Source organism: Mesorhizobium sp. B2-8-9 (genome assembly GCF_006439475.1).
Taxonomy (GTDB): Bacteria; Pseudomonadota; Alphaproteobacteria; order Rhizobiales; family Rhizobiaceae; genus Mesorhizobium.
This window is the reverse complement of record NZ_VFTQ01000002.1, coordinates 284,793-338,981: the sequence shown is the minus strand read 5'-3', so window position 1 is coordinate 338,981 and position 54,189 is coordinate 284,793. Positions and strand designations below refer to the sequence as shown.

63 protein-coding genes and 2 pseudogenes (2 of these 65 running past the window's edge) are annotated in these 54,189 nt (G+C 62.4%); 25 read left to right on the top strand and 40 right to left on the bottom strand.

The annotated features are described in order from the left end of the window. Positions 1 to 1,068, top strand: the 3' portion of a protein-coding gene (locus FJ423_RS03900) for a PAS domain S-box protein (RefSeq protein WP_140839348.1). Its footprint begins 450 nt before the window's first position; the window shows 1,068 of its 1,518 coding nt (coding positions 451-1,518); the start codon falls outside the window, past its left edge; the stop codon is at positions 1,066 to 1,068. A gap of 15 nt (positions 1,069 to 1,083) precedes the next feature. Here FJ423_RS03900 and FJ423_RS03895 read toward each other — a convergent pair whose 3' ends face one another. Continuing rightward, entirely contained in the window at positions 1,084 to 1,722 is a 639-nt protein-coding gene (locus tag FJ423_RS03895) for a hypothetical protein (protein WP_140839346.1), read from the bottom strand. 183 nt (positions 1,723 to 1,905) lie between these two features. Between FJ423_RS03895 and FJ423_RS03890 the strand changes: the two genes are divergently transcribed. From FJ423_RS03890 to FJ423_RS03870, 5 genes are all read left to right on the top strand, one after another. After that, positions 1,906 to 2,469, top strand: a complete 564-nt coding sequence (locus FJ423_RS03890; RefSeq protein ID WP_140839344.1) for a DUF1003 domain-containing protein — start codon at positions 1,906 to 1,908, stop codon at positions 2,467 to 2,469. Positions 2,470 to 2,539: 70 nt separating this feature from the next. After that, positions 2,540 to 2,905, top strand: coding sequence for a VOC family protein (locus tag FJ423_RS03885; protein WP_140839342.1), 366 nt, complete (start codon positions 2,540 to 2,542; stop codon positions 2,903 to 2,905). A gap of 29 nt (positions 2,906 to 2,934) precedes the next feature. Continuing rightward, complete coding sequence (gene xth, locus FJ423_RS03880) at positions 2,935 to 3,705, top strand: exodeoxyribonuclease III (protein WP_140839340.1); 771 nt, start codon at positions 2,935 to 2,937, stop codon at positions 3,703 to 3,705. A 198-nt stretch (positions 3,706 to 3,903) separates the two neighbouring features. Further along, a complete protein-coding gene (locus FJ423_RS34040) occupies positions 3,904 to 4,254 on the top strand; it encodes a hypothetical protein (RefSeq protein ID WP_246680080.1) in 351 nt (116 codons plus the stop codon). Between the two features lie 546 nt (positions 4,255 to 4,800). Continuing rightward, positions 4,801 to 5,088 carry a hypothetical protein gene (locus FJ423_RS03870; RefSeq protein WP_095768510.1) on the top strand — a complete coding sequence of 96 codons (288 nt, stop codon included), beginning with the start codon at positions 4,801 to 4,803 and terminating at the stop codon, positions 5,086 to 5,088. 269 nt (positions 5,089 to 5,357) lie between these two features. On the opposite strand, the gene FJ423_RS34740 is transcribed toward FJ423_RS03870, so the two are convergent. Genes FJ423_RS34740 through FJ423_RS03855 form a run of 3 tightly spaced genes read right to left on the bottom strand, consistent with a single transcriptional unit; the run spans position 5,358 to position 6,168 of the window. After that, a complete protein-coding gene (locus tag FJ423_RS34740; RefSeq protein ID WP_181174709.1) occupies positions 5,358 to 5,645 on the bottom strand; it encodes a hypothetical protein in 288 nt (95 codons plus the stop codon). Positions 5,646 to 5,687: 42 nt separating this feature from the next. Continuing rightward, positions 5,688 to 5,909: a hypothetical protein gene (locus FJ423_RS03860; protein ID WP_095768511.1), complete on the bottom strand. Its 222-nt coding sequence runs from the start codon at positions 5,907 to 5,909 to the stop codon at positions 5,688 to 5,690. Next, positions 5,899 to 6,168, bottom strand: coding sequence for a hypothetical protein (locus tag FJ423_RS03855; protein ID WP_140839338.1), 270 nt, complete (start codon positions 6,166 to 6,168; stop codon positions 5,899 to 5,901). The genes FJ423_RS03860 and FJ423_RS03855 overlap by 11 nt, the downstream gene beginning before the upstream one ends. A 424-nt stretch (positions 6,169 to 6,592) precedes the next feature. Between FJ423_RS03855 and FJ423_RS03850 the strand changes: the two genes are divergently transcribed. Both FJ423_RS03850 and FJ423_RS03845 read left to right on the top strand, forming a co-directional pair. Continuing rightward, positions 6,593 to 9,295, top strand: coding sequence for a PAS domain S-box protein (locus FJ423_RS03850; RefSeq protein WP_140839336.1), 2,703 nt, complete (start codon positions 6,593 to 6,595; stop codon positions 9,293 to 9,295). Beyond that, positions 9,270 to 9,767: a response regulator gene (locus FJ423_RS03845; protein WP_246680079.1), complete on the top strand. Its 498-nt coding sequence runs from the start codon at positions 9,270 to 9,272 to the stop codon at positions 9,765 to 9,767. The genes FJ423_RS03850 and FJ423_RS03845 overlap by 26 nt, the downstream gene beginning before the upstream one ends. 397 nt (positions 9,768 to 10,164) lie before the next feature. Here FJ423_RS03845 and FJ423_RS03840 read toward each other — a convergent pair whose 3' ends face one another. From FJ423_RS03840 to FJ423_RS03810, 7 genes are all read right to left on the bottom strand, one after another. Continuing rightward, positions 10,165 to 11,127: a manganese catalase family protein gene (locus FJ423_RS03840; protein WP_140839334.1), complete on the bottom strand. Its 963-nt coding sequence runs from the start codon at positions 11,125 to 11,127 to the stop codon at positions 10,165 to 10,167. Between the two features lie 199 nt (positions 11,128 to 11,326). Next, complete coding sequence (locus FJ423_RS03835; RefSeq protein WP_140839332.1) at positions 11,327 to 12,295, bottom strand: ABC transporter permease; 969 nt, start codon at positions 12,293 to 12,295, stop codon at positions 11,327 to 11,329. Positions 12,296 to 12,299: 4 nt separating this feature from the next. Continuing rightward, entirely contained in the window at positions 12,300 to 13,304 is a 1,005-nt protein-coding gene (locus FJ423_RS03830; protein ID WP_140839330.1) for an ABC transporter permease, read from the bottom strand. Continuing rightward, complete coding sequence (locus FJ423_RS03825; RefSeq protein ID WP_140839329.1) at positions 13,301 to 14,854, bottom strand: sugar ABC transporter ATP-binding protein; 1,554 nt, start codon at positions 14,852 to 14,854, stop codon at positions 13,301 to 13,303. Before FJ423_RS03825 ends, FJ423_RS03830 begins: the two co-directional genes overlap by 4 nt. Before the next feature lie 59 nt (positions 14,855 to 14,913). Continuing rightward, on the bottom strand, positions 14,914 to 15,894 hold the full coding sequence (locus FJ423_RS03820) for an ABC transporter substrate-binding protein (protein ID WP_095768517.1): 981 nt from the start codon (positions 15,892 to 15,894) through the stop codon (positions 14,914 to 14,916). 58 nt (positions 15,895 to 15,952) lie between these two features. After that, positions 15,953 to 17,614, bottom strand: a complete 1,662-nt coding sequence (locus FJ423_RS03815; protein WP_140839328.1) for a GMC family oxidoreductase — start codon at positions 17,612 to 17,614, stop codon at positions 15,953 to 15,955. Between the two features lie 24 nt (positions 17,615 to 17,638). After that, on the bottom strand, positions 17,639 to 18,385 hold the full coding sequence (locus FJ423_RS03810; RefSeq protein WP_246680078.1) for an FCD domain-containing protein: 747 nt from the start codon (positions 18,383 to 18,385) through the stop codon (positions 17,639 to 17,641). 158 nt (positions 18,386 to 18,543) lie between these two features. On the opposite strand from FJ423_RS03810, the gene FJ423_RS03805 reads away from it, so the two are divergent. Further along, complete coding sequence (locus FJ423_RS03805) at positions 18,544 to 19,644, top strand: mandelate racemase/muconate lactonizing enzyme family protein (protein WP_140839327.1); 1,101 nt, start codon at positions 18,544 to 18,546, stop codon at positions 19,642 to 19,644. Between the two features lie 315 nt (positions 19,645 to 19,959). On the opposite strand, the gene FJ423_RS03800 is transcribed toward FJ423_RS03805, so the two are convergent. The 8 genes from FJ423_RS03800 to FJ423_RS03765 form a co-directional block, all read right to left on the bottom strand. Continuing rightward, positions 19,960 to 20,181, bottom strand: a complete 222-nt coding sequence (locus FJ423_RS03800; protein WP_140839325.1) for a hypothetical protein — start codon at positions 20,179 to 20,181, stop codon at positions 19,960 to 19,962. A gap of 140 nt (positions 20,182 to 20,321) precedes the next feature. Continuing rightward, the gene (pqqE, locus tag FJ423_RS03795; protein ID WP_140839323.1) at positions 20,322 to 21,458 is read right to left on the bottom strand and encodes a pyrroloquinoline quinone biosynthesis protein PqqE; all 1,137 of its coding nucleotides are present in this window, start codon (positions 21,456 to 21,458) and stop codon (positions 20,322 to 20,324) included. Continuing rightward, on the bottom strand, positions 21,455 to 21,751 hold the full coding sequence (pqqD, locus tag FJ423_RS03790) for a pyrroloquinoline quinone biosynthesis peptide chaperone PqqD (protein WP_140839321.1): 297 nt from the start codon (positions 21,749 to 21,751) through the stop codon (positions 21,455 to 21,457). Before pqqD ends, pqqE begins: the two co-directional genes overlap by 4 nt. Beyond that, entirely contained in the window at positions 21,748 to 22,506 is a 759-nt protein-coding gene (gene pqqC / locus FJ423_RS03785) for a pyrroloquinoline-quinone synthase PqqC (protein WP_140839319.1), read from the bottom strand. The genes pqqD and pqqC overlap by 4 nt, the downstream gene beginning before the upstream one ends. Then, positions 22,503 to 23,441 carry a pyrroloquinoline quinone biosynthesis protein PqqB gene (gene pqqB, locus FJ423_RS03780; RefSeq protein WP_140839533.1) on the bottom strand — a complete coding sequence of 313 codons (939 nt, stop codon included), beginning with the start codon at positions 23,439 to 23,441 and terminating at the stop codon, positions 22,503 to 22,505. Before pqqB ends, pqqC begins: the two co-directional genes overlap by 4 nt. Positions 23,442 to 23,567: 126 nt before the next feature. Continuing rightward, entirely contained in the window at positions 23,568 to 23,663 is a 96-nt protein-coding gene (locus tag FJ423_RS03775) for a pyrroloquinoline quinone precursor peptide PqqA (RefSeq protein ID WP_108702850.1), read from the bottom strand. A gap of 62 nt (positions 23,664 to 23,725) precedes the next feature. Continuing rightward, complete coding sequence (locus FJ423_RS03770) at positions 23,726 to 24,244, bottom strand: ferritin-like domain-containing protein (RefSeq protein WP_095768525.1); 519 nt, start codon at positions 24,242 to 24,244, stop codon at positions 23,726 to 23,728. A gap of 144 nt (positions 24,245 to 24,388) precedes the next feature. Then, positions 24,389 to 24,718 (bottom strand): low affinity iron permease family protein, encoded by a 330-nt coding sequence (locus FJ423_RS03765; RefSeq protein ID WP_095768526.1) that lies wholly within the window; start codon positions 24,716 to 24,718, stop codon positions 24,389 to 24,391. Between the two features lie 236 nt (positions 24,719 to 24,954). Between FJ423_RS03765 and FJ423_RS03760 the strand changes: the two genes are divergently transcribed. Then, positions 24,955 to 25,281 (top strand): DUF768 domain-containing protein, encoded by a 327-nt coding sequence (locus FJ423_RS03760; protein ID WP_095768527.1) that lies wholly within the window; start codon positions 24,955 to 24,957, stop codon positions 25,279 to 25,281. Between the two features lies 1 nt (position 25,282). On the opposite strand, the gene FJ423_RS03755 is transcribed toward FJ423_RS03760, so the two are convergent. Then, positions 25,283 to 25,477 carry a hypothetical protein gene (locus FJ423_RS03755; protein ID WP_140839317.1) on the bottom strand — a complete coding sequence of 65 codons (195 nt, stop codon included), beginning with the start codon at positions 25,475 to 25,477 and terminating at the stop codon, positions 25,283 to 25,285. A 237-nt stretch (positions 25,478 to 25,714) separates the two neighbouring features. On the opposite strand from FJ423_RS03755, the gene FJ423_RS03750 reads away from it, so the two are divergent. Next, positions 25,715 to 25,960 carry a hypothetical protein gene (locus FJ423_RS03750; protein ID WP_140839315.1) on the top strand — a complete coding sequence of 82 codons (246 nt, stop codon included), beginning with the start codon at positions 25,715 to 25,717 and terminating at the stop codon, positions 25,958 to 25,960. 57 nt (positions 25,961 to 26,017) lie between these two features. After that, complete coding sequence (locus tag FJ423_RS03745; RefSeq protein WP_140839313.1) at positions 26,018 to 26,998, top strand: alpha/beta hydrolase; 981 nt, start codon at positions 26,018 to 26,020, stop codon at positions 26,996 to 26,998. Here FJ423_RS03745 and FJ423_RS03740 read toward each other — a convergent pair whose 3' ends face one another. Further along, on the bottom strand, positions 26,999 to 27,250 hold the full coding sequence (locus tag FJ423_RS03740) for a hypothetical protein (RefSeq protein WP_140839311.1): 252 nt from the start codon (positions 27,248 to 27,250) through the stop codon (positions 26,999 to 27,001). Here FJ423_RS03740 and FJ423_RS03735 point away from each other — a divergent pair. The 10 genes from FJ423_RS03735 (at position 27,240) to FJ423_RS03685 (ending at position 34,613) form a co-directional block, all read left to right on the top strand. Continuing rightward, the gene (locus FJ423_RS03735) at positions 27,240 to 27,671 is read left to right on the top strand and encodes a hypothetical protein (RefSeq protein ID WP_140839309.1); all 432 of its coding nucleotides are present in this window, start codon (positions 27,240 to 27,242) and stop codon (positions 27,669 to 27,671) included. The genes FJ423_RS03740 and FJ423_RS03735 overlap by 11 nt on opposite strands. Further along, entirely contained in the window at positions 27,671 to 28,102 is a 432-nt protein-coding gene (locus FJ423_RS03725) for a hypothetical protein (RefSeq protein WP_246680077.1), read from the top strand. Before FJ423_RS03735 ends, FJ423_RS03725 begins: the two co-directional genes overlap by 1 nt. A 184-nt stretch (positions 28,103 to 28,286) precedes the next feature. Beyond that, positions 28,287 to 28,898: a hypothetical protein gene (locus tag FJ423_RS03720; RefSeq protein ID WP_181174708.1), complete on the top strand. Its 612-nt coding sequence runs from the start codon at positions 28,287 to 28,289 to the stop codon at positions 28,896 to 28,898. After that, positions 28,895 to 29,287 carry a phage holin family protein gene (locus FJ423_RS03715; protein WP_095768531.1) on the top strand — a complete coding sequence of 131 codons (393 nt, stop codon included), beginning with the start codon at positions 28,895 to 28,897 and terminating at the stop codon, positions 29,285 to 29,287. The genes FJ423_RS03720 and FJ423_RS03715 overlap by 4 nt, the downstream gene beginning before the upstream one ends. Then, a complete protein-coding gene (locus tag FJ423_RS03710; protein ID WP_140839307.1) occupies positions 29,284 to 30,150 on the top strand; it encodes a DUF3618 domain-containing protein in 867 nt (288 codons plus the stop codon). The genes FJ423_RS03715 and FJ423_RS03710 overlap by 4 nt, the downstream gene beginning before the upstream one ends. A 75-nt stretch (positions 30,151 to 30,225) precedes the next feature. Further along, positions 30,226 to 30,735, top strand: coding sequence for a DUF892 family protein (locus tag FJ423_RS03705; RefSeq protein WP_095768533.1), 510 nt, complete (start codon positions 30,226 to 30,228; stop codon positions 30,733 to 30,735). 209 nt (positions 30,736 to 30,944) lie between these two features. Then, a complete protein-coding gene (locus tag FJ423_RS03700; RefSeq protein ID WP_246680076.1) occupies positions 30,945 to 32,138 on the top strand; it encodes an ABC transporter substrate-binding protein in 1,194 nt (397 codons plus the stop codon). Further along, a complete protein-coding gene (locus FJ423_RS03695) occupies positions 32,126 to 33,088 on the top strand; it encodes a PQQ-dependent catabolism-associated beta-propeller protein (protein ID WP_140839303.1) in 963 nt (320 codons plus the stop codon). Before FJ423_RS03700 ends, FJ423_RS03695 begins: the two co-directional genes overlap by 13 nt. Next, complete coding sequence (locus FJ423_RS03690) at positions 33,085 to 33,810, top strand: ATP-binding cassette domain-containing protein (RefSeq protein WP_140839301.1); 726 nt, start codon at positions 33,085 to 33,087, stop codon at positions 33,808 to 33,810. Before FJ423_RS03695 ends, FJ423_RS03690 begins: the two co-directional genes overlap by 4 nt. Beyond that, positions 33,807 to 34,613, top strand: coding sequence for an ABC transporter permease (locus FJ423_RS03685; RefSeq protein WP_140839299.1), 807 nt, complete (start codon positions 33,807 to 33,809; stop codon positions 34,611 to 34,613). The genes FJ423_RS03690 and FJ423_RS03685 overlap by 4 nt, the downstream gene beginning before the upstream one ends. Here the strand turns inward: FJ423_RS03685 and FJ423_RS03680 are convergent, their stop codons facing one another. From FJ423_RS03680 to FJ423_RS03590, 19 genes and pseudogenes are all read right to left on the bottom strand, one after another. Then, positions 34,614 to 35,030 (bottom strand): c-type cytochrome, encoded by a 417-nt coding sequence (locus tag FJ423_RS03680; RefSeq protein WP_140839297.1) that lies wholly within the window; start codon positions 35,028 to 35,030, stop codon positions 34,614 to 34,616. Then, on the bottom strand, positions 35,011 to 35,889 hold the full coding sequence (locus FJ423_RS03675) for a cytochrome c oxidase assembly protein (protein WP_140839295.1): 879 nt from the start codon (positions 35,887 to 35,889) through the stop codon (positions 35,011 to 35,013). Before FJ423_RS03675 ends, FJ423_RS03680 begins: the two co-directional genes overlap by 20 nt. Beyond that, positions 35,886 to 36,227, bottom strand: a complete 342-nt coding sequence (locus tag FJ423_RS03670; protein WP_095768540.1) for a hypothetical protein — start codon at positions 36,225 to 36,227, stop codon at positions 35,886 to 35,888. The genes FJ423_RS03675 and FJ423_RS03670 overlap by 4 nt, the downstream gene beginning before the upstream one ends. A gap of 1 nt (position 36,228) precedes the next feature. Beyond that, positions 36,229 to 36,834 carry a cytochrome c oxidase subunit 3 gene (locus tag FJ423_RS03665; protein WP_140839293.1) on the bottom strand — a complete coding sequence of 202 codons (606 nt, stop codon included), beginning with the start codon at positions 36,832 to 36,834 and terminating at the stop codon, positions 36,229 to 36,231. Next, on the bottom strand, positions 36,831 to 38,807 hold the full coding sequence (ctaD, locus tag FJ423_RS03660; protein ID WP_140839291.1) for a cytochrome c oxidase subunit I: 1,977 nt from the start codon (positions 38,805 to 38,807) through the stop codon (positions 36,831 to 36,833). The genes FJ423_RS03665 and ctaD overlap by 4 nt, the downstream gene beginning before the upstream one ends. Continuing rightward, positions 38,804 to 39,817: a cytochrome c oxidase subunit II gene (gene coxB / locus FJ423_RS03655; protein ID WP_245340552.1), complete on the bottom strand. Its 1,014-nt coding sequence runs from the start codon at positions 39,815 to 39,817 to the stop codon at positions 38,804 to 38,806. The genes ctaD and coxB overlap by 4 nt, the downstream gene beginning before the upstream one ends. Beyond that, on the bottom strand, positions 39,814 to 40,347 hold the full coding sequence (locus FJ423_RS03650) for a c-type cytochrome (RefSeq protein ID WP_140839289.1): 534 nt from the start codon (positions 40,345 to 40,347) through the stop codon (positions 39,814 to 39,816). Before FJ423_RS03650 ends, coxB begins: the two co-directional genes overlap by 4 nt. Continuing rightward, complete coding sequence (locus tag FJ423_RS03645; protein WP_140839287.1) at positions 40,344 to 41,213, bottom strand: substrate-binding domain-containing protein; 870 nt, start codon at positions 41,211 to 41,213, stop codon at positions 40,344 to 40,346. Before FJ423_RS03645 ends, FJ423_RS03650 begins: the two co-directional genes overlap by 4 nt. Further along, positions 41,194 to 43,026, bottom strand: a complete 1,833-nt coding sequence (locus tag FJ423_RS03640) for a methanol/ethanol family PQQ-dependent dehydrogenase (RefSeq protein WP_210239540.1) — start codon at positions 43,024 to 43,026, stop codon at positions 41,194 to 41,196. Before FJ423_RS03640 ends, FJ423_RS03645 begins: the two co-directional genes overlap by 20 nt. A gap of 41 nt (positions 43,027 to 43,067) precedes the next feature. Further along, entirely contained in the window at positions 43,068 to 43,805 is a 738-nt protein-coding gene (locus FJ423_RS03635) for a heme-binding protein (protein WP_140839283.1), read from the bottom strand. A 320-nt stretch (positions 43,806 to 44,125) separates the two neighbouring features. After that, a complete protein-coding gene (locus FJ423_RS03630; protein ID WP_224625796.1) occupies positions 44,126 to 44,428 on the bottom strand; it encodes a helix-turn-helix transcriptional regulator in 303 nt (100 codons plus the stop codon). A 476-nt stretch (positions 44,429 to 44,904) separates the two neighbouring features. Next, a pseudogene (locus FJ423_RS34030) lies at positions 44,905 to 45,051 on the bottom strand (Arm DNA-binding domain-containing protein); the annotation flags it as partial. Between the two features lie 570 nt (positions 45,052 to 45,621). Further along, positions 45,622 to 45,768, bottom strand: a pseudogene (locus FJ423_RS03620) (MucR family transcriptional regulator); the annotation flags it as partial. Between the two features lie 20 nt (positions 45,769 to 45,788). Beyond that, positions 45,789 to 46,562 carry an SDR family oxidoreductase gene (locus FJ423_RS03615; RefSeq protein WP_140839281.1) on the bottom strand — a complete coding sequence of 258 codons (774 nt, stop codon included), beginning with the start codon at positions 46,560 to 46,562 and terminating at the stop codon, positions 45,789 to 45,791. 5 nt (positions 46,563 to 46,567) lie between these two features. After that, entirely contained in the window at positions 46,568 to 47,902 is a 1,335-nt protein-coding gene (locus FJ423_RS03610) for a dihydroorotase family protein (RefSeq protein WP_140839279.1), read from the bottom strand. A gap of 3 nt (positions 47,903 to 47,905) precedes the next feature. Continuing rightward, positions 47,906 to 48,835: a polysaccharide deacetylase family protein gene (locus tag FJ423_RS03605; protein WP_140839277.1), complete on the bottom strand. Its 930-nt coding sequence runs from the start codon at positions 48,833 to 48,835 to the stop codon at positions 47,906 to 47,908. 11 nt (positions 48,836 to 48,846) lie between these two features. Beyond that, positions 48,847 to 49,869: an NAD(P)-dependent oxidoreductase gene (locus tag FJ423_RS03600; protein ID WP_140839275.1), complete on the bottom strand. Its 1,023-nt coding sequence runs from the start codon at positions 49,867 to 49,869 to the stop codon at positions 48,847 to 48,849. A 24-nt stretch (positions 49,870 to 49,893) separates the two neighbouring features. Beyond that, on the bottom strand, positions 49,894 to 50,655 hold the full coding sequence (locus FJ423_RS03595; RefSeq protein ID WP_140839273.1) for an SDR family oxidoreductase: 762 nt from the start codon (positions 50,653 to 50,655) through the stop codon (positions 49,894 to 49,896). Beyond that, positions 50,655 to 51,842 (bottom strand): MFS transporter, encoded by a 1,188-nt coding sequence (locus FJ423_RS03590; protein ID WP_246680075.1) that lies wholly within the window; start codon positions 51,840 to 51,842, stop codon positions 50,655 to 50,657. Before FJ423_RS03590 ends, FJ423_RS03595 begins: the two co-directional genes overlap by 1 nt. Positions 51,843 to 52,135: 293 nt before the next feature. Here FJ423_RS03590 and FJ423_RS03585 point away from each other — a divergent pair, with 293 nt between their 5' ends. The 3 genes in view from FJ423_RS03585 to FJ423_RS03575 are tightly spaced (at most 22 nt apart) and all read left to right on the top strand, a layout consistent with a single transcriptional unit that may run on beyond the window. After that, positions 52,136 to 52,486 (top strand): RidA family protein, encoded by a 351-nt coding sequence (locus FJ423_RS03585; protein ID WP_095768554.1) that lies wholly within the window; start codon positions 52,136 to 52,138, stop codon positions 52,484 to 52,486. A gap of 22 nt (positions 52,487 to 52,508) precedes the next feature. Beyond that, a complete protein-coding gene (gene hydA / locus FJ423_RS03580; RefSeq protein WP_140839269.1) occupies positions 52,509 to 53,939 on the top strand; it encodes a dihydropyrimidinase in 1,431 nt (476 codons plus the stop codon). After that, positions 53,924 to 54,189 carry the 5' end (the start) of a nitrilase-related carbon-nitrogen hydrolase gene (locus FJ423_RS03575; protein ID WP_140839268.1) on the top strand. The gene runs 649 nt beyond the window's last position, so the window shows 266 of its 915 coding nt (coding positions 1-266); the start codon lies at positions 53,924 to 53,926; its stop codon lies beyond the right edge, outside the window. The genes hydA and FJ423_RS03575 overlap by 16 nt, the downstream gene beginning before the upstream one ends.

Genomic DNA, 54,189 nt, shown 5'->3' with positions numbered 1-54,189 from the left:
TATCCGGCACGCCATCGCTTCGGGGATCGTGAACGCGAACTTGCGTTGACTATTGCGCGTCAGCTCGGGTTTGCGATCGAACGGGAGCGGGCGGAAACCAGCGCGACGCGACTGAGCGCGCTCGTCGAATCCTCGGATGATGCAATCATCGCGACCGATTTGGATGGCATCGTCACGGACTGGAACAGCGGCGCTGAGCGTCTCTACGGCTACGGCCGCAAGGAAATGGTCGGACGACCGCTCATGTTGCTGATACCGCCCGATCGGCAGATCGAGGAGCGGGAGATCCTGGGGCGCATCCGCAATGGAGAGCATGTCGAGCATTTCGAGACCGTTCGCCTGCGCAAGGATGGCAGCAGCATTCCCATCTCTTTGACCGCTTCCCCCATCGCGGACGCGTCTGGCGCAATTGTCGGTGTCTCCAAGATCGGCCGTGACATTTCCGAGCGGCTGCGGGCGCAGGAGCAGCGGGAGTTGCTGCTTCGCGAGATGGACCACCGCGTGAAGAACCTCTTTGCCATCGCAAAGACCATCGTCAATTTGAGCGCGCCAGCTGCTGAAACTCCGGCCGCGCTCGCCTCCACCGTTTCTGACCGCCTCGGCGCCCTCGCGCGGGCGCATGCGTTGACGATGCTCCCCTCGACTGGCCCGTCTGTTCATGGCGCGACGAGCCTACATGCATTGATCGCCGCAATCCTCGCGCCATACCGGCATGGAACTGACGAGCAGCCCCGCTTCGCGATCAGTGGCATCGATCTGCCGGTGCCTCCAGCGATGATCACGCCGCTTTCTCTCCTGCTACACGAATTCGCCACAAACGCTGCCAAACACGGGAGCCTCTCGGCGCCCGCCGGCTCGATCGAGATCGCTTGCTCCAATAGAGACGGTAAGGTGAGTGTCCAGTGGAGAGAGGTAGGAGGACCACCTCCGGTCGCAACCGAAGACGAAGGTTTCGGGAGCCGCCTGATCCGCGCCGCCGCGAATGAGCTCGGCGGAGTCGTGCGAGATTGGGACCCCGCCGGAATTGTCCTTGAGATCACGATCGATAGGGAAAGATTCTCGGTCTGATGCCCGAGCCGCTTGTCAGCGCAGCAGCCCATCGCTCTCAAAATCTTCCCATCCGCGCAGTTTGGCCTCCGAGTTTTCGTCTCGGCCATTCCTGGCTGAATGGGCAGCCTCGCGGCCCTTTTTTTGCGCACGCTTGACTGCCGCCTTTGCGACAGCCCGTCGCCGGTTCTCGGCGGCGGCTGCCGCGTCTTCCTCGCGCCAGATCGTGACCAGATCGCGGTCGAGCACATCTTCGATGTGGCGCGGGTCGAACACATGGAAGGTGATCTTCCTGGCGCGGCCGCGAAGCTTGACGGTTCTTGTCCCCGCGCTCTGCAGCCGGCCGTCCTTCAGCCAGCGGTGCCGCTCGCCGGACGAGATCGTCAGGATGTCCTCGGCTTCACGGGGGATGACCGGAAGGTCTTCGATGTCGATCATGGCCTTAGACACGATAGCCGCTGCCGCTTGCACATCGGCATCGGCGCCCTCCGGCAGGCGCAAGGTGAGCACGCGGGATTCGATGTGAAGCAGCTTTCTCAAGTGCGCAGGAAGGCGCGCGCGGATCTCGAGGAAAATGCCCCTGGCCCGCATGGACGATCCCAGAGTCGCCGCCGGTGAAAGCGGCCATTCAGCCATTAATTTGGCGGTCGGTTCGGTTTTTCGGCGCCCGGGCATATCGCATAAATAGGCCGGGCTGGGCCAAGCACAACGCCGGTGCAAGAGGCAACCCGGTGTGACGCGGCGCCACCGATCTTAGACAGAGGATTCTTCCAATATCCGCCATCTGAGAACCCCCAACGGAGCGAATTGTCGATCGGCGAGTTAGGCTGGCTAGACGGAAGAGACTGGATTGGACGGATGGCAGCATCGAAAAGCAACGGTCAGTTCACGCCAACCAAGCCGGCGCCGGAAGGCCTTGCCCCCGCTCTGGCGCGAAACATTGAGGCGCTGATCGAGAGGCGGAAACGAGAAGCCACGGCCGCATCGCTGGAGGAGCGCGCGGCCGCAGCGATAAGCGGCTTCGCCGGAAGCATGGTCTTCGTCTACTTGCACATTGTCTTCTTCGGGATATGGATCGCCCTCAATCTCGGCATCCTGAGCTTTGTCAGACCCTGGGACCCATCACTGGTCATCTTGGCTATGTTCGCCTCGGTCGAGGCCATCTTTCTCTCGACCTTCGTGCTGATCAATCAGAACCGAATGAGTGCGGAGGACAATTCCAGGGCAGACCTCGATCTGCAGGTCAGTCTGCTTAACGAGCACGAAACCACCAAGCTTATCAAGCTGGTAGAGGAGATTGCCAAGCGTCTGAACATAGATACCGATGCGGATCACGAGCTCAAGGAACTCAAGCGCGATGTGGCGCCGGAGGCGGTTCTGGACAAGATTGAAGAGGTGGATGACCGTCGGACGCCCAAGTGACAGCTCGCCAATAGAAGCGGCAATTTGAAACTGAGCCGCTACCAGGTTGGGTCAATCAGAGGATAGGAGCATGTTCGACCACATCGGCTTCAACGTCGGGAATTTAGAAAAATCGCTCGCTTTTTACAAAGCAGTGCTCGCTCCTCTCGATCTTGGCGTGCTCGAATCCGGAGAGGGCTGGGCAATGTTGGGTGGCCATGCCGGTCGTCTCTGGATAGGGGCATTCGGACCCCCTCCTGCACCTATCCACATAGCGTTCCGAGCCGGCTCCCGCGCAATGGTGCACTCGTTCTACAAGGCAGGCCTCGCCGCCGGAGGTCGCGACAATGGCGCGCCTGGCATTCGCGCCCAATACGCACCGGATTATTATGCAGCTTTTGTGCTCGACCCGGACGGCCGCAATGTCGAAGCCGTAGCCTTCGCCGCAGATGTCTGAAGCAGCGCACTCCAGGTAAGGAAAACACTGTGACGCGGATCGCGACCTTCAACGTCAACGGTGTCAACGGCCGGCTGCCGGTGCTCCTGAAGTGGCTGGCCGAGACTGACTATGACGTGGTCTGTCTTCAGGAACTGAAAACGTCCGACGAGAAATTTCCCATCGAAGCAATTCGGGACGCCGGTCTCGGCGCGATCTGGCACGGCCAGAAATCCTACAACGGAGTGGCGGTGCTGGCGCGAGGGAGGGATCCGGTCGAACGTCGCCGGGGCTTGCCTGGCGATCCCGACGACACGCACAGCCGATATCTGGAGGCTGAAATCGACGGCCTGATCGTCGGTTGCATCTACCTCCCGAACGGCAATCCGGCGCCGGGCCCGAAATTCGATTACAAGCTGCGCTGGTTCGAGCGTCTCGTCGACTACAGCCAGTCACTGCTCGGCGAGCGCACCGTGCTTTGTGGCGACTTCAACGTCGTCCCGACTGAGATCGACGCCGTAGTCCCTCGGCGGTGGTTGGGTGACGCCGTCTTCTTTCCGGAAAGCAGGGAGGCCTATGCCAGCATGCTGAGCCTGGGGTGGGTCGATGCCATGCGACTAATCCACCCGGGCAAGGGCATCTACACCTACTGGAACTTTTCCTATCGCGGCGGCTACGACCGAAGCTCCGGCTTGCGGATGGATCATCTGCTCGTAAGCCCGTCGCTCGCGGAGAGCATTCTGGCCGCGGGTGTCGACGTCGAGACCCGTGGCTGGGAAAAGCCCAGCGATCACGCACCCGCCTGGATCGACCTCGGTTAAGACAGTTTGCTTGACCGCTCAAAAGACAAGGTGCTTGCGCTTTCGTCCGGTCTTTCTCGGATAGGCCTTCATGTCAACCGCGTTCCAGACGCCCCTCGCGGGTGGCGGGCTCAGCGCACCTTCACAAGCGGAACCTAATGTTCGCCTGCCGCTTATGCCGGAATGAGCACCAGAGGCATCAACTTCCTCGATAAATGGATGGCAGAGCACCTGCCGAACGCCATGACAGATGATCCCATGGCCGTCAGTGATCTCGCCGATGAGATGATGAAAGGGGCAGAGCGAGAAGGCATTCCGGCCAGCGAAATCCACGAGGAAGTTGATAGTGTGTTCGGGGTGATCTTCGAGGCGATGCATCATCGGGAAGGCAGCTTGCCCGAGGCTGAGAAAGCCGTGTTGGATCAGTTAGCGGCACGGCTGGCCAGGGAGGCCGGCATCTCAGATGACCAAGCTGGCGAACTGCTTAAGCGCATCGGCACGGACTGGGACTCGCTCCTTAACGAAGCGCATTTTCTGAAGGAGCTTGAAGGCAGGCTAGAGCAGGAATAAATACCTCTTCGGTGCGGTGACCCCTGCGCGAAGCACCAAATCGTCTGGACGGACGATCGGGGAACAGGTGCGAAAATCCTCTACCTTTTCCAACAGCGTCTGTTGACCTCGACCTGCTTCGGACGAACTTGAAAAGGCAGGCTAGCCCCGGCTTGGTTCAGGCAGGCGGGTTCGCCGGTTCGTGAGGCCCCCAGGTCAGACGGCCCAACGGAAGTCCAAACGGGGCTCCATTTTTCCGAGTGGTAAGCGCCTCATATCGAACTTCTTGACCGCGTCGCTTTCGCTAGAAGCGGACAATCAAAGCGTAGAATCGGCAGCTGGATGGGCCAGCACAAGCGGTCTATGAAAAAGACCAGCACGCCGTAGATAGACGACAAGCTAACTTTCACCAGCCGCGCCTGTGCCCTGTTGCTAGAAGTTCAAATTTGACCTTTCATGATCATGATTTGTCTAGAGTCTTTCCCATAGATTTTATAGCGTCTGCGCTATGAGTTTCGGCACTTGTGAATCGCCGCCGGCTTACTATGCCGACGATAGGAGAACGCAATGACCCGCACTCACGTTGAACGTCTTGGAGAGTTCAGGGAAATCCTGGTCGCGACTCGACGCGAAGGCGTCCGTAATGTGCACCATACGCGCGACGCAATGCGGGCAAGTGGCTTTCAGATCGGGGATAGCGAAGGCTCCAGCTATGGTGCTCAGCTGAAAGCGCTCCAAGAAGAAATTGAGGCAGTTGATCGCGCCATCGAAGACGAGAAGCGGCTGGCCTTGGCTCTCGAAGGACGAACTCAATCCCGCCGCCCGACCAAGCCAAGGATCGTGAAGGCAACATAGAGTTAGCGCAATCGTTGGAGCTGGTTCGCGGCCCAACTCGGCTACTCTAAAAATTATGCTGATATTTGCCCCTCGACCAGGCTTTACACCGTCAGCGAGTATTCCGCATCGTTGCTGAGATCTCGCCATAGGGCGTGAGCCCGCACCGGCCCACCGACATAGCCTTGGCGCACGCCTTGCTACCCCAGCCGAACGCCTGCGCATCCTCCTCGGCGACGCCGCCGTAGACCATTAGCTACTTGAGCCCAGCTGGCGTCCAGCGGTAGTAGTCATGCTGGCGCGCATGCACGTAGAACGGGAAGGGTGTGGCCACCAGCGTCCAGCCGCGGCTTGCTCATGACGTGGATGTTCGCTTCGGCCGCTTGCGGGCCCTGCACATGTTCCAGCGCGCTGACGGTCGGTTCGGCAAAAGGGCCGAGAGCCATGACCGTGAGCCTTGCGGACAAGTCGCGGCTTATCGAAAATCCGCGGCATGCGCCCGTTCTGATCAATCTGGCAAAGGCGTGGACGATGGCGAAGCCCGCGCCGACAGCAACCCCGTAATGGAGGCTTACCATGGCGCGGGCTCTCCGCTTCTGAACCCGGGATACCTGAAACTGTCAGTTCAGCGTCGGTTCGCCCATCGTCTCGGCAAGAAAGGACGCGGCGATCAAATCGTCCGCGTCGATGCGTAAGGAGCCTTCGCCGCGCCCCATGATGGCCGCGACCTTCTGGAAGGTCTTGATCTCATGCTCGGTGATCCTGGCGTCCCGCATCCTGGTTCTCAGATCGGCGACACGCATCCCGAGCGACCGGGATGTTCCGATTTCTCTATTCGACATTGGTCAGTCCTCCTCCCCCCGCTCGTGTCTGTTTCGCCGCCGCCCGAATTCGCAGCCTGCCCACAGTGAGGAGCATCAGCATGCAAGCTCGTGAGAATCTTCTGATATTATGAATTAATGATGAATTCGCGCGACTGTAGTTCAGCCCTGGATCGACCATCGTGATCACCGCGCCGCGCTCGGAGTATTCGAACGTGTCCAGAATCTTGTGAATGACGAAATCAGCTACATTGGGCGCCGAGCCGGCGTGATCTTCCACGGCCTTCCTCCATCCCGAAATCAGCGCGTCATCCCTTGGCAGCAGTCGTGTGCCTATTAAGTCTCCGACAACTGCACGACCGTTAAATATGTAGCGACTTGTATTAGCGTCCAGAATTATTAACGCTCCGCAGCATCGGTTGCGTCCTTGGAGCGGGCAGCCTCTCGGCAGAAGCCAGGCCGGGAACCGGATCTTTGACTGGCTGCTTTCCAAATGGGGTCTGGTCAGGTCGCGGTGTCGTGCAAGCGAGCGGCAAACGACTAGAAAATAGCGGCGTCATCGAGTTGCCGGATTTGTGGGCCCAGCACCGGCGAACGCCTTCCAGCATCAACCCTTGCGGCTACTGGCCAGGTGAATTGCCCAGCGCGTTGGAACCTCTTGCGAAATCGGGTGTTAAGCTGCGTTTAGGGGACTTTAGCCTTTCATGGAACAACGAGCCTTGCCCTCCAGCATTTCTGGCCCGCGAACCCTGTCTGGTGGCGAGGCCCGCGAAGTAACCATCGCGACCCTCCACTCCGGCAGCGAGCTCGAAGATTTCTTCGAGAATGCAGCCGTGGCTCTCCACCTGGTGGCCAATGACGGCACCATTTTGCGCGCCAATCGAGCCGAACTGGACTTGCTCGGCTATGCCGCGGACGAATACGTCGGCCGCAATATCCGCGAATTTCACGCGGATGCCGCCGCAATCGACGACATTTTGAACCGCCTTTCTCGGCATGAGCAGCTTCAACACTATCGCGCGAGGTTGCGCGCCAAAGACGGCTCTATGCGTTGGGTGGAGATAACATCCAACGTGCGTTCAGTTGAGGGTCGGTTTCTCAACACCCGCTGCATCACCATCGACGTGACTGAAAAGGTCGAAGCGGAAGAGTTGTTGCGCGAACAGGAGCAGAGGCTTGCCCTGACCTATCACAGCGCTGGTGTGGGAATCGTGGAAGCTGACGCCGAAGGCCGGCTGCTGCGGGTGAACGGACATTTGTGCCGTCTTTTGGGCTATACGCAGGAGGAGCTTGTCGGCCGATCGATTTTCGATCAGACCTTTCCTTCCGACGTCGAGGCGGATCGAACGAAATATCGCCGACAGGTCGCCGGGGAGATCAAAAGCTACACGATTGAGAAGCGGTTCGTCCGCAAGGACGGGTCGCTTTTCTGGGCTGTCGTAACCTCTTCCAGCGTCCACGACGACAGCGGACGCTTTCGTTACGCGGTACGGGTGCAGCACGATATCACCGAGCGCAAAGAGATCGAGGCGACACTCGCCCAAAGGGCCGAGGAGCAGGCTGCGCTGCATCAATTGACGGAAATGCTGCAGCACGCCTATAGCCGCGAAGACGTCTACGAGGCTGCGCTCGATGCGATCCAGCGCGGGCTAAGATGTCAGCGCGCTTCTATTCTGCTTTTGGAAGGCGGGATCATGAAGTTTGCCGCCTGGAGGGGCTTGTCGGACGCGTATCGAAGTGCCGTGGAAGGCCATTCGCCCTGGTCCGCGGCAGATCACGATCCGCAGCCAATTTGCTTGCGCGATGTGGAACAGGCCGAGCTCCCCAGCAACTTAAGAGACGCAATCCGAACAGAAGGCATCGGCGCGGTCTGTTTCATTCCGATAATCGAAGGCGGGCGTCTGCTGGGCAAGTTCATGGCCTATTTCGACGAGCCGCACGAATGCTCGGCAGAAGAGATCGAAGTCGCCCGGACAATCGCGCGTCAGCTCGGGTTCGGCATTGAGCGTGTCAAGGCGCAGAATGCGGCCCAGCGACTGGCGGCAATCGTGGAGTCGTCCCATGACGCCATCGTGAGCAAAGATCTCAGAGGCATCGTCTCGACCTGGAATCGCGGCGCCGAGCGCTTATTCGGCTATACGGCCGCGGAGATGGTAGGCAAGCCCATCACCACCATCATTCCCGAGGATCGGCTGGGTGAGGAACCGCTGATATTAGGTCGCATCCGCAACGGCGAACTCGTGGATCATTTCGAGACGGTTCGCCGCCGCAAAGACGGAACGCTGGTGGATATCTCTCTCACAATATCGCCGGTGCGGGATGCGTCAGGCCGTATCGTCGGAGCTTCCAAAATAGCCCGAGACATAACGGACAAAAAGGTAGCGGAAGCGAAGATACAAGACAGCGAGCGCCACCTTCAAGACCTGCTCGCTGCCATTCCTGCCGCGATCTATACCACCGATCGCGACGGCAAGATCACCTATTTCAATGAAGCTGCGGTGCAACTCGCCGGCCGAACGCCCGTGATTGGCACCGACGAATGGTGCGTGACATGGAAGCTCTACTGGCCGGACGGAACGCCGCTTCCCCACGATCAATGTCCCATGGCCATCTCGCTGCGCGAAGGGCGGCCCGTCCGAGGATATGAAGCGGTGGCCGAGCGGCCGGATGGAACTCGGGTTCCATTCATTCCCTATCCGACCCCGATGCGCGATGCCGCTGGAAACATCACCGGCGCCATAAATATGCTGGTCGATGTGAGCGAGCGTAAGCAGGCCGAAACCCAGCAACGGATCTTGCTCGACGAGCTCAATCATCGCGTGAAGAACAACATGATGATGCTGAAGTCCCTGCTTTCGGTTGCGGCGAGGACCAGCAAGAGTTCGGAGGCCCGGACGGTTCTGGATGAGGCCAGCAAGCGGGTGGCCGCCATGGCCGCCGCTCAGCGAGTCCTCTATGACACGCCCGACGCCATCAACTTCGGTGCCGGACCTTTCTTGGGAGCTGTTTGCGAGACCGCAAGACAGATGTTCCCCCCGGCTGTTCAGTTGTTCTGCGAGGCAGATCCGATCCAACTGCCAAACGACATTGCGATGCCGCTGGCGCTCACTATCAACGAGCTTTTGATCAATGCAGTGAAGTACGGCTTGCCCGGAAATGGCCCTGGAACCATCCGTGTTTCCATCAGACAGAACGGCCGAGCCATTAGCCTTGTGGTCGAGGATGAGGGCCCGGGCTTCGAACTGAGTTCGGTGCGCTCGTCGTCGTCAGGCCTGCGACTTGTCGAAGGCCTAGTGCGACAGATCGGCGGGACTTTTGAAGTTAGCCGGCACCCGTCCAGATGCACCGTGACCTTTTGTCTGATGCCCCAGGAGATTGGCCTTGCGACCGAAAGCAGCGATACCTGAGTTGAGCCGTGCGGGGGATGTTAATCGATCGTTCGGGCCGCAGGTCGTCTTCTCCCGAGATGATGTGAGCGGACGACACGCTGAAACCACTCTGAACCAGTCGATCTTGGTCGTCGAAGACGACTACCTGATCGCGCTGGATATAGAGGCCGGACTGCTGGCCGAAGGCTTCTCGCTAGCGGGCGTCGCGACCAGCGCCGATGAGGCGATAAGTATGGCGCTCTCGACCAAGCCGGTGCTTGCCCTGATGGATATCCGCTTGCTTGGCAAGCGGGACGGCATCGACGCGGCCGTGGAATTGTACCGCGAGCTTGGCATACGATGTATCTTTACGACGGCGCACGGTGATCGCGACTTGAGGCTTCGAGCCGAGGCGGCCAGACCGCTGGGCTGGGTGCAGAAACCCTATTCTATAGCGACGCTAGTCGCAGCCATTCGAGATGCCTTTCAGGAGCTCAAGAAGGAGAGCTGAACGCGCGGGGAGGGCAGTTGGATCCGCCGAGCGCGCCACATCAGTGCTTGATTTTGGGTGCCAAGGTGCTCTGCTCTCTTCGCCTTGAGGCAGGTTCGTCTCGATCGCGGCCTTGCTTGTACATGATCACGGCTTTTAACGTTTGGGGGCTGTCGCGCCCCATCTTCGGAAGATCTGCAAGGCCGTCCGGATATATCGTGACCCTGCCTTCCTCGACATGCGTGACAGCGCCCTAGCGTCTCGCACCCAAGGTGCTCGAAACATCAAGCGAAAAGTACAGACAGGTGCGGGAGACGATTCCGCCTCTCCGCTCTTGCAGGCTCGTCTACCCGTCAGGACGGTGACGGGTAGACGAAACCGAGCCTCGTCAGGTCGGCAGGTTCAATCAGCCCGAATCTTATTTTTTCTTGCGAGCGGCGGCTTCGGCGCGCACAGGCGCCTCGTTGATATTGGCCGCGCCGCCCATGTCGCCATTCTTGGTTCGTCCGGCCCCCGGCCCGGCGCCAATATCGGCGCCTGTGGTCGGATCGGAGGAGGGATCCGAAAGCGTCCGCTCTCCCATTTTTGCTACCACTTTCATGTCTTTGGCCGCCAGCTTGACTGTTGCTGTCCCATCGCCATCGTCCGCCGGCATGACTTCCTCAAGATCGTCCACGCGGTCCCATTCGTCTCCCGAATTCCATGGCCCATTCGTGTCCCCTTCACCCTGCGACGTGTTGACGTACATACTCGCATATTTCTCAATGCCGGGGAGCTTGCCCGTCGGAAAGTTGTTCTCGATCGCGTAGAGTGCTTTCTCGAAAGATTTTTGATGCGCGATTTCGCGCGTCATGAGGAATCCGAGGGCGTCTTTGACGCCGGGATCTTCGGTGATGTTGATCAGTCGCTCATAGACGATCTTGGCACGCGCCTCGGCGGCAATGTTAGATCGCAGATCGACGGTAGGCTCGCCGCGGGAATCGACATAGGCGGCAGTCCACGGGACTCCGGCCGAGTCGCACAACGCAGGTGCGCCGCCAAATAAGATGGACTCTTTGGCTGTCGTGCCGCTTGCGCCGACCATCAAGTACAGTTCGGCTTCTTTCATCTGCCCTTCGGCCAGCTGCGCCTTCAGGCCTTTGTTGAGCATGGTGACGATCGAGCCGACGACCTCGAGATGGCTGAGCTCCTCGGTCGCTATGTCGAGCAACATGTCCTTGCGGCCGACATCGTCTTCGCCTAGCCCTTGGGTGAAATAGCGCATTGCGGCGGCAAGCTCCCCATCGGCGCCGCCGAACTGCTCCATGATCATGCACGCCAGCCTCGGATTCGGCTCGGAAACACGAACGGTGTATTGCAGTCGTTTATTGTGCATGAACATGAGGCTTCCTCCAAGGGTTGGCGTTCCGTAACCTCCCAACACCTGGAATGTTCCTGCGTTTAAGACAGAATGACTTAAAACGTGCGTTTTCTGAATCCGCGGAGCCGCGTTGACGTCGCGTGCTCACCCGGATCCGACTTTGCACGAGAATTCCTGCAAGCTAACCTTTTGCAATACTTGAGTGGGAGGACCGAGACGATCAGAGCGCGTTGAGGCGCCGCCGTGTCAGTCGGGCCTGAAGGAGAACTACCACCAGGAGGAACAGTCCTCGGATCACTGATTGCCAGTAGGCTGAAAGCGAGATCCATCCCATCCCGTTCTCGAAATTCAGAACATTGAAAAGGATGCCGAGCAGGAGCACGCCGGCGAGCGTGGTCACAACCGAACCCGAGCCGCCGGTGAGCAGCGTCCCGCCGACCACAACGGCTGCGATGGCGAACAATTCCCACCCCACTCCTTCAATGGGCTGTCCCGCCCCAAACTGCGATGCCAGGATAACGCCGGCGAGCCCTGCCAATCCCCCGCTCGCGACATAGACCAAAAACTTCACAGGATCGGTCCGCAGGCCCATGAGACGCGAAGCATCCTCGCCGCCGCCGATTGCCAGCACCGCCCGTCCGGTGCCGGTGTAATTCAAGACAAGGGAACCAATGAGATATGCCACGACGGCGATCGCCGCCGGGATCGGAAACGTCCAGAAATTGCCTTGGCCGATGGCAGTGAAGCCCGATTCATAGGAGACCGAAACGGTCTGGTTGCCCGCAAGCAGGAGGGCCGAGCCACTGGCGGCCTGCATCGTGGCGAGAGTGGCTATGAACGGCATCAAATTGGCGCGTGTGACAAGGGTCGCATTGATGAACCCGGCGGCCAGCCCAGCGCCTATACCCGCCGCGAGACCAGGAACGATTCCATAAGGGCTTGCCAATGCCGAAGCCACGCTACCCAAGGCAGCGACGGAGCCCACGGAAAGATCGATTCCCCCTGTCATGATGACGAAGCACATACCAAGCGCCACCAGAGCGAACATGGAATTGTAACGCAGGAGAGTCATGACGTTGTAGAAGCTGAGGAACCGATCATAGCGCAGGAAACCGAATAGAATGAGCGCAGCGAGGGCGATCAATACGCCGTAGGTGCCAATAATGCGGACGAGGCGGGCACGATTCATAAGACTACCCGCGATGCTGCTGCTGCAGCCACACGGCGAGTGCGATGATTCCTGCCTTGACCACCAGGGCAGCGGCGTCAGGCACCCCGTTCGCCAGAAGGGTGTAGCGCACCAGTTGAATGGTAAGCGCGCCCAGCAGGCTACCGATGATGGTGGCCTTGCCGCCGCTGAGCAGAGTGCCGCCCACGGCAACCGCCGCGATGGCATCGAGTTCCATACCAAGGCCAACCAGGTTGGCGTCGCTGGAGGAGTTGATTGCAATCACAATTAGCCCGGCCAGCCCGGCGCAAAGGCCGCTTATGCCATAGACAGCAAGCTTGATCTTGGAGACTGCAATACCAGCGAGTTCGGAAGCCTTTTCATTGCCGCCGACCGCCAATATGCATCGCCCGAACAGCGTTTTTTTCAACGCCCATGCAGCTGCCGCGACAATGACAGCCATGATGATGACTTGGGCCGGGATGTCCAAGGGTCGGGCAAGGCCGATCCATTGAAATTCCGGTACGCGGAAGGTCTGCAGGTTCCCGTTCGTCATCACCTGAGCGATGCCGCGGCCCGCGATGAACAGAACCAGTGTCGCAACAATGGGCTGGATGCGGAAGCGGGCGACCAACCAGCCATTGAAGAGCCCCAACAGCCCGGCCACGAGTACTGAGACGATCATCGCGGCCGCCACGCCCAGGTAGATGCTTCCGATCGGAAGGATCTTGCCCATGAAGATCATCGGCGCCAGCGCACCCGAAATAGCCATCAGCGATCCGACGGAGAGATCGATGCCGCCCGTGGCAATGACGAGCGTCATTCCGACGGCTACGATGACGATCGTGCAGACCTGGGTGAGGTTGACGTTCAGCGTCTGCATTGTCGCGAAATTGCGTGTGAAGGCGAGGTTGAACGCAACCAGCAAGACAAGTGCGATCAAGGTCCCGTAGCGTGACAGAAAGCCGAAGAGGTCGAAGCTCCGCGCGACTGCATCCCGCTCCGCATATGACCTCGGCAGCTCGGTCATGTCGTGGCCCCCGAGGAAGCGCTTGTCCCGTGCGCCATCGCGGTCAGCACTTTTTCTTCGTTAGCGGCTTCAGCTTCCAACTCGGTCACGCTGACACCATCGCGCAAAACGAATATGCGATCCGCACCTTCGATCACTTCCTCAAGCTCTGACGAGATCATGAGCACGCCGAGGCCCTGATCTGCAAGTCTCCGGATCAGACGCTGGATCTCGCCCTTGGCACCCACATCGATTCCCCTTGTCGGCTCGTCGAGTATGAGCAGCTTCGGATTCATCGCCAGCCAGCGGGCAAGCAGCACTTTCTGCTGGTTCCCACCCGAAAGCTCCCGCACCTTCTGATTGGGTCCGGAGCATTTAATGCCGAGCTCGCGGATGAACCGCTCGACGATTTCGCGCTGACGCGAGTCGTCCAGCACGCCGTTGCGGCTGATTTTCGGAAGCAAGGCAAGAGTGAGGTTTTCTGCCACCGTCATCTCCGGCACGATACCTTCGCCCTTGCGATCCTCGGTGCAGAAACCCATGCCGGCGGCGATCGCGTCGGCGGGACGGTCGGGGTGGTACGCGGCACCCTCCATCGTCATCTGGCCGGCGCTTGGGCGATCGGCACCGAACACGAGCCTTGCAGTTTCGGTGCGACCCGCGCCGAGGAGGCCCGCAAACCCCGCGATCTCGCCGCGCCGGAGATCGAAGTTCACATTGCGGACAGCCTGCCCGGCCCCAAGCCCTCGGGCCGAAAACATCACATCCCCGATTCTAGAGCGGTCGCGCTCGCCGAAGGCTGTGGCGTGACCCTCGACAGCCGCGACATCGCGGCCAAGCATAGCTGCGACAAGTTCCAGTTTGCCGATTTCTTCCATTGCGGCGCTGCGCACGGTGCGGCCGTCGCGCATGATCGTGACCTGGTCGCAGACCTCATACAACTCGTCGAGCTTGTGGCTTACAAAAATGACGGACACCCCTTCAGCCTTCAACTGATGAATGACGCTGAACAGCACTCCCACTTCGCGTTCGTCGAGCGACGAGGTCGGTTCGTCCATAATGACAAGGCGCGCGGAGAACCCTATAGCCCGGGCGATCGCCACCATCTGCTGTGTTGCAGTGTTGAACTCGCCAAGCGGACGGCGAACATCGATGCCAATTGCGAAGCGGCTCAGCAGGCGCTCGGCGTCCGCGTGCATGGCATTCCAGTCGAGCAGGCCGTAACGGCGCTGTTCGCGACCCAGGCAAATGTTCTCCGTCACTGACCGTAGCGGGACCAGATTGATCTCCTGATAGATCGTGCTGATGCCGTTGACTTGTGCCTGGTGGGGCGAGTGGGCCTCAAAGGGCTCGCCTTCGAACAGCACTTGCCCGGCATCCTTGCGGTGGTATCCGGTCAAGACCTTGATCAGCGTTGATTTGCCCGCGCCGTTCTGGCCTATCAGGGCATGGACCTCGCCTGAGCGCACGCAAAGCGACGCGTCCGCCAGCGCCGGTATGCCGGCGAAACGCTTTTGGATGCCGCGCATGTCGAGAAGCAGCGGGGAAGGTCCGTCTGGCGGCCGCGTCATCGGCAAAGCTCCGAAAAAGCCTCCCCGCCGAGGCGGGGAGGCGCCTTTAACCAGATAATTCAGAACGCCGTACTGATCTTATCCTTTGCGTTCGTGCCGTCGTAGAAGTCATCGTCGTTCTTGATGAAAGGCGGGATTTGCTTCCCCGCGGCATAGTCGGCCATCGTGGCGAAAGCCTTCGGTCCGAAAAGCGGGCTGCAGCCGCAGATGGCGCCGATCTTGCCGTCGACGATTGCTTGCACGCCGTCCTTTTCGCCGTCGATCGAGACGATCAGCACATCTTTTCCGGGCGTCTTGCCGGCGGCCTCGAGAGCTGCGATCGCGCCGAGCGCCATCTCGTCATTATGGGCATAGATGATATCGGCTTCGGGATGCGCCTGCAGCAACGTCTCGGCCACCTGGCGGCCCTTGTCGCGAGCGAAGTCGCCCGACTGTGAAGCGACGATCTTGAATTCCGAATGCTTGGCGATGATGTCGTCAAATCCCTTCTTGCGGTCGTTGGCTGGCGAGGAACCGGTGGTGCCTTCCAGCTCGATGATCTTCGATTTTCCATTGGCGTTCTTCACCACCCATTCGGCGATGCGATTACCCTCATTGATGAAGTCGGAACCAATGAAGGTGACGTAATCCTGTCCAGGCTTGGCCATGGTGTGATCCACGTCGCGGTCAATGAGAAAGACCGGGATGCCGGCATCACGCGCGGCCAGGATGACCGGCACCAACGGCTTGTCCTCGCGGGGAGGCAGGAAAATCGCGTCGACGCCCTGCGCGATCATGGAGTTTACGTCGGAGGCCTGCTTGGCCGAGGATCCGGCGGCATCAGTATAAACGAGCTGATGGCCGAGCTTTGCAGCCTCATCCTGCATGCTTTTGGTTTCCGCTAGCCGCCATGGATTGTTGCTCTCGGTCTGGGCGAAGCCAACTTTATACTTGTCTTTCTTGGCAAGTGGCGGGAGCGCGGCGAAGGCGCGTGGAGCGAGGGTAAGAGCGGCCACGCCGACGGCGGAGCCTACCAACAATTTCCGACGGGTAATGATCATGCTTTCCTCCTTGGTTGTCGCGTTTTGACGCCGTTGAATATTCCTCGCCTATGGCGGGCTAGGTCAGCTCGCTTGCAGACTTCGCCCTCGATTGAGTCACTGCACCCGCTTCCAAAATGAAATCGGCGCAGCGGTCGCCCAGCATCATGGCGGGTGCAGCCGTGTTGCCGGCGTTGATGTTAGGGCACACCGACATGTCGGCAACGCGCAGGTTCTCTATCCCGCGCACCCGCATGGCCGCGTCCAGAACGGCCATTCGATCGCTGTCCGGGCCCATGCGGCAGGTGCCGGCCGGATGGTAATTCGTTTTGACGAAGCGCTTGCAGTGCCTTTCGAGCGCCGCGTCGCTGAGGTCGTCTTCCCGGGGGACGGCTACAGCCTTGATGCGATCCGCCAGCGGCTTCGCGTGGAATGCCTTCAGGAAATAGCGCTGGCCGGCAATCATCTGCTTCATGTCGTCTTGATGTTTGAGCAGGTGCGGAGAGACGACCGGCATGTCGTTCGGATCTGCCGAACGCAGCTTCACGAAGCCACGGGACTTCGGCTTGACAACCACGGTCGTCACAGTGAGGCCGTAGGTATTCTCGACCAGGGTCAGGATATCGCGGTCCAGGTACACATGGGGCACGCAAAACGCCTGGATCGTCGGTTCGCCATCCGGATCGGCCGGATTGACAAAAGCCCCAGCCTCGACCCCCGCGGACAGGATCGTACCGGCGCCGAACAGCTTGAAATGCAAGCCGTTCTTGATCATCCGCCAACCCTGGCCCTGCTTGAAGTAGCCATACGGGCCGTTTGCTGTGGCAATGATCGGCACTTCCGGATGGTCGATCAGGTTCTGGCCGACGCCTGGAAGGTCGACGACGCAGGCAATGTCATGTCTGGAAAGTTCCTCGGCCGGGCCAATACCCGACAGCATAAGGAGTTGCGGCGATACCAGCGCGCCCGACGAGACGATCACGTCGCCGTCCGCATAGGCCTCGTGCTCGGTTCCCGATTGGTCAGTGTAGATTACACCCTTTGCGCGCTCGTTCTGGATCAGCAACTGCCTCGCGGCAGAATTCAGCCTCAGCGTCAGCCTGGGATCCTTAGCCAATGGCTCGATAAACGCATAGGCAGCGCTGCTACGCTTCCCGCGCCGGTTCATGAACTGATAGAAGCCCACTCCGCGTTGCGACGGCCCGTTGAAGTCATGATTGTAGGGCAGTCCGAGCCGTTGGACCGCCTGTACAAACCAACGCGAAACGTCGTCAATGTGACCGGGATCGGAGACAAGCAACGGTCCTTCGCTGCCATGCAACTCGCCGCCGAGGCGGTTGTTGCCTTCCATGCCCGTGAAGTGGGGCAGCACCGCCTGCCAGTTCCAGCGGATGCCGGCATTGTTGCCGCGCAGCAACTCATCCCATTCGTCATAGTCCGAGGCACGGCCGCGCATATAGACCTGGGCGTTGACCGAGGTGCCGCCGCCCAGCACGTTGCCTTGCGAGATTTCGTGTTGACGTCCATCCAGATGCTGCTGCGGCTCGGTGCGGTAATAGCGCATGAACTTCGAGCCATTGATCATCTTGAAGATCCCCGGCGGCATATCGAGCAGCGGGTGGTGATGCGAATGCCCAGCTTCGAGAAGCAGGACCCGCCGTCCTGCCCTCACCAGCCGCGCCGCGACCACGCAACCCGCTGCTCCGCCGCCCACCACGATATGATCGTAAGTCTGCGTCATTCTCGCCGGTCCTCCCTCCGGCCCTCACGGCATTTCAAATGTGCCACGGACATACTCCCAGGCCGCGGAAAGATGATTGAGCAGCGCCCGCTCGGCGCCATCCGGATCTCGCTCGATGATCGCCATGCAGATTTCGCGGTGGCTCAGGAAATTGATGCGGTTGCGCTCGGGCGATCGGGGCATGCGCATCCAATGCGGCGACAGCCACGCGGTGAAGGCCTTGTGCACTGCGGGCATCACCGGGTTGCGCGTAATCTGGTAGAGCACGGCGTGAAATCCTACGTCGGTGGCATAGAATTTTTCCGAATCCGGTATCGCCGCCTCGTTCATCTCGAGCGCTGATCTGAGCGTGGCCACGTCGTCCTTGCGCGCATGGATGGCGGCGTTGCGCGCAAGAGCGGCTTCAAGAAAGACCCGGGTATCGTAGAGGTTTTTCACTCCCGCCTGAGCGCTTAGCAGGTGGCCGACAACACCTTCCAAAGCGCCGAGCGCCGCGTCCAGCCCCGGCCGGCGGACCACTGGGCGAAAGCGTGGACGCGCTTCGATAAGACCGCGGCTTGCCAGGCGAGCGACCGCTTCACGCACCACGCCGCGGCCAACCCCGTACTCGGCCATCAATTCGCGCTCAGCCGGCAGGAAACTGCCGTCGCCGAGCTTGCCGGAGGCGATATCCGCTTCGATTCCAATCACCATGGCGTCTGCCGCGCGAGCAGCTCCGCTCGTGGGCCGCGTTCCAAGATGCTGTGGTGTACTTAACAAGCCGTCCTCCACTTCACGCAGTCATTAATGCGCAGATCGGACCAAAGCACAAGGTCCAGCGAGTTATCATCGGACCAAAAGCGCGGTGGGATCACCGATCTGGTTGCGATCAGCCCGATAGAGTGCAATTATGGTATGACGAAAATAGGTCAGGCGGCGAGAGCCTCGCAATGGGCGATACAATAATCACGGACGTAGAGGTTCGGCTTTTCCGGGTGCCGCTGCGTGAAGTAATGACCGACGCCAAGCATGGTGCTCACACGCATTTTGAGCTGGTGACAGCGACCCTGAGGCTGGCGGACGGCAGCGAAGGGACTGGTTACACCTACACTGGAGGTAAAGGTGGGCATGCGATCGGAGCCATGATCGTCCACGATCTGGCGCCGTTCCTGAAAGGACGGGACGCGACCGACATCGAGGCGCTCCATGATGGGATGCTATGGCACATCCATTATGTTGGACGCGGCGGCATCGCGTCCTTTGCGATTTCTGCGCTCGACATAGCGCTCTGGGATTTGCAGGGCCGGCGCATCGGCCGACCACTCTGGGAAATGGCGGGCAGGGCCGGCAAGACAGCCAAGGCATATCGCGGCGGCATCGACCTGAACTTCTCCCTCGATCAGTTGCTGGCGAGCATCGATTCCTATCTCGCCGCCGGGTTCAATGCTGTGAAGATCAAGGTCGGCAAAGACGACCTCGCGGAGGATGTCGCCCGAGTTAAGGCGATCCGCGAGCGCATCGGGCCGCACACTCCGTTCATGGTGGACGCCAATTACGCGCTCGACATTCATCGGGCGATCGAAGCGGCGAAAGCATTCGCGCCTTACGAGCTGCTCTGGTTCGAGGAGCCTATCATACCGGATGATTACCGGGGCTACGCAGCCATTGCCGAGGCAACGGGCATGCCGCTGGCCATGGGCGAGAACCTGCATGTGATCGAGGAGTTCGAGCATGCCTTCGCGTGGTCGAAGCTATCCTACATCCAACCAGACGCGTCGAACTGTGGCGGCATCACAGGCTGGTTGCGGGTCGCCAAGCTTGCGCGCAAGGCTGGAATTCCGGTGTGCAGCCACGGCATGCAGGAACTACATGTCAGTTTGGTCGCAGGCCAATCAAACGCTGGTTGGGTGGAGGCGCACAGTTTCGACATCGACCTGTACACCACTCGTCCGCTCAGGCTGCAGGATGGGCTGGCAGTCGCCCCAGACGAGCCAGGCATTGGTGTCAGCTTTGACTGGCGTAAGCTGGATGGCTTTGAGGAGAGGGTCTAAGCCAGATCGGTAACGGACCGACCTGGCCCGAAAGAGCCAGCTTGCCGAGCGGACCAGCCACGGTCGCTTCGAAGCGTCGAGAGGCTATCGCGCTGGAAAAGGAGCGCGCCGCGAATAAGCAGCACCCGCCGAACGGCGAGTGGCTGGTCCACGGCGGCCGATCAAGTGACCTCCCGGCAGAAGCGAATGACATATCGCTGATTGGGCTGTCGCAGGCGGAAGCGGAGCACCTGGCCAATGAGGCAAATGTCCGACTGCTACTATCGCGCAAGGTATCAACTTTTTTGCGAGACCTCGTCCCTCAGCCCATTGCGATCACTCAAATTTAAATGCGCTGGCATCCGAAGTGCTCACAATGGCTGAATGCCACGGTACGTTTTCGAAGTTACGAGAAACGGGCAGCGATTTGCCGATGCGTGGGTTGAACTGGACAGCCTGCGCGACATGCGACGAGAAGCGCTTAAGACGCTGCACGACATCGCCGTCGACGAAATGGCTGAGAGCGACGTCGATGAGACCCTGGCGATCTCGGTCCATGATGAAACCGGCAGGGCGATATATTCAGCAACTCTCACGGTCTCACAATCGTTGCCGCTCTTGCACCTGGTTGGCCGGTGAGAGGCGTCGCAGGAGGTTGCGTCGAAGTGGTCCGCCGCCGAACATTCTTGGGTGGGCCGTCATCGGGGGGCCATGATCAGTGCGGCGTCACGTGGGGTTGTGGCGCCGATCCGCCGGAAAACGAAGCTTTCATTTCCCTCCGGCGCTGCCTGCGCGGCGTCGGTCAGCATCGCCATTCGCTTGTGGATCGGCGACTTGATGCAGGCCGGATCCGTTGCCGCTGCATCGCCGGCGATCGCCATCGCCTGACACCTGCAGCCGCCCCAATCGATCTCACGCCGCTCGCAGCTTCGGCACGGCTCCTGCATCCAGTCGGTGCCGCGGAAGGCGCTGAATGCCGGTGAGTCGGCCCAGATTTCGGCGAGCCTGCGGTCTCCGAAGCGCTCGAAGCGCAGCGAGGGAATGGTCTGGGCGGCATGGCACGGCAACACGGTGCCGTCGGGCGCCACCATGAAGGCGTCGCGCGCCCAGCCCCCCATGCATGGCTTGGGATACACGGCAAAATAATCCGGCGTGACGAAATCGATGTTCATGATGCCGGCGAGCCTTTCGCGCGCCGCCGTGACGATGTCCGCCTGCCGGTCGACCGCTGCCAGGTCGGGCATCAGCCTGTCGCGGTTGGCGAGCGCCCAACCGGCATATTGGACATTGGCGATCTCCAGCCGCTCCGCATCTAAGGAGAGGGCGAGATCGATGAATTCCGGCACTTCCTCGATGTTGTGACGATGGACCGGCGCATTGATGGTGAGGGGTAGCCCGGCCGCGCGGGCGCGGCGTGCCGTCTCCAGCTTCTTCTCGTGGCTGCCCCGGTGGTTGCCGATACGGTCGGTGGTCGCCGGACGGGCGCCCTGGAAGCTTAGTTGCAGGTGGTCGAGACCGGCTTCGGCAAAGGCCTCGATGCGGCCCTCGGCAATGCCGACGCCGGCGGTGATGAGGTTGGTGTAGACGCCGCGCGCCGAAAGCCCGGCGATCAATTGCTCGAGGTCGCGACGCAGCGTCGGCTCGCCGCCGGAAAGATGCACCTGCAGGACACCGAGATCGGCGGCCTGCGAGAACAGATCGAGCCAGGTCTGCGTGTCGAACTCGTGGTTGGCCTTCAGCAGTTCGAGCGGATTGGAGCAATAAGGACACTGCAGCGGGCAGCGATGCGTCAGTTCCGCCAGCATGCCGATCGGAGGCAGGATGGGCGCACTCATAGCTTCACCAAAAGCTTGTCCGACCATTCCTGCAGGAAGGCGATGACGTCGGCCGCCACGTCCTCCGGATCCGCGTCATAGTCGGCCGCAAGATCGGCAATGATGCGCTCGACGATGGACCGGCCGTCGCAGCGGCGCAGTATGTCGAGACTGATCTCGTTCGGCCAGAATACCTTCTCCGGCGAAAGCACCGCGAAGACCTGCCGCACGGGATCGTACTGGATGCGCACATGCCTGGGCAGCGATGGCGCCGACCGCAACGACACGATGGCCCTTTCCCGTAGTGCCGTCATAAGGCGGCCTCCGGGCGGAAGGCGCCGGGCGGTATGTTTCCCGGCGCGCCATATGCATGCTGGAGCGCATCGAGCATGGCCCAGAGTATGTCGCATTTAAACACCAGCGCATCGATCGCCTGCTGCTGGCGTTCAGCCGTGTCGGCATGGGCGAGCACGTAGGCGAGGGCGAAGTCGGCGTCGCGCGCTGCCTGTTCGGGCCGCCGGGTGAAATAGGCGAGCGTATCCTCGGTGATGTAGTCGTATCTGGCCAGCATCGCCGGCACCCGCTCGCCAATGATCGTCGGCGAGAACATCTCGGTCAGCGATGACGCGACCGCCTCGAGCAGCGTATGGTTCGTGCAGAAGGAAAGATAGGCGCCGACGGCGAAACGGGTCGCCGGCAGGGCCAGCTTTTCGCCCTTGACGGCTTCGGCATCGAGCCCAAGAGAGCTCGCCAGGTGCAGCCAGCGCGCGATGCCGCCGCTCCATCCGTCCTCGCCGTCATGGTCCTCGATGCGTTTGCGCCAGGCGGCGCGGAACGCCGGATCCTCGGCGCGCGCCAGGATCATGGCGTCCTTGCGCGGAATGACGGCCTGGTAGCAATAACGGTTCAGCGCCCAGGCCTGCATTTCGGCCTTCGACAGGGCGCCGCCGGTCATTCTGTGATGGAAAGGATGGCGGTTGTGATAGCGCTCGTCGCCGACCCGCCGCAGCACGGCCTCGAGCTCGCTCTTGGACAGTCCGCCTCGGGCCGCGTCGTGGAAATCGCTCACAATTCAAGCTCCATGCCATCGCTGGCGACTTCCCAGCCAGCCGCCTTGACCGCCGCGTGTTCGGCGGAATTCTCGTCCAGCACAGGATTGGTGTTGTTGATATGGATGAAGATACGGCGACCGATCTTCACATCGGCCAGGTCGGCAATCGAACCTGCTTCTCCGGACATTGCGATGTGCCCCATGCGCGCGCCGGTTTTCTGGCCGACGCCGGCCGTGATCATCTCCTCGTCCATGTAGACGGTGCCGTCGAACAGAAGGCAGGCAGCACCGGCCAGGCGCGCGCGCAGCGCGGCATCGATGCGCGCGCAGCCCGGAACGTAGAAAACCGGGGCACGACCGCCGTTCTCGCTGATGCGGACGCCGATCGTGTCGCCGGTGTCCGAGCTGAAATCGGCGGCGGGATCGCCTCTTTGCTCGAGGTAGAGCGCTATCTTGCCCGGCACCGGAAAGCTGCCGACGATCACGCCGGTCGGGTGGCCGTCCGCGCCGCAGACTGCCATTTCCTGTGTCGGCGCCAAGAGACGCCGTGGCACGATCGCCGGATCAAGGACATTGAAGATCGAATTGGCCGCCAGTGTCGCGAGCACCTGCGCGGTCGCATAGATCGCGAAAGGCTGCCGCTCACGCAGGCTGAGCAGGCCGGCGACATGGTCCACGTCGGCATTGGTCAGCACCACCGCGCGGATAGGCGTCGAGCGCAGCGGTGCGTCGGCCGCGGGCTGAAGCTCGGGCGCTTGCGCAATCTGCTGGCGGATATCGGGCGACGCGTTGAAGAGGACCCAACCTGTCCCGTCCGCCGATACGGCGATGGAGGATTGGGTTCGCGAACGCACGCCGGCCATGCCCATGCGAGCCGCGCGGCTCAGGCGGTAATTGCAATTCCACTGCGGAAAGCCGCCTCCCGCCGCCGATCCGATGATCTTCACGCGCATGGCAATGCATGCCCAGCGGGCCAACTGACCGGCGCCACTTTTGCGGCTGCGGTCGATTTGCGTCCGCGTCTTCTGATATCGCAAAGAATTGCATGCCCCGTTGAGCAGGGCATGCAAATTCACGGGCTACTTTTTCGGCCGGATTTCAGCAGGCAGATATCGCGATATCTCGAAGCCCGCCGCCACCTGACACATGGTTGGTTTCTTCCAGGTCTTCTTCATCGAGTTCTCCTTCTGCAACCATAAGATCGACGGCCGCCGTTAGGGCCAAATGGTCCACTTTGCTAGGCCGCCTGCAAAGCACGTTGATTGGCGTCGCTCTCGCCAAGAGCGTTGAGCGCCTCGTCGGTTGCCGATTCTTCCTTCAACGTTTGTCGGAGCAGCGGAAGAGCATCCTTGAGACCGAGTTGTTCGGCCCATGCGATCAGCGTGCCGTAGCGCGCGATTTCATAATGCTCGACCGCTTGCGCGGCGCCAACCAGCCCTGCGTCAAGCGCCGGCTCGTCCTTGTACTCTTCGAGGATTTCCGAGCCCTCCTCGATGATGCCGTCGATAGCAGGGCAGGTCTTGCCCCTGGCCGGCTTGCCGAGCATGTCGAAGACTTGTTCCAGGCGGTCCACCTGGTCTTCAGTTTCCTTGAGGTGCTTTTCGAAAGCGGCGCTTATCTTTTCGGACTGTGCTGCTTTCGCCAGCTTTGGCAAAGCCTTCAGGATCTTTTTTTCAGCGTAATAAATGTCTTTTAGTCCGTCCAGGAACAGGCTTTCCAAGCCGTTCGAGGTCGCGGACGAAGCTTTTTTCGGCATCTTAGGTCCTCCTTGGGTGTAGGGATGCGCCTGCGGCACTCTTCCTAATCCGCCCGGGGACCCGAAGTTCCGACAAGAGTGTCATCATCGCTGGCGCCGTACCCACAACGACTTAGCTCCGAAGGCAGTCCGGTTGAGGAGACGTCAACTTCCGACTCGTCCGACATCGCGCATCCGCTCGATTTCCTCCGGCTCTTTGTCGTCCATTCCGGCGATCTCGTTGCGAGCCTTGTCGTTCGCCTTGATCAGCTCATCGAGTTTCGCCTGCAATGCTTGGGTGTCGCGATGCTCGGCCCTTTGAATAAACAGCGTCATTGCCCAGGTGATCAGCGTCGCGGCGCCGTGCCAGTCAAGTGTCTCCCGCTCGAAGACGTACCAGGCAAGAGTGTAGCCGCCCAAAATCAAAAAGGCCGCCGGTCGGGACGTCAGTGTGCCGACTTTGGTCAGCGCTTCTCGAAGCTGCAATGTTGCCATGCCTGCGAACGGCTGAGCGCAAGCCGGGTTCCCGCTGGATACGTTGGGCTGGAACCTAGCTCGAGGCGGGAACGTCCCCCTCGTGTCAAGCGCTCTCGCCGTGGAAAGCCATCGAGTGTGTCCCCAGAGTGTTCAAGCTCCCCACCGTGCAGCGATCCGCCCATTCCCCGCCGTTTCGGATTTACGGAACATCGGCGTCATCGTCCAGTTATCTCGCGTCGAGGAGGAGGTGCTCCATGAACGCGACAAAGGAATTCCTGCGAAGCTGGCTGGAAGAGAATGTCGGCAACTTGCCGACCGACACCGAGATCAGCGTTGCGATGCTGGCGCAGCAATTCGAGCAAGACGCCGATGCCGCCGGCTACGGTCGCGAGGTGCGCGAGCAGGAGGTGGGCAACATTGAGGACGCCATCCAACGTGCACTAGACAAAGCCGGCGAGGAAAACAGAGGGTCGGAATCCAGTGCTGATCACGAGAATTCGCTGGCGCCTGTCATCGATGCCCTGGAAGATGTCGAGCCTGAACAGGATGATGCCGAGGGCTCCGGCAAGCCGGCTGTCTAGTCTAGCGGTTCTCCTTGGTCAGCGTCGAAATTACCGCGTCCAGAACCGTCTTTGGGCAAGTCTCTCCTTCGCGCAGCGCTTCGAACAGGGAGGTCACCAAGCTTTCCAGCGTTCCGCCGTGATCCTTCGACAGTTTCGAAGCTGCCTGCGTTAGCGCTTCGAATTCCAAAAGACTGAGTTGAGAGTGGCGCGTCATGGTTCCTTCGTCGCGAGGCGGACGCAGGACGCAACCGGACGCTTGCCGCACTCGTAGAAGTGCAGCGGTTCAGCCTCAACCACATTTGTTGCAAGAGGCTGTTGCTTCTCCCGGCTGCGGAGCAGTAACGAGGTCGATCCCGCTGCCCACGGAACAAAGGCCGGCCACAGAGGTTTGGCCGGCTTCCAACCTGCCCGGAAGTCAGCAGACATCCGATGAAAGCGGAGAAGGTGCTCAATGACGAAGCCCCGCCAAAACGACGATCCCGCGCGATCAACCCCAAGCAGCGATCGGACCGGCCAGCAAACAGGAGCGGACAGGGATTCGCCGCAGGAAGATCCGGTTGAAGGCTCGCGCAAGATTGTGGATCGCGAGCTCGCCCGGCAAAAGCCGTCGGCGGGGGCTGATAAGAAGGAGGCCGAGCAGAGCCTGCGCGACCAAGTCGAGGACGAGACCGAGCTGCCTCAGAAAGGGTCGGCCTGATAGCGAGCAGGGCGGCTGTAAAGTGGCCTGCTCCGCCACACCGCCTGATTTCCAACGATGACGGCAAAGTTCAGGAAGAACCTGCTTCTGTTGCTTGCGGCGGCAGCGGTTGGCTTGTCCCTGTACAATGGCCAGCTTGCGCGACGGGCGTTGGCCGCACGTCCGCTCGGGCGCTTCATCCATCTCCGGGGAACGAAGCTGCATTTCCTGGAGGCGGGCAATGGGCAACCGCTTCTGCTGTTGCACGGCAATGGCGCCTCGGCGGAAGACTTCACGACAAGCGGCATCTTCGGCAGAGCCGCCGCCAGATATCGCGTACTTGCCTTCGACAGGCCCGGCTTCGGCATGAGTCCACGCCCGGCCGGCAGACCTTGGACCGCAGCTGCCCAGGCCGACGTCATCGATGCCGCGGTCGCGAAACTCGGTATCGGGCGCTACATGGTTGTCGGCCATTCCTGGGGTGCAGCGGTGGCGCTCGAGATGGCGCGCCGGCATCGCCGGTCGGTAGCTGGCGTCGTTGTCGTCGCCGGCTATCATTACCCGTCGCCGAGACTGGCCCTTGCCATCTCCGCGCTGCCGGCGGTTCCACTGCTCGGGACGGTGCTGCGCCACGCTTTGCTGCCTTCGCTGGTCAGGCTGAACTGGCATTGGGCGATGAAGCAGATTTTTCATCCGGCAACGGTCGCGATGCCTTTTGCGGCGATGACAAGAGGATTGGCGAGCCGGCCCTCGCAGCTGCGCTCCATATCCGCTGAATCCTTTCTGATGCTGGTATCGGCACTCTTCCCAAATCGCCGATATGCCGACATCGCCGTCCCTGTCGGGATAATTGCCGGCGCGGGCGACCAGCTGTTCGATGCCAAGGCCGAGGCGCTGCGGCTGCAATCAGAGATAAGCCACTCGCTCGTAGAAATCGTTTTGGATGCGGGACATATGGTGCATCAAAGCAATCCGCAGGTGATCCTAGCGATGATCGACAACGTTGCGGCTCTTGCCAACATTGGTCACATGGCGAAGCAACCGGCTCGCACGACATGATTAGGTGCGCGGCCCGCGGAACAACGTAATACGGCCGAGCTTCGGCTGGCTTCCAACGGAGAACCAGCCACGTATTTTACCGACAAAGAAATTGCAATTCCCGGTCAGGGCGGAAAGCCGAACCCTATCTTCGCGCGCGCCCTGCAACAGGCAATCGGCGGCGCAAAACCCGAACACGGAGGAACTTTCGCGTGGCTGCGGCTTGATCTTCGGGATTTGATGCGATTGCAGCGAGGGGAAGATGTTGCGCACCGTTGCCCGGCCGAGCCGGGCTTTCCTGCCCCTGCTGGCGCTGGCGCTTGCCTCTTGCTCCTCGTCTGAAACCATTGACCAGCAATCGAAGCGTGCGGCCTCGACGGCGCAGGCGGCAGTGCTGTTGAGCGACGCCTGGCTCTCCGGCGCCGCGCCGTCCCATTATGCGTCCTCTGCATTGCAAACCTTCGCCGAGACACTCGCCGACGCCGGCCGGCAAGTGGAATCGGCGTCTCCCTCCGACCGGGGAAAGCGAGATTCGTTGGCAGCGGCTGTTACCCGGCTGTCGAATGCGGCAAGGCGGGCCAAGGACGCGGTCGAGGCCGAACAGGATGCCCAGGTCGGTCAGGCGCAACAGGAGCTTCGGGCCGCGCAAGGCGATCTCGCTGCGGCCTATCGCCAGTATTTTGCGCAGCAGTAATGAAGAAGCTGCTCGAAATTTCACTCGGTGTCGTGACCAGCGTCGGCGGCTTCGTGGAGGTCGGCTCGATGGCAACGGCGGCGCAGGCCGGTGCATTGTTCCGCTACCAGCTCATCTGGGCGAGGATGGCGACTGTAAATTTCGAGCATCTTGCCGGCAGGCCCGTATTTTCCGAGCGCGGCAGGAGCATCGGCTATATCGAAGAGATCGTCGCGGAGCGGGACGGCGACGATCTCGTCGTCACCGAATTCCATATCGGCATCTTCGCCGCATTGGAGCGCTTGTCCGCGTCGACTGTCGGCACCGCATTGCTCGACTTCTTCGCGCTGAGGCGCCGCGAGGGCCTTTATCGCATTCCCTGGGACAAGATCGATATTTCCGATCCGACACACCCCAGGCTGCTTGCCCAGACGAGGAGCTTGCCGCTTTGAGGGCAAAGCCCATGGGCAAATGAGAACTCGCTAAAAAGCTGCTCGTCCTGGGGAACATCGTAGCCGGCCGGAAGTTCGGATTGCATCGAGGAGGCTGCACCATGAACAGTGTCATCTATCTCATTGGTCTGATCGTCGTCGTGCTGGCAGTGCTTTCCTTCCTCGGCTTTCACTAGGAGGCACCATGCAGCGCGAGGATGATCGAGGCCCCGAGTCCGACTTCGCCAAGGCGAAGGACGAAGTTTCCGACCGGATCCAGCAAGAAACCCAAAGCGCCGGCGAAGCTCTCCACGATGCCCGCGACGAGGTCGCCCGCAGGGCTGGAGCGTATGCCGCCGAAGCCCAGCAGGCCGTCTCCGAAAAGGCCGAGCAGACGCAGCGCGATATCGGATCGAGCCTGTCGGTTTTCGGCGGCGCCCTGCGCGCCGCGAGCGATCACTTGGCTAACAGCGACCAGAGTGCGGCCTCGAAGTTCATGCAGGAGGCCGCAAGCGGGCTGGAGCGGCTGTCCTCCTCGTTGAGGGAGAAGCCGTTCGGACAAGTGCTCGAAGACGTTCAGTCCTTTGGCCGCGAGAATCCTGGAGCGCTTCTTGCCGGTTCAGTTCTGGCGGGATTGGCACTTGGCCGCTTCATGAAGGCTTCGCCGCCCGGCACGCGCCGCCCGACGCAGGCCGCGGCCAAGCCTGAACATTCCGGACAAACCGGCCTGGGAAGGAGTGCACGACGGGATAGCGCTCCCTCAAATTGGGGTTCCGACGGCGGCATACCCGGCAAGGCAGCGGAGCTGAAGAAATGAGCACTCACGATAATCCAAGTCTCGGCACATTGGTCGCCGATCTGGCGCAACAGGTGAGCACGCTCGTGCAAACGGAGGCGAGGCTCCTAAGAGCGGAGATCTCGGAGAACGCGACCAAGGCTGGCGCAGGCGCCGTCGAGGTGCTGGGCGGCGCGATATGTCTGCTCGCTGCGCTGCTGGTTTTGTTGCAGGCGCTCGTTATCGCTCTGGCCCGCCTTGGTCTGGGCGCCGGGTGGTCCGCTTTGCTCGTGGGCGTGGTCGTGGCCGTGCTTGGCGTGATCCTGTTGCGGACCGGCATGGCGAGCATGGCGCCTTCCGAGCTCGCGCCGGACCGTACACAGGAGCAGCTCAAGCGTGACGTGAACGTGATCAAGGAACAAGCGAGATGACCGAGAGATCCGCAGCAGAGCTCGAACGCGAAGCGGAAGCCACGCGCGCAAGAGTGGTGGCGACCGCAGACTCCATTCGCGACAAGATGACCCCAGGGCAGCTCTTTGACGAATTCACCGGGCATTTCAGAGGCGGCGCGGGCTCCGAAATGCTTCACAACCTGAAGGCCCAGGTTCGGGACAATCCATTGCCGCTGACGGTGATCGGCGCGGGCCTGGCCTGGCTGATGTTGGGCAGTGGCGCCTCCGCCACCCCGGCTGGTACCGATGGTGTGACGCGGCGCGGTCCTGGCCTCGATCATGGAGCGTTCGGCGCTGGAATAGGTTCGACCGCCTCGGATGCGGCAGGCGCTGTCGCCGAAGGGGCCAGCGGGGCGGCCGGAACTGTCTCGGGAATGGCTAACGAAGCTGCCGGCACAGTGTCGAACGTGGCAAGCAGCGCAGCCGACACACTGGCGAGCTCGGCGGCGGCTGCGGCCGATATGGCAACGAGTGCCGGCCGCTCGGCACAAAGTCTGCTTGAGGACCAGCCTCTCGCGGTGGCTGCCGTCGGCCTCGCCATCGGAGCTGCCATCGGCGCCATGCTGCCCCACACAGAGGTCGAGGACGAGCGATTGGGCACCTATCGCGAGAGGCTTCGGGATAGTGCCGAAGACACTTTGAAAGAAGGCCTCGACACCGCAACGCAAGTCGCGGCGGAAGCCTACCAGTCGGCAAGCGACGAAGCCGGACGGCAGGCGTCGAGCGAGGGCACGCTGGCCGACAAGGTCGGCGGGGTCGTCAAAGCCGCGGCCGACAAGGCCGACGAATCGGTGCGCGAGAAACTTTCCGATTCCGACGCGTCCTCGTCCGGGAAATCGTAGCCGCTTTTTCAACACTCAAGGAACAATGCGCGCCTCCCTCGGTTCGGGCGGCGTCAGATAGATGGAGACACCGCAATGGCTGAATCGCGCGAATGGCTTGTCCAATGGCTGAGGGACGCTCACGCCATGGAGGAACAGGCAGAGACGATGCTGTCGGGGCAATTGAGCCGGATTGAGAGCTACCCTGAACTCAGCGAGCGAATTCGCAGCCATCTGGAAGAGACGAAAGAGCAGGCGAGGCGGCTGAAGACCTGCCTAGATGGCCTCGATGAAGGTTCCTCCATGTTGAAAGACGCAGGCGGCAAGCTGACCGCTACAGCGCAGTCGATCAGCGGCGTCTTCGCCGGCGACGAAGTCATGAAAGGCTCTCTGGCGAGCTACACGTTCGAGCACATGGAAATCGCGTCCTATACGATCCTCATCGCCGCGGCCAACGCCGCGGGCGAGGCTGAGATTGCCCGTGTTTGCGAACAGAACCTGCGCGAAGAAGAAGCCATGGCCGAGTGGTTGAAGAGCAACCTGCCGCAAGTCACGCAAAAGTTCCTGACGCGGGCGGACGCCGACAGCGACAGCGCGAAACGCTGACTTGGAAAGACCACCGCCAGGAACAATCCGCATTTCCAGCTGTTAGGGTCGCGGTCGGTCCTCCCTCTACCGGTCGAAGGCTGGGCCCGCCCCGATGGTTGAATGGGGCGGGCCCGGTTGGCATGAATCCAGGAACATTCCTTCTTTCAAAACATTAGGGTCGCTCCCATCCTGGAGTGCCCATGCCGATATTGAACATCCGACTTGGCTTGCCCGACCTGAGCCGGATGCGGCTGGCGCTGACGTTTCTCATGCTGCTCGCCATCGCCCTGCCCGGTCTGGCCGAGCCGCAGACGTTGGTGATCGGCTATCTCGGCGAACAGCGCAAACCACCTCTGCCCCTCGGGCCGCTGGACGAGGTCGTCACCGACGACGGCCTGCAAGGTGCCCGGCTCGGCATCGCCGACGATGCCAGCACTGGCCGCTTTCTCGGCCAGCAATTCCAGTTCCAGCAAGTCATCCTCAAGGTCGGCGAGACGCCAGCCGAAGCGATCAAGGAATTCGCCGCCGCCGGCATCAGCTTTGTGGTTGCCGATCTGGATGCGCCCCAATTGCTGCAGGCGAGCGCAGCACCCGGCGCCGAGCGGATGACGCTGTTCAACAGCCGCGCACCCGATGATCGCCTGCGTCAAGAGGATTGCCGCAGCAACGTGCTGCACACAATTCCGAGCCACGCCATGCTCGCCGACGCCCTGGCGCAATATCTGATCTGGAAACGCTGGCAGCACTGGTTCCTGCTGGTCGGCCCGCATCCGCAGGATCAGGCGATGGCGGCTGCCTTCCGGCGCGCCGCGACGCGCTTCGGAGCGGAAATCACTGTCGACCAGCCCTGGACGTTCCGGCCCGCCAATGGCCGCGCGGACACGGGGCACGTCACGCTGCAGACCGAGATCCCCGCCGCCACGCAAGTCAGCGACTATGATGTTCTGGTCGCAGCCGACGAAGCCGATGAATTCGGCGCCTATCTCGAGGGGCGCACCGCTCTTCCGAGGCCGGTGGCCGGGACGCAAGGGCTGGTCGCAACCGGCTGGAGTGCGGTCAACGAGGAGTGGGGCGCCACGCAGCTCCAGGATCGCTTCCACAAGCTGGCCGGGCGCTGGATGCTGCCCAGCGACTACGCCGCCTGGCTTGCCGTCAGAAGCGTTGGCGAGGCGGCAACGCGGCTGCACAGTCTCGATCCGACCGCGATCGGAAACTATCTGCGCAGCGACGATTTCCTTCTCGCCGGCTTCAAGGGACAGGGGCTGAGTTTCCGTCCGTGGGACGGGCAGATGCGCCAGCCCATCCTTATCGCTGGCCCTCGCCTGCTCGTCTCGAGTTCGCCACAGCCGGGCTTCCTTCACCAGCGTACGACGCTGGACACTCTGGGCGTCGATCTGGAGGAGAGCACGTGCAAGTTCTGATCACGCTCGTCCTTTCGATGTTGATCCTCGCTCCTTCCGCCGGGGCGGAGACGATTTACGTTTCCAACGAGCAGGACAACACCGTCGCGGTCGTCGACGGGGCGACCATGACCCTTCAGGACACGATCGAAGTCGGCCGGCGTCCGCGCGGAATGGCGCTTTCGATCGACAAGAAGACGCTGTTCGTTGCCGAAGGCGACGATAACCGCATCGACATGGTCGATCTCGCCAAGCGGCAGGTGGTCGGTCGATTGCCTTCCGGCGCCGATCCGGAATTTTTCGTCGTCCATCCGGATGGCAAACGGCTCTTTGTGGCCAATGAGAAGGACAATCTGGTTTCGGTCGTGGATATCGCGGCGGCCAAGGTTATCGGCACCGTCGATGTCGGGGTGGAGCCGGAAGGTATGGCGGTTAGTGCCGACGGCCGAACGGTCGCCTGCACCTCCGAGACCACGAGCATGGTCCATCTTATCGATGCCGCCACGCTCGAGCTCATCGACAACCTGCTCATCGACACGCGGCCGCGCGCGGCGGCGTTCTCGCCGGACGGCAAGCAATTGTGGGTGTCGTCCGAAATCCGCGGCACCGCCACGGTGTTCGACGCCGCGACGCGCGCTCAAACGGGCAAGATCGAGTTCGAGGTGCCGGGTATTCGGCGCGAGGGCGTGCAGGCGGTCGGTATCGTGATGTCGCGCGACGGCGCGAGCGCCTATGTAGCGCTCGGTCCGGCCAACAGGATTGCCGAGGTCGACACCAAGACCCTCACGGTCCGGCGCCTCTACCTCGTCGGCCAGCGGCCCTGGCATGTCGCGCTCTCGGACGACCAGAAGCGCCTGATCAGCGCCAACGGCAACTCGGGCGATGTCTCCTTCATTGACCTGGAGAATCAGGAGGTGGTGAAATCGCTGCCGGTGGGGCGCGGCCCATGGGGCGTCGTGATCGGCCCATGAACGCGCTGTCGGTCGAGGAGCTGGGCCACAGTTTCGGAAACCGGCGGGTTCTCCAGGGGGCCTCGTTCGCTGTGGCTGAAGGGAGGATGTGCGTCCTGCTTGGACGCAACGGGGCCGGCAAGACGACTTTGTTCTCGCTGATCACTGGTCTCTATCACGCGCGGGCAGGATCTGTGCATGTCTTTGGCCAGGCGATGGAGGCGAACCCATCCGCCGCCCTCGCGCAAATGGGCATCGTTTTCCAACTGCCGACGCTCGATCTTGACCTGACGGCGGGGGAGAACCTGCGCTACCACGCGGCCCTGCACGGGATTCCCGCAGACTTGAGCAAGCAGCGCTCCAGGGAGGAACTCAGCCGCCTGGGAGTGCTGGACAGGATCGATCATCCCACCCGCGCGCTGTCCGGCGGTCAGCGCCGACGCGTGGAGATCGCAAGGGCGCTGATGCATGGTCCGCGCCTGCTGCTGCTCGACGAGCCGACCGCCGGGCTCGACGTGCCGGGACGGCGCGCGCTCGGGCGGCATGTGAGAGAGCTTTGCCGCGAGCGCGGCATTGCCGTTGTGTGGGCGACGCATTTCCTCGAAGAAGTGGGAGCCGATGACGACATCGTCGTGCTGGATCAGGGCAGGGTGCGCTGGGCCGGTCGCGCTGATCGCATCTCTCCCGAGCTTGGGGTCGAAAGCATCGCGGAGGCATTCGCCTCGCTGACGGGGTCGCCATGAAGACGCATCACGCATTGCGGGCGCTCCACGGCATCTTGCAGCGGGAAATGCTGCGCACGCTGCGTCAGCGCGCGCGCCTGTTCTCCGCGATGGTCCGTCCGCTTGTCTGGCTGGCGATCTTCGCCGCCGGCTTCCGCTCGGTACTCGGCCTGTCGATCACGCCGCCTTACCAGACTTATGTCCGCTACGAGGTCTATGTTGTGCCCGGGCTGGTGGCCATGATGCTGCTGTTTCATGCCATGGCAAGCTCGCTGGCCATGGTCTACGACCGCGAGATGGGCAGCATGCGCCTGCTGCTGACGGCACCTTTGCCGCGCTGGTACCTGCTTGCCGCGCGCCTGCTGGCCAGCGTGATCGTCGGCCTGCCGCTGGTCTACCTGTTCCTTTTCGTGGCGCGCTTCTGGGACGTGCGGCCGCCGATCCTGGGCTATGTTGCCGTGTTTCCGGCGCTCGTGCTGTCGGGTCTGATGCTCGGTGCGTTCGGCCTATTGGTGTCCTCGATCTCGACCCAGATGGAGAACTTCGCCGGCGTGATGAACTTCGTCATTTTCCCGATGTTCTTTGCCTCGACGGCGCTCTATCCGATCTGGCGGCTCGCCGAAGCCGGCCCGGTGCTGGCGACGATCGCCGCCTGGAACCCATTCAGCTCGGCGGTCGAACTGATCCGCTTCGCGCTCTACCTGCGGTTCGACGTGGTTTCCATGCTCGTCGTTGTCGCCTGCCTTGGGGCATTCTTCCTGGCGGCGGTGGTCGGCTACGATCCAGGCCGCGGCCTGTGGTCCCGGCGCGGCGGCGAAGGCTGATTATTTGAGGGCATAGAGATAGGCCGCGATATCGCGCGCCTGCTGCTCGGTGATCCTCGTCGACGGCATGGCGGTATGCGGGTTGATTTCCCTTGCCGACCGGATCCAGCGGATCAGGTTCTCCGGATTGTTTGCCAGAACGCCGCCGATATAGACACGGCCGGCTAGGCTGCCGTCGAGGCGCGGCCCGACCTGGCCTTGCGCTCCCGGCACGCCGGGAATCGTATGGCAGCCGGAACAGCCATTCGCGGTCATGATCGGAATGGCGCGTGCGCCCACGCCGCCGGTCGCCACATCTGACTCGTGCCGGACGCGCTCGCGCCGGTCGGTCCATAAGGCCGCCGCGCCGACTGCGGCGGCCAGCAGGAGGATCGCGGCAAGGGCGCCGCCGATCAGCCTAGCCAGGTCGGAACGCATGCGTTGCCTCCCTGGCTCCACTGTTGCTTATCCAAAGGCCGGCGAGCAGCAAGGCCGCTCCGCCATAGATCAAGCCGGCCGGAACCCACATTACTAGCCCGGCGAGTTGCTGGTCCTCGATCGGGCTCAGGCCCCAGATCGCCGCGCCGGAGGCATTCGCCGGATACCAGAGTTTTGGCGATAACAGCAACAGGACGCCGAGCAGGCCGGTATGCAGCGAGGTGAAGAAAAGATGCATGACGGAGCTGCCATAGGTTTGCCGTCGGCCGTAACGTGGCAGAAGCGCCCACCAGAACAGCAAGGCAGTGCCGAGGAAACTCGCATGCTGCGCATAATGCAGCACCCCCTGCTGCAGCGCTGCCTCGAACAGCGCCGGAATGTGCCAGGTCCAGATTGCTATCCCATGAAGGACCGTCGCGCTGAGCGGGCGCGCGGCGAGGGCCCAGAGCGCCTGCAGCACCTTGCCGTGGGTGAGCTTTCCTGTCCCTCGGCGAAGTTTGGCCGGCAATGCCCACATCAAGGCCGCGCCGGGGCAGGCGGCGACAAGGAGCGGCGCCGCTACGGCCATCAGCAACTCGTGCTCGATCATGTGGGCTGAGAACACGCGCTCGCCGAGCGCGTGTATCGGGCTGACCAGCGCTCCCGTCAACACGCCCCAACCGGCCGCGAACAACAGAGCCTGTCGTAGCCGCTCCGGTCGGCCCCGGCCGCTGCGGCGCCATAGCCGGCTTGCGCCGAGCGCATAAATAAGCGCGAGCACTGCCAAGGGAAGCGTGATGGGAAACGCCAACGTCCATCCGGCCTCGGGCGCGCCGGCGCCATAGCAGATCGAGGTCGAAAAGAAGGCCTCGAGGCTCATCGCAGGCACTCGTCGAGGATAAGCGCGGCGCTGCCCTGCATGAGGATGACGAGTGCGAACAGCAGCGCCGCGAGCATGCCGAGATCGGCGACGAAACGCTCGGTGCTGCGCGTGCGCTCAGGCTTGAAGGCGGCGCCGCCTTGCCGCTTCGCCCGCCATGATAGCGCGCCGCCGAGCAGCGAAAACAGCGCGAGCAACAGCGCCACCGGGAGCACGACCTGAACCTGGCGATTGCACTGCCAGTGCACGAGCGAATAGTTCAGCTGCGTCGAGATTGCCCAGGCCAAAGGCCCCGACAACAAACCTCCCCAGGACGTGCCCAGCCGCAGCGCGCGCATCTCAGCCCCACCTCGGTAGCCAGTAAATGAGCAGGTAGATCGGGATCCAGGTGAGGACCACGAAGTCCCAGTAGAAGACATTGTCGCCGACATCGCCGAAGCGCCGGCCGCTGTAGCCATGGTGCGTGAACATCAGCACGGTCAGAACAATCGTGTCGCCGACATCGGTGATCAAATGCGTGGTGTGGAGACCGAGCAGCACCCACAGCATCGAGCCATAAGCGTTCGTGTCCCAATAGATGTTCAGCGCCGGGAATTCGAACCAGCGCACGACGAGCGGCGCGATGCCGAGCAGCGACATCACCACCATGCCGATCCGCACCGGTCCGATAGCGCATCGCTTGGCGTAGCCGTTCAGTATGTGGTTGGGAATCAGGCTGGCGATGAGAAGCAGCGTTACGATCGTTCCCGGCCAATGGTTGGGCTGTGGAGCGCTTAGGCGCCAGTTGGGCCACAACGTCGCGAGATAGAGATAGGCGCCGGCGGCCAGCGCAAAGCCCGTGCCCTCCAACGCCATGAAGCCAAGCGTGCCCCACCAGGTCGGGCTGCGGGGGCCATGTCCAAAGGTCGGGAGGCCGGAAAGATCCATGGCGGGGCGCTGGTTCATTCCTCGTCCTCCGGATCGCCCTTGGGCCAGAACCATCCGATCAACGTGATGGCTATCGGCGCGGCGCCCCACACGATCGCCCAGGGCGTGAAGATCGAGTAGAGGAAGGTGCCGCCCACGGCGATGGCCGCCAGCAGCGGCCAGATCGACGGCGTCGCAGATTTCTCGCGGATGTCGGGATGGGCTTCCGCCACCGTCGAGACGACCAACTCGCGCACGTCGACGCGAAGCCCGGTCGCGACGGGGAGCGCCTCGCGTTGGGCCCAGAGCGGCTCGATATTCGCCACGATCGGAATGCGCGCGAAATTGTAGCTGGGCGGCGGCGAGGACGTCGCCCATTCGAGCGTGCCGGCGTCCCAGGGATTGTCGCCGGCAGGCGCACCCCTCAATGCGCTGTGGACGAGGTTGAAGGCAAACAGCACGAAGCTCAGGAAGAAGAGCACCGCGCCGGCACTGATGAAGAGGTTGATGTTCCCCCAGCCGAGCTCGGCCGGATAGGTGTAGACCCTGCGCGGCATGCCCCACAGGCCGACGATGTGCATGGGGAAGAAAGCCGCGTTGAAGCCGACCATCGCCAGCCAGAAGTGCCAACGCCCGAGGCGCTCGCTCATCATGCGGCCGGTGATTTTGGGAAACCAGAAATAGGCAGCTCCGAGCAGCGGAAAGACCGAGCCGCCGATCAGCACGTAATGGAAGTGAGCGACGACGAAATAGGTGTCGTGCACCTGCAGGTCGAGCGGCACGGAGGCAAGCATGACGCCAGTCAGGCCGCCGATGACGAAGGTGAAGAAGAAGCCGAAGACGAACAGCAGCGGCGTACGGATCACCGGTCTGCTGTCCCAGAGAGTCGCCAGCCAGCAGAAGATCTGAACGCCGTTCGGGATTGCGATCATCATGCTCGAGGCGGTGAAGAAGCTGGCCCCCAGTTTCGGCAGCCCGGTCGCGAACATATGGTGGACCCAGAGGCCGAACGATAGGAAACCGACGGCGATCAACGATAGGACCAAGCCGAGATGGCCGAACATCGGCCGCCGGGCGAAGGCCGGGATGATGGCGGAGACCATGCCGGTCGCCGGCAGGAAGATGATGTAGACTTCGGGATGGCCGAAGAACCAGAAGAGATGCTGGAACAGCAGCGCGTCACCGCCTTCGGCCGGATTGAAGATATGCGTGCCGACGAGCCGGTCGAGGATGAGGAAGGTCGAGGTGACCATTACCGCCGGCATGGCGAAGACGACGACGAAGGACGTGACCAGCAATGCCCAGACGTAGAGCGGGATCTTGTCGAGCGACATGCCGGGCGCGCGCTGCTTGAATACGGTGACGATGGTCGCGACGGCGACCGCCAGGGATGAGACCTCGGTATAGGTGATCATCTGCGCCCAGACGTCTGCGCGCTTGCCTGGAGCGTATTCCGGCCCGGACAGCGGCACATAGGCGAACCAGCCCACATCCGGCGCCATCGAGAGGGCGAAGGACACCCAGGCGAAGAGGCCTCCTGAGACATAGACCCAATAGCTGAAGGCATTGAGGCGTGGGAAGGCGATGTTGCGGGTGCCGACCATTAACGGCACCAGATAGATGCCTGTCGCCTGGACGATGGGCACGGCGAACAGGAACATCATGGTGACGCCATGCATCGTAAACAGCTGGTTGTAGAGATCCGGCCCGATCAGGCCGCGCCGCGGGCCCGAGAGTTGGATGCGCATGACAACGGCGTTGAGGCCGCCCAAACACAGAAACAGGAACGCGGTGATCAGATAACGCCGTGCGATGACCTTGTGATCGACGCTCGACAGCGCGCCGATGATACCGGGAGGCGTGCGCCACGTTCGCGCCAGCCACCGATGCAGGCTGGCATCGTCCAAGCCGGTGTCGCGCGGTCCGTCACGTTCGGGGGCGATATCGCCTTTGGCGGACGCTTCACTTTCGGGCGGCAGATCGCGTTCGCTGGTGATATCCGCGCTGCTCATTTCAGCCCCTCGAGATAGGCGACGATGGCGTTGAGCTCGTCGCCGCTCAGATCGGCTACCGGCATGTGAGAACCCGGCTTGATGCCTTGCGGGTCCGCTATCCAGGCGGCGAGATTGCCGCGGCTCATCGTCAATGTTCCGGCCGCAAGCGTTTGCCGGCTGGCTATATGCGTCAGGTCGGGAGCGACCGTTCCTCCGGCGGGGGTGCCGCCGACTTTGTGACACATGACGCAAGGGCGTTTCAGGAACAGGTCCTCGCCTGCCTTGGCCTCGTCGCTCATTGGAGCGGCGGCTGGTTGCAGCTGATCGTTCCACCAGGCGTCGAACTTTTCGCGCGGTTCGGCGATGATGAAGGTGCCCATGTTGGCATGCTGCGCGCCGCAGAACTCGGCGCATTGGCCACGATAGACGCCCGGTTTATCGGCTTTGATGTCGAGCACGTTCATGTGGCCCGGAATGAGGTCGAGCTTGCCGGAAAGGCTCGGCACCCAGAAGGAGTGAATCACGTCGGTCGAGGTGATAAGAAGCCGCACCGGCTCGCCGGCTGGAATGTGGATCTCGTTCGCCGTGGTCAGGATGTGGCTCGGTGTGGCATCCTCGTAGCGCACCTCCCACCACCATTGATGACCGGTGATCCGAATGGTCAGCGCGGCGTCCGAGCCGATCGCGGCGAGCGTCCTGTTGGCGAAGAAGCTTAGCAGAGTGAGGCCGACCAGGATCACGGCGGTCAGCCCGATAGCGGTCATCACCACGCGCAGCTTGCGATTGTCGGCATCGGCGTCGATTACAAGCGGCTCGGCGCGCTCTCGTGGCCGCATCATCAATGGCAAGGCAAGAGCGATCATCACCAGCACCCACACCGCCGCGCACAGGCCGGTGAAGAACCAGATCAGCCATGCGAGCTCACTTGCCGCGGGACCTTTCGGGTCGAGCGCCGATTGCCAGCCTGCGCATCCCTGAAGAAACAGGGCGATTGCCGTGGCGAACGCAATCGGGGCGAAGCGTTTCACGGCGACTTCCCCAGCGTGGCGGCATTCGGCATACGGTTTTCCGATGGGTGCGCCATCATGTCGTCATTGCGGGATGGCGCGGCGGAGGAGGGCGCGTTGCCGCTCAACGAGCGAACGAAGGCCGCAAGCTCCCAGATCTGGTCGTCCGGGATCTTGTCGCGGAAGCTGGGCATGCCGTTCGGACGGCCGTCGCGGATGGTGGCATGAATGCTTTCCATAGAGCTGCCATAGATCCATTTTTCGTCCATCAGCGCCGGGCCCATGCCGCCGCCGCCATTGGCATGGCATCCTGAACAGTTGAACCAACCGAACAGGCGCTTGCCTTCGCTCAGATGAAAGGCATTGGCCTCGAAGCTCGCCGCTTTGTTGTCTGTGGGGGAGGGCCGCTGCCCGCCGGGTTCCAGAGTTGTCACCGGCGTCGGCTGCTCGCCCGAGCCGAGGGCCGATTGAGGGCGCGTGTCCCGTTCCTCGCGCTGGCAGGCAACGAGCATCAGCACCACAGGAAAGAGCAGAGCGGCAGCGCACCTCATCGCACCGTGCTCCCCAAGGCATCGAGGCGCGGCACGCCATACTGCGCCAGCAATGCATCGATCTCCGCCTTGTGCCTGGCCAAGGCATTGTTCACGTCGCCGCGCAAGGCGTCGTCCTCGCGTCGCACGCCCATCGAAATATCGTAGATCATGGGTAATTGCGGTCCGTCGATGCGAGGCGCAACCGGCGTGATGCGCAGCGGGACCTTCTGCTTCTGGGCAAAATAGCCGGCAAGCGGGCCCCATACCACGGCTAGGTCGATCTCGCCGCTCGCCACCGCCTCGACGATGCGGGCCGGCGGATTGGGGGCGGAGTAGTCGCCATAGACGGGATAGCCCACCAAGTGACCGATGATGCCGCGGCGGCCGAGCGCCTGGACCGGAGGCGAGTTGGCTCCGTCGTCGCCGATGAGTTGAACGCCGATGCGCATGTCGCGCAGCCGCGGGTCGTTGAAGGAGGCCACGTCGGGACCGTCCTGGCGGGTCACGAAGACATAGGACGATCGGTAGTAGGGAGTGGTGGTGCGCAGCATTTCGAGATTGGCCGGCGTGCCGGGCACGAGATCGCAGAGACCCGCCTTCAGCGTGTTGCGCACGAAGCCGCGGCGCTGCGCCCACCAGGTGTAGGTCAGCTTCGCGCCGAGATCGGCGGCAATGATTTCGGCGATCCTGTTCTCGAATCCCTGTCCAGCCGCATTGGAAAAGGGCAGGTTGTTCGGGTCAGCGCAGACCCTGAGCTCACGAGCGCCGGCCGTCGCCGGAAAGAGCAGCAAGGCGAGCGCGGTGATGCCGAGCGCTATCGGCGGGAAAGCCTTCCGCGCCACGCTGTGGATCACACCGAACACATCAGGGCAGCCGGAACACATAGAGCGTGCCTCCCGCCGTGGTCGCGTTCTTCAGGTCCTTCATCGCATTGACGAAACCGAGCGCGGCGGTGGCATCACGCGGGTCGAGGTCGCCCGACACGATGGCGCCTGCCCAACCGCCGACGCCGGACAAGATGGCGACGTATTGGTGGCCGTCCGGGCCGCGATAGGTGATGGGCTGGCCGATAATGCCGGACGAGGTCTTGAACTGCCAGAGCAGGTCGCCGGTCTTGGCGCTCACCGCCTTGAACCAGCCTTCCATCGTTCCATAAAAGACCACATCGCCGGCGGTGACGACCGCGCCGCTCCACACCGGGAAATTCTCCTTGAGGCTCCAGGCGGGTTTTTCGGCCGCGATATCCCACGCCGTGAAGGCGCCGCGATTGCCGCCCGGCCCCGGGATCATGCGTACGTTCATCCCGACGTAGGGCGTGCCGGCGATGTAGTTCACCTCGACACCTTCTTCGTCCATGCACAGATTGTTGTGCGGGATGTAGAGCAGACCGGTCTTCGGAGAGAAGGCGGAAGGCTGCCAGTCCTTGAGGCCCGACGCGGTCGGGCAGATGTCGCGGACGACCTTGCCGGTGCCCGTCAGCTTGTCCGGGTTTTCGATCAGGCGGCCGGTCTTGAGATCCACGCCCTTGCTGGAGTTGACGGGGCCGTAAGGCTTTGCGGACAGGACCTCGCCGGTGGTGCGATCAAGGACGTAGAGATAGCCGTTGCGTTCCGGCCGGACCAGCACCTTGCGCGGCTTGCCCTGCCAGTTCATGTCGAGCAGGATCTGCTCGTTGATGCCGTCATAGTCGTGCAGGTCGTGCGGGGTCCACTGGTAGAACCATTTCGCCGCCCCGGTATCGGGGTCGCGGGCGAAAATGCCCGATGTCCACTTGTTGTCGCCAGGCCGCAGATCGGGATTCCAGGGGCCGGGATTGCCGGTGCCGTGGAAGATAAGGTTGAGATCCGGGTCGTAGGAAATCCAGCCCCACATATTGCCGCCGCCGATCTTCCAGGCCTCCGGCGGCCATGTCGTGACGCCGAGATCCTTGCCCTTGTCCATGTCGTAATGCGGCTTGAAATCCAGGCCGATCAGCACCTCCTTGTCGGGGCCCGTGTTGTAAGCCGTCCAGACGACATGACCGTCGCCAGCGTCGAGCGCCTTGACCCAGCCGCGAACGCCCATCTCGCCGCCGGAATTGCCGACCAGCACTTTGCCTTTCACCACAAGCGGCGCCATGGTGATGGTTTCGCCGATATTGATGTTGCCGACATGGGCGTTCCAGACCGGCTGGCCGGTGTTCGCATCGAGCGCGATGGTGTGGCCGTCGAGCGTGTTGAAGAATATGCGTCCATTCGCGAAGGCAGCACCGCGGTTGACGACATCGCAGCAGGCAACCCCTTGCGCGGCAGGCTCAGGATTGGGCTCGTATTTCCACTTGATCGGCGCGCCAGACTTGGAAAGGTCGAGCGCGTAGACGATGTTGGGAAACGGGCTCACGATGTACATCGTGCTGCCGACCACCAAGGGCGCCGCTTCCTGGCCCTTGTTCACCCCGGTCGAGAAGGTGAAGGCGACCTGCAGATTCTTGACGTTGCCTTCATTGATCTCGGCGAGCTCGCTATAGCGGGTCGAGGCGTAGTTCTTGGCGGGCATCGTCCATTGCCCGTCATCGGGCGGCGCGGCCGCGGCAGGCGGTGAGATCGCGGGTGCCGGCGGCGATTCCGAAGCGGCTGTCAGCAAGGGGGCGCAGACCAACAGCATCGCTGCAATGGCGCCCGGAGAATGTTTTCGGGGCGCCGACGAGCGCTTGGTCATCGGGGCTTCCCCGCAGGATCGTACCGGTTGCGCTGCTTGCTTCATTTCGGCGTCGAACCTCCGACGCCGGAACCGATTTCCGCCGCTATATCGGCCTCGTGCCCGGCACAAAGCGGGTGGCCCCAGCCCGAGGCGCTTTTCCCGCCGGGATCAAGATCGTAGATGATGGCATCCTTGCGGTTGGGATTGACGCCCGCCGGAACCTTATTGAGCCCCAGGGCGGCGCGAACGCGCCAGGCGACGTTGTGGTCAGCGCAGGAGGAATCGCCGCTGATCCCGAGGCCACCGACGATCGCCTTGCCGTCGTAGAGAGCCAGGCCCCCGCCGAACACGACGACGCCGCCGATCGGCTCGCCGATCAGCGGATCGTTGGCGCTGCCGAACGTCTTGGGGTCGCCTGTGTAAGCCGCTGCCTGGTTGACGGGATTGGTGGTCTGCAGACCGAACAGCGGTCCGCCTGGTTGCACCCCGGCATAGAGATTGGCTGTCGACAGCGCCATGTTCACTAGGCTGAGGCCATTGGCCGTATTGGCCTTCTCGGCCGCGATCAGCCGGCTGCCCGGCCATTGCGCATCGGCCGTGGGTCCACTGAAGGCAACGGCGCAGACGGTGCCGTCGCGGGCAACGATTGCCGCCCATTCATTGGTCTCGAAGCCGCCATTCGCGGGGCCGCCGCTCGCCTTGACGTTGGCCTTCAAGGCCGAAAGCAGCTTGTCGTGATCGGCCGGGCAGGGCGCTTGCGCGTGAGCGGCGTTTTGCTGCGTCGAGCCAAACGCCAAGACCAGAAGGCCCAAAGCTAGCAACGAAAACCGACGATGAGCCATGATCCGGAACAACTTGTTGAATGTTACCGAACTGACAGCCGGCTGCTTTGTTCCTCCTTCATGAAGAGGTTTGTAGCCGACCAAGACCGCTGGCCTGTAAGGACGCCGGGCAGCGGAACCAGTTTGGATCACTGGCCGCACCAAATGTCCGCGACAGGTCGGACCATAGCGTTGGCAAGCTCGACTGTTTGCTGCGGCAGGCTTGCAATGCTACCTCGACCTAATTGAGAGGCGATTTCCCCGAACCGCTCGCCCCCGATCGGGATGAAGAGCGGCTACATTTCGCTGTTGCCGACTGTCCCAGCCCCGCCATCACTACGATTGATGATCGGAACAAGAGCCGGTATTTGCAATCGGAGGGCAGGCTTGCCCGAGCTGTCCTGGCCGAAAAACACGATACCGGCGGCCCGGAATGCCTGGCGCACGGCAAGCAGCTTTTCTGGCGAGGGGAGACGGCCACCACGCTCAAATTCGCGAATATCCACCTCGCTCAAATCGCACTTGGCCCCGAGGCTGACCCGAGACCAGTTCAACAGGGCCCGAGCCGCCGTCACCTGCTCTGGCGTTAAAAGAGCCACCAAACATCTCCACTGCTTTTTGATCCTGCCACGAATTGAAAACTCAAGAACATGTTCCATTGCTGGCAAAAAACGGGAACGTCATGTTGCGCTCGGACCGTTGCCCCCCTGGAACAACGATGTTGGCGCATCGTTTGATGGCAATGAAACAGCTTCGCTCAGATTTCGCGGCAATAGCGCAGCCGGGCTATTGGATCGCCCTCGGACTTCTCGTCATCCCTTATGGAGTGGGCGTATTTTTCCTTATTAGGATTTGCCATTGTATGTAATTGCGCGTGTCGTGAGGTCCAGGGGACGCATTGGTAGCTTTAATGGCTAAATCGCCGTTCAAAGGTAGGGCCGAGCGATACGGAGCCATCCTGGAGAGCTTCTGATCTTTGCCCGCCATAAATCAAGAACTTCGACGCACCCACGTCTATGTTGCGATCAACAAGCGGAAAGCTGGGCATCAAGCATCGACTTCACGGAGGCGCGCGCCGGTGCTTGCCGTCAAAGCGATATGCGAGCCGCCAAAGGCGAGATCCCGTTGGCTGTACCCATAGCTGGAGCCCGCCACCGTCAGATAATTTCGTGAGTTTGGAAGCGGGCCGGACGTTCCGGCATTTCACGTTGGAAAGGGCCATTCGTGAGACCTCCCTTTGGCTGTCTCGATACCATCAGGATGTCCAATACCAACGGAAATACCATCCCCACCCGCCGTTGGACACAAATGCGCTCGAAACGGCCCAACCGCGCTCAAATTCGCGAACTGACCCGAAAAGGCCAACAATTTCAGGCGTTGCAGAGGCTGCGGCGTAGAAGCTTCGGCGATAGGGACTGTCGGGAGAAGAGGGGATGGTGCCCAGAGGCGGATTCGAACCACTGACACGAGGATTTTCAGTGAGCGATAGGGCGGTGTTGCCCGGAATACCGACCTTAACAACGTCAGGTGAGACTATAGCGAGCCCAAGTGGTGAACCCGGCAGGAATCGAACCTTCGACCTACGATTAGCGAATAAGAAGGTGGCTCATTTCGGGTTCTTATCCGGTTCGCCAGACCATACGAGACGATACGAAGGATATGGGTTGGCTAACCATCCTGTAAGCCATTGATTTTGCTTGACGACCTCACACCCTCCGGGCCCACCATGACCATTGATTTCATTGCGAAAAAAATGGCTTTGCCCACGGCTTGCCCGCGCTTTGCCCACGCCCTAGAAACTCGAGGCCGGACGCCTTCCTTCGTTAGTTCGAGATTCCGATCGGGCGGCCGAATAGTTTGGGGCAACCATAGGGTAGTCCTTCGCCAGTCCCCACTTCGCCCGGTATTCGTCAGGCGTCATCCCGTGCCTGGTTGCCAGAGCGGCCCGGCAATCACTCGTCAGCCGGCCATCCAGCCGCCGTCAACCATCAGGTTGATCCCGGTGACGTAGCTGGCCATATCGCTGGCCAGGAACAGCGCCGCGCCCGCCACGTCGTTAGGATGCCCGAGCCGCGGCCACGGCGTGCGCCGGCGCGAATACTCGAGCGCATCAGGATCGTTGGCGACGCCCGGCTTGCCGGTGATGATCTTGCCCCGCGCGATGGCGTTGCAGACGATCAGGTCGTCGGCATGGTCGACGGCGATCTGGCGCGTCATCTGCACGATACCGCCCTTGCTCACCGAATAGGGAAAATCGCCGGGGCAGGCAACCATGCCGTGCTGCGAGGAGATGTTGATGATCCGGCCGCGCACCTCATTGACCGGCGCCTGGGTCAGCATCTGCGTGACGGCGCGCTTGTTGCAGTAGAAGAACCCGGTCAGGTTGACACCGATGACGCGGTTCCACTGTTCCGGCGTGGTCTCGATCAGGTTGGTGCTGGTGTAGATCGCGGCATTGTTGACCATCACGTCGAGGCGACCGAACCGCGCAACCGTTGCGCCCACCAGCGCATCGACGGCACTCCAGTCGGATATGTCGGTCTTGACGTGGATTGCAGCGCCGCCGGCCGAGCGGATCATGTCGGTGGTGCTCTCGCCGTCCTCGATCGGCTGCTCCACCATGTCGGCAACGACGACGCTCGCGCCCTCCGCCGCGAATTTCAGCGCGATGGCACGGCCGATGCCGGAGCTCGCTCCGGTGACGATGACGGTTTTACTTGCGAGCAAGGCCATGGTGTTCAGCTCTCCCGGGTGACGATCTTTCCCTGCGCCGGGCCGACCAGCCTGCCTGCGCGCACGATCTCGCGGCCGCGCAGGAAGACGTTGGTAAGGCGCGCTTTCACGGCCCAACCGTCGAAGGGCGTATAGCCGGCCCGAGACACCTGGTCGGCATCGGCGATCGTGCTGGGTTGGTGCGGATCGAGGATCAGCAGATCGGCGTCGTAGCCGGCGGCGATGCGGCCTTTGCGTCGGCCGAGGCCGAAGCGCTCGGCCGGATTGCGAGAGCACATGCGCACCAGACCGGGGAGGGCGATGAGCCCGTCATCGACCAGCTTCAGCATGGTGGGAAGCAGCGTCTGCAATCCCGGCATGCCGCCCGGAATGTCCGCGAAAGCCGCATAAGGCGCCGCCTTCTCGGCCGGTGCGTGCGGAGCATGGTCGGTGGCGACGATGTCGATCAGTCCCGCGCCGAGCGCAGCGTGCAGCGCATCGACGTCATGCGGCGACCGCAAGGGCGGCGAAGCCTTCAGATTGGCGCCCAGAGCTTCGTAATCTTGCGCTGTGAAGAACAGGTTCTGCGGCGTCGTCTCGACGCTGGCGTCGGCCATGCCGCGCAGCCGGCTCCAGGTCTCGACACCCAGTTCGGAATTGATCTGCCGGACGTGGATTTTTGCCTCCGCCGAGGCCGCGGCGACAAGGGCGCGGGCGATGCCGTTGGCTTCGGCCAGCGGCGGCCGGCTGTCCAGAAAGGCGGCGATGGCGCCCGAGCGGTCGCGCGTAGCGCTGCCGTTCAGGATCGATTGATCGCCGGGTGAAATGCCGATCAGCGTATCGGCACCGGCAAAAGCTTTGAGCGCTTCGGCGACCGCGTCGAGCGAGGCAAAGAGGAAGGCGTCCGGCACGTCGGCGGTGAACAGCTCGAACGACACCGGCGCAAGGCTAAGCAGGCCAGGGATGAGCGACAGGTCGCGGCTGATCACGGCCTGCAGGCCGACGTCGACATGGATGCGGCCTTCGGCGATCGCCATCTTGTCGGCGAGTTGCGTTGGCGTGGCCGTCCACGGTTCATCGGTCGGCATGTCGAGCACTGTCGTCACGCCGCCGAGTGCGGCCGCATGCGTGCCGGAGGAGAAATCTTCCTTTTGAGTCAGGCCAGGGTCGCGCAGATGTGCATGCGCATCGACCAGACCTGGCAGCAAGAAACAGTCTGAGGCATCGACGACCATCCTGGCTTCGGCGGCTTCGCCGGGCGCGACGATTGCGGCGACCTTGCCCGCGGCCATTCCGATATCGCTGTGGCTGATGCCTTCGGCATTCACCACCATTCCACCGCGGATCAGCGTTTCGAACATCGCTCAGCCGCGCTGTTCGATGCGGGTATGGTTCGCATGCCAGAAGCGGGCGATGTCCTCGCGGCGCATGAAGGCGGCGCAGTCGCTTTGTTGGACATGCTCGATCACCTCGCGTAGACCCGATGCGCGGTTGGGCTGGCCCGTCCAGCGGGCGTGGATGCCGATGGTCAGCATGCGGCCGCCGGTCTCGTCGGCTTCGGAGAGCATATAGTCGATGGCCGAGCGGCAGTCCTCGGCGAAGTCGCGGGGATTGCTATAGCCCGGAGCCACCAGATAGCGGCTGTCGTTGAGCGTCTTGGAGTAGGGGACGACCAGTATCTCCGTGCCCCGGTGATCGAGGAAATAAGGCAGGTCGTCATTGCAGGGATCGGAGTGGTAAAGGAAGCCGCCTTCCTTCACCAGAAGGTCGCGCGTGTTGACGCTGGGCAGCGAGCGGCAGTTCCAGCCGAGCGGCCGCTTGCCGAGCAGCTTCTCGTAAAGCGCGATGGCTTCGTGCAGGTGACGCTCTTCCTCGCCGCGCTCCATCAGCGTGTAGTCGATCCAGCGCAGGCCATGGCCCATCAGGTCGTGGCGGCGGCTCTTCATCCACTCGACCAAAGGCGGGTTGCGCTCCAGCGCCACGGCGCAGGCGGAAAAGGTGACCGGAATGTCGTAGCGATCGAAGAGGCGCACCAGGCGCCAGACGCCGGCGCGGCTGCCATATTCAAAATGCGTCTCGGTGCCGAGATCGCGCACCGGCGGGCTGCTGGTCAGATTGTATTCGCCCCAATTGTCGTTGCGGCCATCATCCAGCCAGTTGTATTCCGAACCTTCCTCGTAGTTGAGCACGAGGTTGACAGCGAGCTTCACGCCGCCCGGCCAGGTGACGAAGGGCGGATGCGGGCCATAGCCGACAAAGTCGCGCGGCTGGGCATGCTGGAGATCGATCGGCATCGGTACTCTCCTCAGCTTTCGTTGGCGGCAATCCAGTCCATATAGGCGTGGAAGGCTTCCTTGCCGGGACGCGGCCGCCATGTGGTGTCGCGCAGGATGCGGGCGATGTCATAGGCGCCCCACATACCGCCTTTCAGCGCCACGTCCTGGACGATGTTGGCGTCTTCTCCTGATGTCACCTCGGCCTTCAGCCCCGGCACGCGTTCCTTTGCCCAACCGATGATCTCGCCGATGGTCTGGCTGGAGCCGGAGCCGATATTGTAGTGACGGTAATTGAGGTGCGGCGCGTCGATCAGCGCGAGGATCGCTGCGGCAACGTCGGTCGAGGCGACATAGTCGCCGACAGGCTCCAGGCTGTTCGGCCTGATCGTCTCGCCGGCCAGAGCCATATGCGCGACGCGGTTGGGGACATGGCGAAAGTTGCGGCTCTCGGTGGCGCGGTCCATCGGTCCGTAGACGGAAGCAAGCCGCACCGAGACCGCCGACAGGTTAAACAGGTCGGCATAGCGGTTGGTGACCATCTCGGAAGCGAATTTCGAGATGCCGTAGAGCGTCAGCGGCGCGACATAGCCGTCTTCCGGCAGGGGCTCGCTACTCCAGTCGGGCCCGTTGTGGCGGTAGACCGAACCGGAACTGACATAGACGAAGCGCTTGAGGCCGGACCTCGCGCGCGCCCACTCCAGCATGCGCACGGTGCCCATCAGATTGACGTCGACGATGCGTGCCGGATCCTCGGCCTCCGGCTGGCGCTTGGCCTCCGAAGCGCTGCCGCGTGAGATCGGCGTGATCGTCGCGCCGTGGACGATTGCCGTGATGCCTTGCTGGTCGAGCGTCGCGGACCAGGCTTGCGGGTCGAGGATATCGGCGGCGATTATCGTCAGCCGGTCGCGCACCGGCGCGAAATGCTTCTCAGCGGCTGCGTCGAGGCCGGAGCGGTCGAGGATCACGGCGCGGGCCAGAGGGTCGCGATCCAGCCAAGCGCGCGCAACCACGCTCATGACGAAGCCGGTGCCGCCAGTGACGAGCAGGGTCATGGGAACTCCTTTGAAAATACGGGCTCAGCGCGTCGCATAGCCGCCGTCCACGAGCATGTCGGATCCGGTGACGAAGGATGCATCCGAGGAAAGCAGGAAAGCCGCCGCCGCGGCGATCTCGTCAGGATCGGCGATGCGGCCGAGCAGATGGGCGGGACCAAGGCCGGCATTGGCGGCCTCGAAATCGGCGAACCGGCGCAGCAGGCGGGTCGTGGCCACCGCACCGGGCGACAGGCTGTTGACGCGAACCTTGTCGGGCGCGTGGTCCACGGCCATCGCCTTGGCAAGGTGGATCAGCCCGGCCTTGGCAGCGCAATAGGCGACGGCCTTGGTCGTGGCGACGCGCCCGAATTGCGAGCCGATGAAGACGATCGAGCCGCCGCCGCTTGCGGCGATCAGCGGCACGGCGAACTTGCTCATCAGAAAGGCGCCGGTCAGACCGATATCGATCTCGTGCCGCCACGCACCCTCATCGAGATCGACGACGGTGGCGTTGGTGGAGGGGGCCGCGGCATTGTGCACCAGCCCGTCGAGCCGGCCGAATTTTTGCCGGGCGAACGCGACGGCCGCTTCGGCGGACTCGATGTTCGTCACATCGCACTGGCAAGCGGCCGCGGCAGGGCCAAGCGCTTCGGCAAGCTTCGTCGCAGCCTCAAGATCGTAATCCGCGCAGACGACGCTTGCGCCTTCGGCAGCGCAGCGTCGTGCAATCGCCGCACCGATGCCGCTGGCAGCGCCGGCGATGAGAATGACGCTGCCCTTCATGCGGTTCATTGCATCCGTCATCAGAACTGCTCCTCGACTGCCTGCATCGCCGGCGCGATGACCGGCCGGCGTAAAAGATTGTAGCAGGCAGCTATCGTCACCAGCACGGCGCCGCCGCCGAGCAAGAGGAACATGGCCGGCGCGCCCATGCGGTCCATCAGGCCGGCGGAAATGCCGGGCGTCGCGACATTGCCGATCGAATAGAGCAGGAGCAGCGTGCCGGAAGCGCCGACCATGTGCCGGCTGTGCAATTGCGAGGCGCCGAAGGCCATCGCCACGGGATAAACGGTGAGCGCCGTGCAGCCATAGAGGAAGAACAGCACGAAGAGCAGCGGCACCGAAAAATTGCCGAGCCAGGCGATCGCAGCGCAGAGCGTGACGGACAGGACGCCCTGGACAAGCAATATGATTCGCCTCTCAAACCTGTCCGACAGCCAGCCGACTGGCGTCTGCGCCAGCATGCCGGCGATGCTGATGGTCGTAACCAGCCCGACCGTCGTTGCCGCCGACAGCCCGATCTGCGTGCCGTAGATCGGCGTCAGCACGAAGATGTTCATGTTGGTGATGCCGCCCTGGAAGATCGCCACGACCGTCACCGGCGCCAGCCGAAAGAGCGCCAGCGGGCCGAGGCGCTTGACCGGTCTCGCCGAACTTGCGTGCTCCAAATCGCTGGCCGGCAGCGCCGGCCAGCGACCGCCGATGAATTTGGAGATCAACGCCAGAAGCACCGTCGCCGCCGCGACCGGGAACAGATGCGGCGATTGCGGACCGACCAGGCCGACAAGGAGTTGTCCGAGCAGCACGGCGATCGCCGTCGTCAGCATGTAGAGCGAAAACAACGCGCCGCGATTGTGGTGCTCGGCGTAGAGGTTGATCCAGCTTTCGCAGACCACGAACAACGACGCCATCGCCATGCCGCCGAGCAGGCGGAAGCAGATCCAGCTCGGCAGGAAGTCGGTGAAGACAAAGCCTGAAGCGGCCAGCAGCGCCAGCACAAGGATCGCGACGAAGGTGCGCTCGTGGCCGTATTGGGCGACAGCCGGGCGCGTGACCAGGCACCCGACGAGGAAGCCCACGGGATAGGCGGTCAGCACGATCTGCACGACCTGGGGCGAAATGCCGGGCTTGCCGAGATGCAGCGACACGGCGGTGGTCAGCATGGCGCTGCCGATGCAAGCGAGGCAGACGCCGACCATGATCGGCAGCATGGCGCGGGAGCGCTCAGCATTTTGCCAAAGCCTCATCGCGGATTGAGCGATCGACCTCATGAATGCGGCTGCGGCGGCTCCCTGGCGGCACCGTTGACCGACGGCAGCCCGAGCTGAAGCTACACTTTATAGTGGCTGCCACAAACGAAGATTGACGCGGCTATGGCTTAAATTTTTTTGGCCATGCCGGCAAAGGAAAGCGGCGTCTCGGCGCGTCGCGGGCTTTACAGCGGTTTTGCACCCTCCTTACCATAGGCAAAAACCGGATCTGGAACCCAGCGGAAGGGAACATCATGACGATCGAACGCCTCGAAAACGGCCAGCGCTTCTGCCGGGTACTCCGCTATAACGGCACCGTCTATGTGGCCGGCCTGACCGCGGATGATCTTTCCGGCGACACCACCAGCCAGACCAAGCAGATCCTGGCCAAGATCGATACGCTTCTGGCCAAGGCCGGCAGCGACAAGTCGAAGCTGCTCAGCGTCCAGATCTGGCTCCGCGACATCGCCGATTTCGAGATGATGAACACGGCCTGGGACGCCTGGATCGACAGGAGCGCCATGCCGGTGCGCGCCACGGTGGAAGCGCGGCTTGCCGGCGACCAGTACCGTGTCGAGATCATGGTGACGGCGGCCGTCGGATGAGCCGGCCGGCGAGGGGACGCCAATGCATGAGCTGGTGATCAAAGGCGGGCGCGTGGCGCTCGACGACGGCTGGGCCGAGTGCGACATCGGCATCGACGACGGCCGCATCGCCGCGATCGGCAAAGGCCTGACCGGGGGGAAATCGATCGACGCCGGCGGCAGCTGGGTGATGCCCGGTGGCATCGACGCGCATTGCCATCTCGACCAGCCGGTCTGGGGCGGCGCGGGTAATGCCGACGATTTCTATTCCGGCACGATCTCCGCGGCCTTTGGCGGCACCACCTGCATCGTCCCGTTCGGCATGCCCGGGCAGGACATGACCACCATCGGCGCCATTGACCGCGCGCTGCAGCGCGCGGCGGGGCGTCCCGTGATCGACTATGGGCTGCATGCCGTGGTCACCATGGGCACTGGCGCCGATGTCGAGGCGCAACTTGCGGCGCTTGCGGTACGCGGCATCTCCTCGGTGAAGCTGTTCATGACCTATCAGGGTTTTGCCGTCGACGACGACCTGTTCTTCCGAGTGCTCGATACGGCGAGACGACTAGGCTGGATCGTCATGGTCCATGCCGAAAATGACGCCGCGATCCGGCGCACGCGACAGCGGCTCATCGATCTCGGCCGCACCGATATCCGCTATCATGTCGTCGCCCACAGCGAGACGATGGAGCGCGAGGCGACGCATCGCGCTTTAGCCTTCGCCGAGATGACCGGCGCGCGCATGACCATCGTGCATGTCTCCTCCTGGCAATCGGCGGAGGAAGTGGCGCGGGCAAAGACGCGCGGTGTCGACGCCATTGCCGAGACCTGTCCGCAATATCTCTTTCTTGGGGCGGCTGACCTCGACCGCGACGCAGTCGACGCGGCCCGCTTCGTCTTTTCGCCGCCGCCGCGGTCGCCGCGCAGCCATGAGCATCTGTGGCAGGAGCTGATTAACGGCGGCATCGACCTCTGGTCGTCGGACCATTCGCCATATTATTTCGCCGACAAGATCGGCCGCTCCGAAACACCCGGTTTCACAACGACGCTGAGCGGCATCCCCGGCATCGAGACACGCCTGCCGCTGCTGTTTTCGGAAGGGCTGCTCACAGGCCGCCTGACGCTCGAGCGCTATCTCGACCTCACCTCGCGCAACGCCGCCTCGATCTACGGTTTCGCCGATCGCAAGGGCAGGATCGCCGTCGGGCTCGACGCGGACCTCGCGCTGTGGGATCCGGCTGCGCGCTGGACGCTCGGGCACAAGGCGCTGCATTCGCGGGTCGATTTCACGCCCTATGAGGGCAAGGTCGTCACCGGCCGGCCGACCACCGTCCTGGTGCGCGGCGTGCCGGTGGTCGCCGACGGCAAGCTGCAGGCCGAACCGGGGTTCGGGCGATTCGTGGCGCGCGCCGCCGCCGATCCGGCGCTTTTGGGAAAACCAGTCGAGGATTGGACACCATGGCTCGATGCCTGACCATCGCCGTTTGCCAGACCGGACCGATCCAGCGCAGCGCCACGCGCGCCGAGACAGTCGGGCGGCTGGTGCATCTGCTCGAAAAGGCAGCGGCTTCCGGCGCCGAGATCGCGGTGTTTCCGGAAATGGCGCTGACCACTTTCTTCCCGCGCTGGCGCATCGACGACCAGGCCGAGATCGATGCCTTCTTCGAAGTCTCGATGCCGGGACCCGAGACGCAGCGGCTCTGCGATGCCGCCGCGCGGCTGAA

Bases quoted from the DNA above. Each gene is read 5' to 3' on its own strand.
- FJ423_RS03895 (WP_140839346.1), bottom strand. From the start codon at position 1,722: ATGCCCGGGCGCCGAAAAACCGAACCGACCGCCAAATTAATGGCTGAA.
- FJ423_RS03890 (WP_140839344.1), top strand. From the start codon at position 1,906: ATGGCAGCATCGAAAAGCAACGGTCAGTTCACGCCAACCAAGCCGGCG.
- FJ423_RS03885 (WP_140839342.1), top strand. From the start codon at position 2,540: ATGTTCGACCACATCGGCTTCAACGTCGGGAATTTAGAAAAATCGCTC.
- FJ423_RS34040 (WP_246680080.1), top strand. From the start codon at position 3,904: ATGGCAGAGCACCTGCCGAACGCCATGACAGATGATCCCATGGCCGTC.
- FJ423_RS03870 (WP_095768510.1), top strand. From the start codon at position 4,801: ATGACCCGCACTCACGTTGAACGTCTTGGAGAGTTCAGGGAAATCCTG.
- FJ423_RS34740 (WP_181174709.1), bottom strand. From the start codon at position 5,645: ATGGTAAGCCTCCATTACGGGGTTGCTGTCGGCGCGGGCTTCGCCATC.
- FJ423_RS03860 (WP_095768511.1), bottom strand. From the start codon at position 5,909: ATGTCGAATAGAGAAATCGGAACATCCCGGTCGCTCGGGATGCGTGTC.
- FJ423_RS03850 (WP_140839336.1), top strand. From the start codon at position 6,593: ATGGAACAACGAGCCTTGCCCTCCAGCATTTCTGGCCCGCGAACCCTG.
- FJ423_RS03840 (WP_140839334.1), bottom strand. From the start codon at position 11,127: ATGTTCATGCACAATAAACGACTGCAATACACCGTTCGTGTTTCCGAG.
- FJ423_RS03835 (WP_140839332.1), bottom strand. From the start codon at position 12,295: ATGAATCGTGCCCGCCTCGTCCGCATTATTGGCACCTACGGCGTATTG.
- FJ423_RS03830 (WP_140839330.1), bottom strand. From the start codon at position 13,304: ATGACCGAGCTGCCGAGGTCATATGCGGAGCGGGATGCAGTCGCGCGG.
- FJ423_RS03825 (WP_140839329.1), bottom strand. From the start codon at position 14,854: ATGACGCGGCCGCCAGACGGACCTTCCCCGCTGCTTCTCGACATGCGC.
- FJ423_RS03820 (WP_095768517.1), bottom strand. From the start codon at position 15,894: ATGATCATTACCCGTCGGAAATTGTTGGTAGGCTCCGCCGTCGGCGTG.
- FJ423_RS03815 (WP_140839328.1), bottom strand. From the start codon at position 17,614: ATGACGCAGACTTACGATCATATCGTGGTGGGCGGCGGAGCAGCGGGT.
- FJ423_RS03805 (WP_140839327.1), top strand. From the start codon at position 18,544: ATGGGCGATACAATAATCACGGACGTAGAGGTTCGGCTTTTCCGGGTG.
- FJ423_RS03800 (WP_140839325.1), bottom strand. From the start codon at position 20,181: ATGGACCGAGATCGCCAGGGTCTCATCGACGTCGCTCTCAGCCATTTC.
- pqqE (WP_140839323.1), bottom strand. From the start codon at position 21,458: ATGAGTGCGCCCATCCTGCCTCCGATCGGCATGCTGGCGGAACTGACG.
- pqqD (WP_140839321.1), bottom strand. From the start codon at position 21,751: ATGACGGCACTACGGGAAAGGGCCATCGTGTCGTTGCGGTCGGCGCCA.
- pqqB (WP_140839533.1), bottom strand. From the start codon at position 23,441: ATGCGCGTGAAGATCATCGGATCGGCGGCGGGAGGCGGCTTTCCGCAG.
- FJ423_RS03775 (WP_108702850.1), bottom strand. From the start codon at position 23,663: ATGAAGAAGACCTGGAAGAAACCAACCATGTGTCAGGTGGCGGCGGGC.
- FJ423_RS03770 (WP_095768525.1), bottom strand. From the start codon at position 24,244: ATGCCGAAAAAAGCTTCGTCCGCGACCTCGAACGGCTTGGAAAGCCTG.
- FJ423_RS03765 (WP_095768526.1), bottom strand. From the start codon at position 24,718: ATGGCAACATTGCAGCTTCGAGAAGCGCTGACCAAAGTCGGCACACTG.
- FJ423_RS03760 (WP_095768527.1), top strand. From the start codon at position 24,955: ATGAACGCGACAAAGGAATTCCTGCGAAGCTGGCTGGAAGAGAATGTC.
- FJ423_RS03755 (WP_140839317.1), bottom strand. From the start codon at position 25,477: ATGACGCGCCACTCTCAACTCAGTCTTTTGGAATTCGAAGCGCTAACG.
- FJ423_RS03750 (WP_140839315.1), top strand. From the start codon at position 25,715: ATGACGAAGCCCCGCCAAAACGACGATCCCGCGCGATCAACCCCAAGC.
- FJ423_RS03745 (WP_140839313.1), top strand. From the start codon at position 26,018: ATGACGGCAAAGTTCAGGAAGAACCTGCTTCTGTTGCTTGCGGCGGCA.
- FJ423_RS03735 (WP_140839309.1), top strand. From the start codon at position 27,240: ATGTTGCGCACCGTTGCCCGGCCGAGCCGGGCTTTCCTGCCCCTGCTG.
- FJ423_RS03725 (WP_246680077.1), top strand. From the start codon at position 27,671: ATGAAGAAGCTGCTCGAAATTTCACTCGGTGTCGTGACCAGCGTCGGC.
- FJ423_RS03720 (WP_181174708.1), top strand. From the start codon at position 28,287: ATGCAGCGCGAGGATGATCGAGGCCCCGAGTCCGACTTCGCCAAGGCG.
- FJ423_RS03715 (WP_095768531.1), top strand. From the start codon at position 28,895: ATGAGCACTCACGATAATCCAAGTCTCGGCACATTGGTCGCCGATCTG.
- FJ423_RS03710 (WP_140839307.1), top strand. From the start codon at position 29,284: ATGACCGAGAGATCCGCAGCAGAGCTCGAACGCGAAGCGGAAGCCACG.
- FJ423_RS03705 (WP_095768533.1), top strand. From the start codon at position 30,226: ATGGCTGAATCGCGCGAATGGCTTGTCCAATGGCTGAGGGACGCTCAC.
- FJ423_RS03690 (WP_140839301.1), top strand. From the start codon at position 33,085: ATGAACGCGCTGTCGGTCGAGGAGCTGGGCCACAGTTTCGGAAACCGG.
- FJ423_RS03685 (WP_140839299.1), top strand. From the start codon at position 33,807: ATGAAGACGCATCACGCATTGCGGGCGCTCCACGGCATCTTGCAGCGG.
- FJ423_RS03680 (WP_140839297.1), bottom strand. From the start codon at position 35,030: ATGCGTTCCGACCTGGCTAGGCTGATCGGCGGCGCCCTTGCCGCGATC.
- FJ423_RS03675 (WP_140839295.1), bottom strand. From the start codon at position 35,889: ATGAGCCTCGAGGCCTTCTTTTCGACCTCGATCTGCTATGGCGCCGGC.
- FJ423_RS03670 (WP_095768540.1), bottom strand. From the start codon at position 36,227: ATGCGCGCGCTGCGGCTGGGCACGTCCTGGGGAGGTTTGTTGTCGGGG.
- FJ423_RS03665 (WP_140839293.1), bottom strand. From the start codon at position 36,834: ATGAACCAGCGCCCCGCCATGGATCTTTCCGGCCTCCCGACCTTTGGA.
- ctaD (WP_140839291.1), bottom strand. From the start codon at position 38,807: ATGAGCAGCGCGGATATCACCAGCGAACGCGATCTGCCGCCCGAAAGT.
- FJ423_RS03650 (WP_140839289.1), bottom strand. From the start codon at position 40,347: ATGAGGTGCGCTGCCGCTCTGCTCTTTCCTGTGGTGCTGATGCTCGTT.
- FJ423_RS03645 (WP_140839287.1), bottom strand. From the start codon at position 41,213: ATGTGTTCCGGCTGCCCTGATGTGTTCGGTGTGATCCACAGCGTGGCG.
- FJ423_RS03640 (WP_210239540.1), bottom strand. From the start codon at position 43,026: ATGACCAAGCGCTCGTCGGCGCCCCGAAAACATTCTCCGGGCGCCATT.
- FJ423_RS03615 (WP_140839281.1), bottom strand. From the start codon at position 46,562: ATGGCCTTGCTCGCAAGTAAAACCGTCATCGTCACCGGAGCGAGCTCC.
- FJ423_RS03610 (WP_140839279.1), bottom strand. From the start codon at position 47,902: ATGTTCGAAACGCTGATCCGCGGTGGAATGGTGGTGAATGCCGAAGGC.
- FJ423_RS03605 (WP_140839277.1), bottom strand. From the start codon at position 48,835: ATGCCGATCGATCTCCAGCATGCCCAGCCGCGCGACTTTGTCGGCTAT.
- FJ423_RS03600 (WP_140839275.1), bottom strand. From the start codon at position 49,869: ATGACCCTGCTCGTCACTGGCGGCACCGGCTTCGTCATGAGCGTGGTT.
- FJ423_RS03595 (WP_140839273.1), bottom strand. From the start codon at position 50,655: ATGACGGATGCAATGAACCGCATGAAGGGCAGCGTCATTCTCATCGCC.
- FJ423_RS03590 (WP_246680075.1), bottom strand. From the start codon at position 51,842: ATGCTGCCGATCATGGTCGGCGTCTGCCTCGCTTGCATCGGCAGCGCC.
- FJ423_RS03585 (WP_095768554.1), top strand. From the start codon at position 52,136: ATGACGATCGAACGCCTCGAAAACGGCCAGCGCTTCTGCCGGGTACTC.
- hydA (WP_140839269.1), top strand. From the start codon at position 52,509: ATGCATGAGCTGGTGATCAAAGGCGGGCGCGTGGCGCTCGACGACGGC.